Origin of the sequence: uncultured Reyranella sp., assembly GCF_945957355.1 — a bacterium.
Classification (GTDB): Bacteria; Pseudomonadota; Alphaproteobacteria; order Reyranellales; family Reyranellaceae; genus Reyranella.
The window spans coordinates 1-57,434 of sequence record NZ_CAMFKM010000015.1 but is presented as its reverse complement, the minus strand read 5'-3'; the positions used below and the strand labels follow the sequence as shown (position 1 = coordinate 57,434).

General features: G+C 66.1%; 48 protein-coding genes (1 of these 48 running past the window's edge). 14 read left to right on the top strand and 34 right to left on the bottom strand.

Annotation, left to right across the window (positions count from 1 at the left end; genetic code table 11):
* Positions 1-710, top strand: partial view of an efflux RND transporter periplasmic adaptor subunit gene (locus Q0Q48_RS21920; protein WP_295142629.1) — the 3' portion only. 259 nt of this gene lie to the left of the window's left edge; only the last 710 of its 969 coding nucleotides appear in the window; its start codon lies off the left edge, out of view; it ends in the stop codon at positions 708-710.
* Positions 707-3,937 (top strand): efflux RND transporter permease subunit, encoded by a 3,231-nt coding sequence (locus Q0Q48_RS21915; RefSeq protein WP_295142626.1) that lies wholly within the window; start codon positions 707-709, stop codon positions 3,935-3,937. The genes Q0Q48_RS21920 and Q0Q48_RS21915 overlap by 4 nt, the downstream gene beginning before the upstream one ends.
* Positions 3,938-3,967: 30 nt before the next feature.
* Here the strand turns inward: Q0Q48_RS21915 and Q0Q48_RS21910 are convergent, their stop codons facing one another.
* Together Q0Q48_RS21910 and Q0Q48_RS21905 are read right to left on the bottom strand one after the other, a co-directional pair.
* Entirely contained in the window at positions 3,968-4,930 is a 963-nt protein-coding gene (locus Q0Q48_RS21910; RefSeq protein WP_295142623.1) for an aldo/keto reductase, read from the bottom strand.
* Positions 4,931-4,978: 48 nt separating this feature from the next.
* A complete protein-coding gene (locus Q0Q48_RS21905) occupies positions 4,979-5,266 on the bottom strand; it encodes a monooxygenase (protein ID WP_295142620.1) in 288 nt (95 codons plus the stop codon).
* A 67-nt stretch (positions 5,267-5,333) separates the two neighbouring features.
* On the opposite strand from Q0Q48_RS21905, the gene Q0Q48_RS21900 reads away from it, so the two are divergent.
* Genes Q0Q48_RS21900 through Q0Q48_RS21890 form a run of 3 tightly spaced genes read left to right on the top strand, consistent with a single transcriptional unit; the run spans position 5,334 to position 8,064 of the window.
* Entirely contained in the window at positions 5,334-6,023 is a 690-nt protein-coding gene (locus Q0Q48_RS21900; RefSeq protein WP_295142616.1) for a haloacid dehalogenase type II, read from the top strand.
* Complete coding sequence (locus Q0Q48_RS21895; RefSeq protein WP_295142613.1) at positions 6,020-7,015, top strand: threonine/serine dehydratase; 996 nt, start codon at positions 6,020-6,022, stop codon at positions 7,013-7,015. Before Q0Q48_RS21900 ends, Q0Q48_RS21895 begins: the two co-directional genes overlap by 4 nt.
* A complete protein-coding gene (locus Q0Q48_RS21890) occupies positions 7,012-8,064 on the top strand; it encodes an adenylate/guanylate cyclase domain-containing protein (protein ID WP_295142610.1) in 1,053 nt (350 codons plus the stop codon). Before Q0Q48_RS21895 ends, Q0Q48_RS21890 begins: the two co-directional genes overlap by 4 nt.
* On the opposite strand, the gene Q0Q48_RS21885 is transcribed toward Q0Q48_RS21890, so the two are convergent.
* From Q0Q48_RS21885 to Q0Q48_RS21850, 8 genes are all read right to left on the bottom strand, one after another.
* A complete protein-coding gene (locus tag Q0Q48_RS21885; protein ID WP_295142608.1) occupies positions 8,055-9,023 on the bottom strand; it encodes a branched-chain amino acid ABC transporter permease in 969 nt (322 codons plus the stop codon). The genes Q0Q48_RS21890 and Q0Q48_RS21885 overlap by 10 nt on opposite strands.
* Positions 9,020-9,889: a branched-chain amino acid ABC transporter permease gene (locus Q0Q48_RS21880; protein WP_295142605.1), complete on the bottom strand. Its 870-nt coding sequence runs from the start codon at positions 9,887-9,889 to the stop codon at positions 9,020-9,022. Before Q0Q48_RS21880 ends, Q0Q48_RS21885 begins: the two co-directional genes overlap by 4 nt.
* An 11-nt stretch (positions 9,890-9,900) precedes the next feature.
* Positions 9,901-10,605: an ABC transporter ATP-binding protein gene (locus Q0Q48_RS21875; protein ID WP_295142602.1), complete on the bottom strand. Its 705-nt coding sequence runs from the start codon at positions 10,603-10,605 to the stop codon at positions 9,901-9,903.
* A 14-nt stretch (positions 10,606-10,619) separates the two neighbouring features.
* Positions 10,620-11,393 carry an ABC transporter ATP-binding protein gene (locus Q0Q48_RS21870; RefSeq protein ID WP_295142599.1) on the bottom strand — a complete coding sequence of 258 codons (774 nt, stop codon included), beginning with the start codon at positions 11,391-11,393 and terminating at the stop codon, positions 10,620-10,622.
* Positions 11,394-11,422: 29 nt separating this feature from the next.
* Positions 11,423-12,736, bottom strand: coding sequence for an ABC transporter substrate-binding protein (locus Q0Q48_RS21865; RefSeq protein WP_366915301.1), 1,314 nt, complete (start codon positions 12,734-12,736; stop codon positions 11,423-11,425).
* A 76-nt stretch (positions 12,737-12,812) separates the two neighbouring features.
* The gene (locus Q0Q48_RS21860; protein WP_295142593.1) at positions 12,813-14,765 is read right to left on the bottom strand and encodes an alkyl sulfatase dimerization domain-containing protein; all 1,953 of its coding nucleotides are present in this window, start codon (positions 14,763-14,765) and stop codon (positions 12,813-12,815) included.
* 5 nt (positions 14,766-14,770) lie between these two features.
* Positions 14,771-15,748: a tripartite tricarboxylate transporter substrate binding protein gene (locus tag Q0Q48_RS21855; protein ID WP_295142590.1), complete on the bottom strand. Its 978-nt coding sequence runs from the start codon at positions 15,746-15,748 to the stop codon at positions 14,771-14,773.
* Positions 15,749-15,841: 93 nt separating this feature from the next.
* Positions 15,842-17,035, bottom strand: a complete 1,194-nt coding sequence (locus tag Q0Q48_RS21850) for an MFS transporter (protein WP_295142587.1) — start codon at positions 17,033-17,035, stop codon at positions 15,842-15,844.
* Between the two features lie 72 nt (positions 17,036-17,107).
* On the opposite strand from Q0Q48_RS21850, the gene Q0Q48_RS21845 reads away from it, so the two are divergent.
* The 4 genes from Q0Q48_RS21845 to Q0Q48_RS21830 all read left to right on the top strand — a co-directional run bounded on the left by Q0Q48_RS21845 (position 17,108) and on the right by Q0Q48_RS21830 (position 22,767).
* Positions 17,108-17,902, top strand: coding sequence for a helix-turn-helix transcriptional regulator (locus tag Q0Q48_RS21845; protein WP_295142583.1), 795 nt, complete (start codon positions 17,108-17,110; stop codon positions 17,900-17,902).
* Between the two features lie 169 nt (positions 17,903-18,071).
* Positions 18,072-19,886, top strand: a complete 1,815-nt coding sequence (locus tag Q0Q48_RS21840) for an FAD-dependent oxidoreductase (RefSeq protein ID WP_295142581.1) — start codon at positions 18,072-18,074, stop codon at positions 19,884-19,886.
* The gene (locus Q0Q48_RS21835) at positions 19,871-21,715 is read left to right on the top strand and encodes a 2-oxoacid:acceptor oxidoreductase subunit alpha (protein WP_295142578.1); all 1,845 of its coding nucleotides are present in this window, start codon (positions 19,871-19,873) and stop codon (positions 21,713-21,715) included. The genes Q0Q48_RS21840 and Q0Q48_RS21835 overlap by 16 nt, the downstream gene beginning before the upstream one ends.
* Positions 21,712-22,767, top strand: coding sequence for a 2-oxoacid:ferredoxin oxidoreductase subunit beta (locus Q0Q48_RS21830; RefSeq protein ID WP_295142576.1), 1,056 nt, complete (start codon positions 21,712-21,714; stop codon positions 22,765-22,767). Before Q0Q48_RS21835 ends, Q0Q48_RS21830 begins: the two co-directional genes overlap by 4 nt.
* A 54-nt stretch (positions 22,768-22,821) precedes the next feature.
* On the opposite strand, the gene Q0Q48_RS21825 is transcribed toward Q0Q48_RS21830, so the two are convergent.
* Positions 22,822-23,307, bottom strand: coding sequence for a hypothetical protein (locus tag Q0Q48_RS21825; protein ID WP_295142573.1), 486 nt, complete (start codon positions 23,305-23,307; stop codon positions 22,822-22,824).
* Complete coding sequence (locus Q0Q48_RS21820; RefSeq protein WP_295142570.1) at positions 23,304-23,969, bottom strand: XRE family transcriptional regulator; 666 nt, start codon at positions 23,967-23,969, stop codon at positions 23,304-23,306. The genes Q0Q48_RS21825 and Q0Q48_RS21820 overlap by 4 nt, the downstream gene beginning before the upstream one ends.
* 82 nt (positions 23,970-24,051) lie before the next feature.
* Between Q0Q48_RS21820 and Q0Q48_RS21815 the strand changes: the two genes are divergently transcribed.
* On the top strand, positions 24,052-24,981 hold the full coding sequence (locus tag Q0Q48_RS21815) for a hypothetical protein (protein WP_295142568.1): 930 nt from the start codon (positions 24,052-24,054) through the stop codon (positions 24,979-24,981).
* Here the strand turns inward: Q0Q48_RS21815 and Q0Q48_RS21810 are convergent.
* On the bottom strand, positions 24,964-26,679 hold the full coding sequence (locus Q0Q48_RS21810) for an ABC transporter ATP-binding protein/permease (RefSeq protein ID WP_295142565.1): 1,716 nt from the start codon (positions 26,677-26,679) through the stop codon (positions 24,964-24,966). The genes Q0Q48_RS21815 and Q0Q48_RS21810 overlap by 18 nt on opposite strands.
* Positions 26,680-26,762: 83 nt before the next feature.
* Here Q0Q48_RS21810 and Q0Q48_RS21805 point away from each other — a divergent pair, with 83 nt between their 5' ends.
* Positions 26,763-28,052: a transcription antitermination factor NusB gene (locus Q0Q48_RS21805; protein ID WP_295142562.1), complete on the top strand. Its 1,290-nt coding sequence runs from the start codon at positions 26,763-26,765 to the stop codon at positions 28,050-28,052.
* Between the two features lie 21 nt (positions 28,053-28,073).
* Here Q0Q48_RS21805 and Q0Q48_RS21800 read toward each other — a convergent pair whose 3' ends face one another.
* From Q0Q48_RS21800 to Q0Q48_RS21735, 14 genes are all read right to left on the bottom strand, one after another.
* Positions 28,074-29,615, bottom strand: coding sequence for an amidohydrolase family protein (locus Q0Q48_RS21800; protein ID WP_295142558.1), 1,542 nt, complete (start codon positions 29,613-29,615; stop codon positions 28,074-28,076).
* A 31-nt stretch (positions 29,616-29,646) separates the two neighbouring features.
* The gene (locus Q0Q48_RS21795) at positions 29,647-30,474 is read right to left on the bottom strand and encodes an ABC transporter ATP-binding protein (protein ID WP_295142555.1); all 828 of its coding nucleotides are present in this window, start codon (positions 30,472-30,474) and stop codon (positions 29,647-29,649) included.
* Positions 30,464-31,399 carry an ABC transporter permease gene (locus Q0Q48_RS21790; protein WP_295142551.1) on the bottom strand — a complete coding sequence of 312 codons (936 nt, stop codon included), beginning with the start codon at positions 31,397-31,399 and terminating at the stop codon, positions 30,464-30,466. The genes Q0Q48_RS21795 and Q0Q48_RS21790 overlap by 11 nt, the downstream gene beginning before the upstream one ends.
* Complete coding sequence (locus Q0Q48_RS21785) at positions 31,399-32,436, bottom strand: ABC transporter substrate-binding protein (RefSeq protein WP_366915303.1); 1,038 nt, start codon at positions 32,434-32,436, stop codon at positions 31,399-31,401. The genes Q0Q48_RS21790 and Q0Q48_RS21785 overlap by 1 nt, the downstream gene beginning before the upstream one ends.
* A 306-nt stretch (positions 32,437-32,742) precedes the next feature.
* Positions 32,743-33,645 (bottom strand): DMT family transporter, encoded by a 903-nt coding sequence (locus tag Q0Q48_RS21780; RefSeq protein WP_295142546.1) that lies wholly within the window; start codon positions 33,643-33,645, stop codon positions 32,743-32,745.
* Between the two features lie 121 nt (positions 33,646-33,766).
* The gene (locus tag Q0Q48_RS21775) at positions 33,767-34,918 is read right to left on the bottom strand and encodes an FUSC family protein (RefSeq protein ID WP_295142544.1); all 1,152 of its coding nucleotides are present in this window, start codon (positions 34,916-34,918) and stop codon (positions 33,767-33,769) included.
* Positions 34,915-36,009: an HlyD family secretion protein gene (locus Q0Q48_RS21770; RefSeq protein WP_295142541.1), complete on the bottom strand. Its 1,095-nt coding sequence runs from the start codon at positions 36,007-36,009 to the stop codon at positions 34,915-34,917. The genes Q0Q48_RS21775 and Q0Q48_RS21770 overlap by 4 nt, the downstream gene beginning before the upstream one ends.
* Before the next feature lie 24 nt (positions 36,010-36,033).
* Entirely contained in the window at positions 36,034-38,214 is a 2,181-nt protein-coding gene (locus tag Q0Q48_RS21765) for an ATP-binding protein (RefSeq protein ID WP_295142539.1), read from the bottom strand.
* A gap of 6 nt (positions 38,215-38,220) precedes the next feature.
* Positions 38,221-38,580, bottom strand: a complete 360-nt coding sequence (locus Q0Q48_RS21760) for a response regulator (RefSeq protein ID WP_295142534.1) — start codon at positions 38,578-38,580, stop codon at positions 38,221-38,223.
* A 9-nt stretch (positions 38,581-38,589) separates the two neighbouring features.
* Positions 38,590-39,726 carry an NADH:flavin oxidoreductase/NADH oxidase gene (locus tag Q0Q48_RS21755; protein ID WP_295142529.1) on the bottom strand — a complete coding sequence of 379 codons (1,137 nt, stop codon included), beginning with the start codon at positions 39,724-39,726 and terminating at the stop codon, positions 38,590-38,592.
* A 16-nt stretch (positions 39,727-39,742) separates the two neighbouring features.
* Positions 39,743-40,672: an NAD(+) diphosphatase gene (nudC, locus tag Q0Q48_RS21750; RefSeq protein ID WP_295142526.1), complete on the bottom strand. Its 930-nt coding sequence runs from the start codon at positions 40,670-40,672 to the stop codon at positions 39,743-39,745.
* A gap of 43 nt (positions 40,673-40,715) precedes the next feature.
* Positions 40,716-43,640: an FAD-binding and (Fe-S)-binding domain-containing protein gene (locus Q0Q48_RS21745; protein WP_295142521.1), complete on the bottom strand. Its 2,925-nt coding sequence runs from the start codon at positions 43,638-43,640 to the stop codon at positions 40,716-40,718.
* A 92-nt stretch (positions 43,641-43,732) separates the two neighbouring features.
* Complete coding sequence (locus tag Q0Q48_RS21740; RefSeq protein WP_295142518.1) at positions 43,733-44,725, bottom strand: tripartite tricarboxylate transporter substrate binding protein; 993 nt, start codon at positions 44,723-44,725, stop codon at positions 43,733-43,735.
* Entirely contained in the window at positions 44,722-45,420 is a 699-nt protein-coding gene (locus Q0Q48_RS21735; RefSeq protein ID WP_295142514.1) for a GntR family transcriptional regulator, read from the bottom strand. The genes Q0Q48_RS21740 and Q0Q48_RS21735 overlap by 4 nt, the downstream gene beginning before the upstream one ends.
* A 66-nt stretch (positions 45,421-45,486) precedes the next feature.
* Here Q0Q48_RS21735 and Q0Q48_RS21730 point away from each other — a divergent pair, with 66 nt between their 5' ends.
* A complete protein-coding gene (locus Q0Q48_RS21730) occupies positions 45,487-46,683 on the top strand; it encodes an aminotransferase class V-fold PLP-dependent enzyme (RefSeq protein WP_295142511.1) in 1,197 nt (398 codons plus the stop codon).
* A 22-nt stretch (positions 46,684-46,705) separates the two neighbouring features.
* Here the strand turns inward: Q0Q48_RS21730 and Q0Q48_RS21725 are convergent, their stop codons facing one another.
* The 7 genes from Q0Q48_RS21725 to Q0Q48_RS21695 form a co-directional block, all read right to left on the bottom strand.
* Positions 46,706-47,716, bottom strand: coding sequence for an oligopeptide/dipeptide ABC transporter ATP-binding protein (locus tag Q0Q48_RS21725; RefSeq protein WP_295142508.1), 1,011 nt, complete (start codon positions 47,714-47,716; stop codon positions 46,706-46,708).
* On the bottom strand, positions 47,713-48,726 hold the full coding sequence (locus Q0Q48_RS21720) for an ABC transporter ATP-binding protein (RefSeq protein ID WP_295142505.1): 1,014 nt from the start codon (positions 48,724-48,726) through the stop codon (positions 47,713-47,715). The genes Q0Q48_RS21725 and Q0Q48_RS21720 overlap by 4 nt, the downstream gene beginning before the upstream one ends.
* Positions 48,723-49,598, bottom strand: coding sequence for an ABC transporter permease (locus Q0Q48_RS21715; RefSeq protein ID WP_295142502.1), 876 nt, complete (start codon positions 49,596-49,598; stop codon positions 48,723-48,725). The genes Q0Q48_RS21720 and Q0Q48_RS21715 overlap by 4 nt, the downstream gene beginning before the upstream one ends.
* A gap of 1 nt (position 49,599) precedes the next feature.
* Positions 49,600-50,541 (bottom strand): ABC transporter permease, encoded by a 942-nt coding sequence (locus Q0Q48_RS21710; RefSeq protein WP_295142500.1) that lies wholly within the window; start codon positions 50,539-50,541, stop codon positions 49,600-49,602.
* Positions 50,542-50,608: 67 nt separating this feature from the next.
* The gene (locus Q0Q48_RS21705) at positions 50,609-52,189 is read right to left on the bottom strand and encodes an ABC transporter substrate-binding protein (RefSeq protein ID WP_295142496.1); all 1,581 of its coding nucleotides are present in this window, start codon (positions 52,187-52,189) and stop codon (positions 50,609-50,611) included.
* Positions 52,190-52,257: 68 nt separating this feature from the next.
* A complete protein-coding gene (locus Q0Q48_RS21700; protein WP_295142493.1) occupies positions 52,258-53,730 on the bottom strand; it encodes a M81 family metallopeptidase in 1,473 nt (490 codons plus the stop codon).
* Positions 53,731-53,738: 8 nt separating this feature from the next.
* Entirely contained in the window at positions 53,739-54,629 is an 891-nt protein-coding gene (locus Q0Q48_RS21695; protein ID WP_295142490.1) for a polysaccharide deacetylase family protein, read from the bottom strand.
* 45 nt (positions 54,630-54,674) lie between these two features.
* Between Q0Q48_RS21695 and Q0Q48_RS21690 the strand changes: the two genes are divergently transcribed.
* Together Q0Q48_RS21690 and Q0Q48_RS21685 are read left to right on the top strand one after the other, a co-directional pair.
* The gene (locus Q0Q48_RS21690) at positions 54,675-55,961 is read left to right on the top strand and encodes a hypothetical protein (RefSeq protein WP_295142487.1); all 1,287 of its coding nucleotides are present in this window, start codon (positions 54,675-54,677) and stop codon (positions 55,959-55,961) included.
* A 137-nt stretch (positions 55,962-56,098) separates the two neighbouring features.
* On the top strand, positions 56,099-57,434 hold a 1,336-nt coding region (locus tag Q0Q48_RS21685), incomplete at its 3' end, for an ABC transporter permease subunit (RefSeq protein ID WP_295142484.1).

Here is a 57,434-nt window from a genome sequence, read left to right as displayed (position 1 = left end):
CGCTCGAATCGCGTATCCAGGCGCAGAGCGCGGCACGCGAGCAGGCCCAGATCGACCTGAACCGCATAGAACAACTGCGGACTTCGGGCACTGTCTCCCAATCCCAGCTCGATCAGGCACGCACGCGCCTCAGCGTGGCCGAGCGAACCTACCTGGCGCTGCGCTCGGATCGCGAGGTCGTCGAGCAGCAATCGACGGAGGGCGCCGTTCTGGCGCCGGCATCTGGCCGCATACTCAAGGTTCCCGTATCGGTCGGCAGTGTCGTGCTGCCGGGCGAGACGATCGCCACCCTGGCCACCGACAACTACATCCTCCGCCTACAGCTTCCCGAACGGCACGCCCGGTTCATGAAGGCAGGCGACGAGATCCTCGTGGGATCTCGTGGCCTCCAACAGCAGGATCAGGAGACGCTGCGCCGGGGCCGCGTGCGGCTGGTCTATCCGCAGATCGACCAAGGGCGGGTGATTGCGGATGCCGAAGTCGACGGTCTGGGCGACTTCTTCGTCGGCGAACGCACGCGGGTCTATGTCGCCACCGGCAAGCGCGACGCGCTGGTGGTGCCGGCCGGACTTGTCTACCGCCGCTACGGCGTCAGCTACGTGAAGCTGAAGGACGGCACCGAGGTCGTGGTTCAGCCCGGACTGCCGGTCGACGGCGGCATCGAGGTGCTCTCGGGTCTCAACGAGGGCGACGTGGTGGCCCGGCCATGAAGCTCGGAATCTCCGGCGCGCTGACCCGCGCCTCGATCTCCTCGCCCCTGACGCCGCTCTTCCTCGTGGCGGCTGTGCTCGTGGGAACGCTGGCATTGCTGTCGCTGCCGCGGGAAGAAGAACCCCAGATCAGCGTCCCGATGGTCGATATCCAGGTGGCGGCCAACGGCTACAAGGCCGGTGACGCCATTGAGCTGATCACCAAGCCGCTCGAGGACATCGTCAAGGCGATCAACGGCGTGGAACACGTCTATTCGTTCACCCAGGACGACGCTGTGCTGGTGACCGCGCGCTTCCTGGTGGGTACGTCGGAAGATGCCGCCCTGCTGCGCATCCACGAGAAGATCCGGGCCAACATCGTCGATCTGCCCAAGGGTATCCCCGAGCCGCTGATCGTCGGCCGCGGCATCAACGACGTGGCGATCATCACCCTGACGCTCGAGCCGAAGCCTGGCGCGGCGGCACGCTGGACCGGCAATGGTCTGTTCCAGATCGCCGACGAGCTGCGCCACGAACTCGTCAAAACCGACGATGTCGGCCTCAGCTACATCGTCGGCGGCAGCCCCAACCAGATCCGCGTCGAGCCCGACCCGGAGCGGCTGGCGCTGTATGGAATCACGCTCAACCAGCTCGTCGACAAGCTGGCCAACGCCAACCGTTCGTTCGTGGCCGGCGCGTTCCGCCAGCTCAACCGTACCGTGCCCGTGGTCGTCGGTCAGACCCTGCAGGGCGTGCCCGACGTCGGCCTGCTCCTGCTCACGTCGCGCGACGGCCGTCCTGTCTACGTCAAGGACGTTGCCACCATCGTCGTCGGTGCCGCCGAGCCCGGCCACCGAACCTGGACCCTCACCCGAGGCGCCTCGGGCGAACTCGAGACCCGGCCCATGGTGACGCTGGCCTTCGCAAAGCGCAGCGGCGCCAATGCGGTCATCGTCGCCGACCAGATCCTGGAGCGGCTGAAATCGGTGCAGGGCGCCCTCGTGCCCGACGACGTCACCGTCACGGTCAGCCGGAATTACGGCGAGACGGCAACCGAGAAGGCCGACGAACTCCTGTTCCATCTGGCCCTCGCGACCGTTTCGATCGTGCTGCTGATCGCCGTCACCGTCGGCTGGCGCGAAGGCGTCGTCGTCCTGGTGGTGATCCCGACCACGATCCTGCTCACCCTCTTCGCCTCATGGCTGATGGGCTACACCATCAACCGCGTCAGCCTGTTCGCCCTGATCTTCTCGATCGGCATCCTCGTCGACGACGCGATCGTCGTGGTCGAGAACATCGTGCGGCATTGGCAGGCGCGTGGAGGAGCCGATCTCAAGACCACCGCGATCGAGGCGGTTTCGGAGGTCGGCAATCCCACCATCGTGGCCACGCTCACCATCATCGTGGCTCTCCTGCCCATGATGTTCGTGAGCGGCCTTATGGGCCCGTACATGAGCCCGATCCCGGCCAACGCCTCGATGGCCATGATCTTCTCGTTCTTCGTCGCCGTCGTCATCACACCGTGGCTGCTGTACCGCGTCGCCGGACGCCATTTCGCCAAGGCATCGCCGGCCGCGGGGGCAGCCCACGGCCACGGCGAGGCGGGCATGCTTGGCCGGCTCTTCCTCAGTATCGCCCGGCCGCTGCTGCGGGGCCGCCGGCGTTCGGGCTTGTTCCTGCTGATCGTCGGACTCGCGACGGCCGCGGTCTGCGTGCTGTTCTTCACCCGCGACGTCGCGGTCAAGCTGCTGCCCTTCGACAACAAGTCCGAACTCCAGGTCGTCGTGGACCTGCCGCAGGGCACGACCCTGGAGGAGACCGACCGTTTCCTGATGGCGGCCGCCCGTCGCCTCAAGGACCTGCCGGAGATGACCTCGATCCAGGTCCATGCGGGAACAGCTGCGCCGTTCAACTTCAACGGCCTCGTGCGCCACTCCTATCTCCGGGCGTCGCCCCAGCAAGGTGACCTCCAGATCAATCTCCTGCCGAAGGACAAGCGCGCCCGCGCCAGCCACGCGATCGCCCTCGACGTGCGCAAGCGACTGGACGGGCTCGACCGGCCAGAGGGCAGCGTGGTCAAGGTCGTCGAAGTGCCGCCCGGCCCGCCCGTCCTCGCCACCTTGCTGGCCGAGATCTACAGTCCTGACGAGAAGACGCGCCGCGAGACCGCGATCAAAGTCCGCGAGGCCTTCGCGAAGGTGCCGTTCGTCGTCGACCTAGACGATACCTTCCGTCCGCCCGGCGAACGCCTGCGCTTCTCGATCAACCAGGAGAATCTCGAATTCTACGGCGTCGAGGAACAGGCCGTGTACGACACCATTGCCGCCATCATCGGCGGGGTGAAGGTCGGCTATTCGCAGCGCAGCCACAATGCGAAACCCATCGAGATCGTGGTCAAGCTGCCGCGCAGCGCCGAGTCGCTCAGCGAACGCATCCTGTCGACGCCGCTGCCCGCGGGCGGCACGCGCCGACAGGGGGCGAACGTCGAACTGGGTGACGTCGTGACGGTCAAGCGCGAGCCCGCTTCCTACACGCTGTTCCGGCGGGACGGTCGCTTCGCCGAGATGGTGCAGGCCGAGGTGGCCGGCCGTTTCGAGGCCCCGATTTACGGCATGCTTGCCGTCGAGGACGAGATCGCCAAGCTCGACTGGGGCAAGGCCGGGCCGCCCAAAATCCTCTATCACGGCCAGCCGACCGACGAGTCCGGTTCCGCTCTGCTCTGGGACGGTGAATGGGAGGTGACCTATGTCACCTTCCGCGACATGGGCGCCGCCTTCGGCGTAGCCATCCTCGGCATCTACCTGCTGGTCGTGGCCCAGTTCGGCTCCTACCGCCTGCCGCTGGTGATCCTGACGCCCGTGCCGCTCACCCTCATCGGCATCGTGCTGGGTCACTGGATGTTCGGCGCGCCGTTCACCGCCACGTCGATGATCGGCTTCATCGCCCTCGCCGGCATCATCGTGCGCAACTCGATCCTGCTGGTCGATTTCATCCAGCATCGTCGCGCCGAGGGCGCTGGCCTGCGCGACGCCCTGCTCGAAGCGGGCGCAATCCGCTTCAAGCCGATCTTCCTGACGGCCGCCGCAGCCATGATCGGCGCCGCTTTCATCCTCACCGACCCGATCTTCCAGGGGTTGGCGATCTCCATGGTATTCGGGCTCGCATCCTCCACCGCCCTCACGGTGCTGGTGATCCCGGCCATCTACGTCTGGCTGCGCGACGACGGGAAGGAAGCGAGCGCGCCATGACCACCGGGAACGACGGACTCTTCCGGAGATTCACCCGATGCGCTTCAGGACGGCTTCCGGCAGCGGCCCCTTGTTCACCGCGGCGATCGCTTCCTCGAGGTGCTGCAACGTCGAGTAACCGACCAGCATCGTCGACACGGCCGGATGCGAGATCACGAACCGCTCGCCGAGCTCGGCCAGGCTTGCAGCCCCTGCCTCCTTTGCCAGAGGCTCCAAATCGCGCGCGCGCGCCACATCGCCCGCGAAATCCGGGGCGGAGCCGATCGGCGGGACCTGTTGCTGGGCGAGCGGATGACGGTCCATGGTTCCGGAAAGCGCGCCACCGGCCAATGCACGGATGACGATCGTCCCCATGCCGGCCGCTTGGGCCCTGTCGAGCAGGCGGCCATAGTCGAGGCCGGGCGCGCCCTTGGGCATCGGTCCGCCGGCACTGGGATTCAGCGCGTTGTAGACGACCTGCACCGTGTCGAAGAGTTTCGAGTCGACGGCCTTCATCAGGGCCGCGGGCTCGCCCACGCCGCTGAAGCCGATGAAGCGGGTCTTTCCCTCCTTCCGCAGCTTCTCGAGCGCCGGCACGACTTCGTTCAGGGCGATGTCGACATCCAGTTTGTCCCCGCCGTCCGTGGCCGCCAGTGGGTTGTGGAGCTGCAGCAGGTCGACATGGTCCCGGCCCATCCGCTTCAAGCTTTCCTCGGTCGAACGGGTGACCAGACCCGCGACGTCGGCGCGGTCCGCGGCGGTCAGGCGGAACTTGGTGCCGACCACAACATCGGCCTTCAGCGCCCTCAGTACGCGGCCGAGATTCTTTTCCGATTCGCCATCGCCATATTTCGCCGCCGTGTCGAAATAGTTGATTCCGGCCTCGATCGCGCGCGCCGCGGCGCGCTCCTGGTCCGCCGCGGCCCCCTTGGTGAACAATCCACCGACCGCGCCGGCGCCATAGCCAAGCACCGAAACCTCAAGGCCCGTCCGGCCGAGCTTGCGCTTCTGCATTGTCTTCTCCCGGTGGTCTGATGGACGCGCGCAACCGCGGTTGCGCCGTCAAGACTGGTCGATTCGAACCTGGCCGGCTTCGTTGTCCACCACGACGTGATTGTCATAGTAGGTGACGACCGGCCTGGCGCCGAAGGCCGCTTCCATGCGCGCCTCCCACTCCGGCGTGTACCAGGCTCGGGCCGCCGCTTCCGAGGCCCAGAGATAGACACCGCCGCCGCCCGCCTCTCCGTTGAGATAGTACTTCTTCAGGAGGCCCTTCGCGCCGAGTGCGGTATAGGTCGGCGCCGATTTGGTGGCGGCCTCGACGGCGGCGTCGCGTGGACGTTTCGACATGGGGATTTGAACGATGGCGATGAACATGCTTGTTAGCCTACGGTCTGGGCCGCTGCGGAGCAATTGAATGGCCGTCATCCTGCCAGGCGTCGAGATGTGCGTCTTCGACGCCTACGGTACGCTGTTCGACTTCAACTCGGCGGTGGTACGCCATCGCAGGGCGCTCGGACGTTCGGCGGATGCCCTGTCCGAGCTGTGGCGGACCAAGCAGATCCAGTACACGTGGCTGCGCAACGCCATGGGCGCCTATGCGCCCTTCTGGCAGGTGACGGGAGAAGCGCTCGACCATTGCCTGGCGGCCCATCGCATCGCCGATCCCGCCGTGCGCGAGCGGCTGATGGGCGCCTACCTCGCCCTCGATCCGTTTCCCGAGGCGCCGGGGATGCTGGCGTGCCTGTCGCGCGCGGGCAAGCGGGCCGCGATCCTGTCCAACGGCAATTCCGGCATGCTCGACCCGATGGTGACGGCCTCGGGCCTTGCCGGTCATTTCGAGGCGGTGCTGAGCGTCGACGAGGCGGGCGTCTTCAAACCCGATCCGCGCGTCTATCGGCTGGTCGAGGCACGATGTGGCGTGACGCCTGACAAAGTATGTTTCCTCTCCTCGAACTGCTGGGACGCGCATGGCGCCGCGCAGTTCGGCTTCCGCGCCGTCTGGGTGAACCGGACCGGCGCGCCCGACGACAACCTGCCCGGCACGCTCGCGGCCCAAATCCGCGATCTTTCCGACCTACCTGACCTGATTGGTGTTCGACGATGAGTTCGCTTCCGACTTTTGCTGATGTCCAGGCCGCTGCCCGCCGACTGGAGGGCGTCACGATCCGTACGCCGCTGCTCGAGAACGAGCGGGTCAACCGGCGGCTCGGCGGCCGCCTGTTCCTCAAGGCGGAGTGCCTGCAGCGCACCGGCTCGTTCAAGCTGCGCGGCGCCTACAACTTCCTCGCCTCGATGAGCGAGGCCGATCGCGCCAAGGGCGTCGTCGGCTGGTCGTCGGGCAACCATGCCCAGGGGTTGGCCGAGGCGGCCCGCCTGCTCGGCACCAAGGCCACCATCGTCATGCCGGCCGATGCGCCCGCGCTGAAGGTCGCCAACACCCGTGCGAGCGGCGCGGAGGTCGTGCTGTACGACCGCGTGAAGGACAGCCGGGAAGCGATCGGCGAAGGCATCGCCGCCACGACCGGCGCCACCATCGTGCCGCCCTACGATCATCCCTGGATCCTGACGGGCCAGGGCACCGCTGGCCTCGAGATCGCCGAGCAGGCCAGGGCGCTGGGCGTCGCCCTCGATGCGGTCGCTGCGCCCTGCTCCGGCGGAGGCCTGGCGACCGGCGTGGCGCTGGGCGTCAAGGGCATCAGCCCGACGACCACGGTGCATGCTGGCGAGCCCGCCGGCTTCGACGATCTCGCCCGCTCGCTAGCATCGGGCACCAAGCAGAAGAACGAGAAGCTCTCCGGCTCGATCTGCGATGCGCTGCTGGCGCCGACGCCGGGCGATGTCACCTTCCCGCTGGCGCAGCAGGTGCTGGGGCCGGGCCTTGTCGTCACGGACGACGAAGTGCTGGACGCCATGGAACTGGCCTTCCGCGAGTTCAAGCTGGTGGTCGAGCCCGGTGGCGCCGTTGCGCTGGCCGCCGCCCTAACCGGGAAGCTGCCTGTAAAGGGCCGCGCCGTGGCCGTCGTCTGCTCGGGCGGCAATGTCGATCACGCCACGTTCGAGCGGGCGCTCGACCGGATGCCTAACGGCCCCGCATGACGATGTCGGGGCGCAACCGGCGTGAATGGCGGATCATCCTCTGGATCTGCCTGACAAGCGCCGTCATCAGCGCCTATTTCGGCTACGCGGTGGCTCCTGCCGACGACCCACCCCTGATGGGCGCCGTGCAGGGCGTCCTCACGTCCCTGCTGATCGCCACGCCGATCGCCTTCTTCGAAGTGCGCCGCGCGCGCATCCATTCGCTTGCCTGGATGCGCGGCCTGCCGCTCGCCGGCTATTTCCTCGTAAAGGTCGTGTTCTATTGCGTCGTCATTGTCGCCGGCCTGATCCTTTCGCGCCTCCTGATGTCGATCGGAAACCGGCAATTCGTCATTTTCGATCCGATCTTCCAGAACTCCCTGCTCTTCTCGCTCGGCATGTCGGTGGTCGGCAACCTCATCATCGAGACGGGCCGCCTGCTGGGTTTCGGCACCCTGAAGAACCTGCTGCTCGGGCGCTATGCCCGACCGCGAAGCGAGCGCAGGGCGTTTCTGCTGATCGACATGAAGGATTCGACCGGGCTCGCGGAGAAGCTTGGCGCGATCCGGTTCCACGAACTGCTCAATGCCTTCTTCCGTGACATCGCCGACGCCGCCCTGGAGTGCGATGCGGAAATCCACAAATACGTGGGAGACGAGGCGATCCTGACCTGGCCGGAGGGGCTCGCGCTCAGTGGAGACGACTGTCTCGGTTGCCCATTCCTTGCCCGCCAGAACATCTCCCGCAACGCTGCGCGCTACCGCGACAGGTTCGGTGCGGTCCCCGAGTTTCGTGCGGCGCTGCATTGCGGAGTGATCGTCGCCGGCGAAATCGGCGACGTGCGCAGAGAGATCGCCTATGTCGGAGACACGCTCAACGTAGCGGCACGCCTGCTCGAATCGTCCAAGGCCCTCGGCCACGACGTGCTCGTCTCCGCCGATATGCTGGAGCACTCGCGCCTTCCGCGCGATCTGCAGGTCGAGCCGCTGCCGACACTCACGATCCGCGGCCGCGACGCGCCGCTGGAGATCGCCGCGCTATCGCTGCGAGCCGACCGGCATCAGGGCTGAGGCTTGCCGGGCGACTTCAGCCGGGCGAGCAGGCTGCCGAGAATACCCTTCGGAAGGAAGATGATGAACAGGACCAGCAGGACGCCGTAGACCAGATTGTCCCAGCCGACGGCCTTGGTCCCGAAGCCGATGCGCAGGACCTCGGCCAGCAGGATGGTGATGATGGCGCCCACGGTGGGCCCGAGGGCCACGTAGATGCCGCCCACCACAGCCGCGAACACCATCTGCAAGGAGACCGCGATGCCGCTCACCGTATCGGGCGATATGAACATCTGGTACTGGCCGTAGAGAGCACCCGCCATCGCAGTCATGACGGCACTGATCACGGTGATGCGCAGCTTCTCGGCCGTCACGTTGACGCCGGCCGCGGCCGCTGCGTCCTCGTCCTCCGAGATCGCCTCCATCGCGTACCGGCTCATGCTGTGGTCGATCCAGTACCAGACCGCGAGGCCACCGGCCCAGACGCCAAGCGCGATCAGGTACCACACGACCTTGTCGTCGAACTGCAGGGCCAGGAGATGGCTGCCCTTCGTCCGCTCAGGCGTGTAGCCGAGCGAGCCGCCGGTATAGTCGCGGGTCGCAATGATGATCTGCAGGACGATGCCCGACAGCGCGAGCGTCACCAGTGCGAAATAATGTCCGGTGATGCGGAAGCGAAAGCAGGGATAGGCCACGACCAGCGCCAGCGCTCCGGCGCAGAGCATGGCCGCCGGAATGCCGATCCAGGGCGAGATCCCGAGATGGTTCCACAGCAGCGCCGTCACGTAGGCGCCGACGCCCATGAAGCCGCCATGGCCCAGCGACACCAGACCGAAGCGCCCCATCATCGACCAGGACGTATAGGCGAACGACCAGATGAGGATCAGCACCAGGATGTGTAGATGGTAGGGGTCACGGTACACGAAGGGCAGCGCGACCAGCGCCGCCAGGCCGATGCCCCAGGCGAGTTGCTTGTTCATGGGCGCTTCGCCAGGAGGCCCGCGGGCCGGATGAACATCATGACGATGAAGAAGCCGAAGGCCAGCACGTAGCCCCATTCGAGGTCGGAGAAGAGGCCGCCGAGCGAGATGATCTCGGCGAACAGGAAGGCCGCCACGAAGCCGCCCACGAAGTTGCCCAATCCGCCCAGTACGCAGATCAGGAAGGTGATCGGGCCGAACGACAGGCCGACGAAGGGATGGACGTCGTACTGCAGCACCAGCAGGCAGGCCGCAAGCCCGGCCAGTCCGCCGCCGAGCGCCGACGTGACGAGGTAGATCTTCTTCGTGTCGACGCCCATCAGCGCCATGATCTGGCGGTCCTGGGCAATGGCGCGGATGGCGGTGCCGGTGTAGGTCCGCGTCATGAAGAGATAGACCGCGACCATGCCGACCAACGCGGCGATGAAGGCCAGCAGGCGGGCGTAGCTGAAGTGCATCTCGCCCAGCGCCAGCACCGGCAGACGGATGCCGAGATTGCGGAAGTCGATGCCGAAGGCCACCGTCGCGAAGCTCTGCAGCACGAACAGGACGCCGCCGGTCGCCAGCAGCTGGTTGATCGGCGGCGCTCCCAGCAGCGGCTCTATCACCAGGAAGTGCAGGGCAGCACCCATCGCCGCGACCAGCAGGATGCAGATCGGTGCGGCAACCCAATAGGGCAGGCCGTACACTGAGAACAGGTAGTACATGCCGTACATGCCGACCATCACCAGCTCGGCGTAGCAGATCCACGTCACGTCGATGACGCCGAAGATCAGGTTGAGGCCGAGCGCGAGCAGCGCCAGCACGCCGCCCAGCAGGATGCCGTTGACCAGCGCCTCGAGCAGGTAGATGTCGAAAATTTCCATCATCGCTTCACCTAAACGCCGAGATACGCCTGCCGGATGGAATCGTCCGCCAACAGGTCGGCTGACGCGCCGGACGCCCGGATCGAACCGGCCTCCAGCAGATAGGCGCGATCGACGACCTGCAGCACCTGCTGCACGTTCTGCTCGACGATCAGCACCGTGAGGCCGCCGGCCCGGATGCGCTTCACCAGCTCGAACACCTGCTGCACGACCACGGGCGCGAGGCCGGCCGACGGCTCGTCGAGCAGCAGCAGCTTGGGATCGCTCATCAGCGCACGCCCGATGGCGCACATCTGCTGCTCGCCGCCCGACATGGTCCCGGCGAGCTGATTGCGGCGCTCCTTCATGCGTGGGAACAGGTCGAAGACGAAGTCCATGCGCTCGCGATAGCGCGCCCGCGCCTCGGGCATGAAGGCGCCCATGCGCAGGTTGTCCTCGACGCTGAGCCGCGGGAACAGCCGCCGGTTCTCCGGCACGTGGGCGATGCCGAGGCTGACGATCCGGTGCGGCGGGGTCGTCAGCACGTCGGTGCCCTGCATGGCGATCGTGCCCCGGGTCGGACGGATCAGGCCGGAGATCACGCGCATCAGCGTGGTCTTGCCCGCCCCGTTGGGCCCGATGACGCCGACGGCCTCGCCGGCCTTGACGTCGAGGTCGATGCCGAACAGCGCCTGGAACCTGCCGTAACCGGCATCGATCGATCTGACTTCGAGCATGCTTGCGGGCCCCGTCAACGCTTGGCCGGGCCGGCGGCCGCGGCGGCGGCGGCCGTCGCCTGCGTGGCGTGTGCGTCCGTGCCGAGATAGACCTCGATCACCCGGGGATCGTGTGACACCGCGCTCGGCAGGCCCTCGGAGATCTTTTCGCCGTGGTCCAGCACCATGACGCGATCCACGACCTTCATCAGCACGCCCATGATGTGCTCGACCCAGATGATGGTGATGCCGAGTTCGCTGCGGATCTTGCGCAGCATGTCGGCCGCCTGGTCCATCTCGGCCTCGTCGAGACCGCCCAGGCTCTCGTCGGCCAGCAGCAGCTTCGGCCCCGTGGCGATCGCCTTCGCCAGTTCCAGTTTCTTAAGGCCGGCCGCACCCAGTCCGTCGACGCTGGCACTGCGATCGGTCGGCAGGCCGACCATGGTGAGCGCGCGCTCGGCCGCCTCCTCCGCCCGTATCAGGCTGTGGCTGCCCTGCCCGTAATAGCCGGCCAGCACCACGTTCTCGAAGATGCTCAGGCGGCGAAACGGCCGCGGAATCTGGAAGGTTCGCCCGACGCCGGCGTTGATGATGCGATGCGACGGCAGGCCCGCGATTTCCCGGCCGTCGAACCGGATCGACCCGGACGTCGGCGCGAACGTTCCCGACAGCATGTTGAAGATCGTGCTCTTGCCCGAACCGTTGGGGCCGATCAGGCCGAGAATCTCGCCCTGATCGACCTTGAACGATACGCTGTTTACGGCCGTGAACCCGCCGAAACGCTTTACCAAACCCTCGACGACCAACACGGCGCGCCCTCGTTCGTTACGGCCGCGGCCTACTGGTTGCTGAATCCCGAGGTCTTGGGCAGGGGCAGCACCGGCTCGCGCTGTTGCTGGCTCTTCGGCCACACCACGTACGACTTGTCGTCGACATACTGGATGATGACTGGGAACGAGCGCTCGTTCTGGCCGGCGATCGGCGAGCCCTCGCCCGCGAACTTCACGCCGAAGCCCAGCATCGTGCCGCCCTCCGGCAGGTCGACCTCGAGAGCGGCCTTGCGCAGCGCGTCGGGATCGACACCGCCATACTTCTTGATGGCGCGCGGCAACACCTCGGTGAAGAACACGTAGGCGTTGGAAGCGGCGATACCGACATGCGCCGAACGGATCGCGACACCCGGCTTGATCTTGTCGAACTCCTCCCCGACCATCTTGATCATCGGCGGCAGCTTCGGATCGAGAGTCGCCTGATTGGCCAGCCAGATCGAGATCGGATCGATGTTGAACACGTAGTTCACATCGTTGCCCATGCCGTCCTTGAGCTTCTCGTAGACGCCGTAGCCCGCGCCATGGCCGACCAGCGCACCGAACTTCAGTCCCTGCTCGCGCGCCTGGCGGGCGAACAGCGTGATGTCGGGGTTGTAGCCGGTATGGAAGATCACGTCGGGACGGGCCCGCTTCAGCTTGGTCACCAGCGACGACAGGTCGGGCGCGGTCGCCGAATAGCCTTCCTTCAGGACGATGTTGAAGCCGGCCTTCTTGGAGCCAGCCTCATTGCCCTTGGCCACGTCGACGCCGTACGACCCATCCTCGTGGATGATCGCCACGCGCATGTCCTTCGGCTCCTTGCCGAACTTCGCCTTGGCGTTCTTCTCGATCATGTCGGCGGCCATTAGGCCGAACTGCTGGCCGCTCGCCTGCGGCCGGAACACGTATTTCAGGTTCTTGTTCTCGACGACGCCCGTCGAGATGCAGGTGGTGATCCACATGAAGTTCTTGAGCTGCTCGACGCGAGCGGCGACGGGAACGCATTGCGCCGACGAGAAGAACCCCATCACGAGGTTGACCTTCTCCTGCTCGATCAGGCGGACAGCTTCATTGATAGCGACGTCGGGCTTGCTCTGCGCGTCGGCGTAGATCGCCTCGATCTTGTATCCCTCGACCCCACCCTGCTTGATGAAGTTGTCGATCATGATCTTGGCGCCGGTGTAGTTCAGCTCCGAGCCGCCGCCGGCCAGCGGGCCGGTCAGATCGTAGATGACGCCGATCTTGATCTTCTTTTCCTGGGCCTGGGCGGAGACTGCCATGCCCAACGCCGTAACGGCGGCAAGCGCCCCACCCAAAATGCGGACAGCCCTACGCATGAGCATGAACTCCTCCCATAGACCTTTAATGTTTGTTGTCCCCATCACAGGGAACGCGGGAGGTTCTGTCAAGCGTTTCGCGCTAGCGTCCTTCTCCTGGCGTGAGGATCTCGAACATCATGCCTGCCGGCGGGTCCATCATCGAAAACAGCGCACCGAGCTTCGGGATCTCGCCTTCGAGCTTCAGCGCACCGCTCGCCAGCGCGTCGGGAATGGTGAGCTTGCGCATCACGATCTGGTCCATCGTGGCGCGCGTCGTTGTCACGGACACGTCGGCGTTGGCCGCGACTTCTCCCACGCGATGGGTGAGCGTGCTGTGCTTCAGCGTGAGCACCAGCGTCTCGTTTCGATCGGTGAAGCGCCAGTTGACGACCAGCGACTGCCCGGCGGCCTTCGCCGCATCGAGGCGGATTGCCATGAGGTCGAAGAAGACGTCGCTGGTGAGGCCGGCCAGCGTGTCGGCGCCCATGCCGGGCCGCACCGGCATCTGGAACACGCCATGGCGCAGTTCCTGCGCGCCGTAGAGGAAGGCGTTGCGCCACGTGGCGGACTCGGCCTGGTAGCCCATCTGCTCTAGCGCGTCCGCGCACAACGCGCGGGCCTCCTTGTTGTCCCGCTCGGCGTAGACGACCTCCTTCATGACCTGCGCCACCCAACGGAACTCGCCCCTGGCGAAGTCGGCCCGCGCCTTTTCGATCACCGCGGCCGCGCCGCCCATGTACTCGACGAACTTCCGCGCCGCCGGCGCCGGCGGTAGCGGATGCAGGTTGCAGGGATTGGCGTCGTACCAGGACAGGTAACGCTGATAGACGGCCTTCACGTTGTGGCTGACCGACCCGTAATAGCCCCGAGCCGACCAGCGCTCGGCGAGACCCGGCGGCAGCTCGATCACCTCGGCGATCTCGGCAGGGCGCCAGCCGCGGTTCATGTAGCGCAGGGTCTGGTCGTGGATGTGCTTGTAGAGGTCGCGCTGCGCCTCGAGATAATCGATGATCTTCGCGGTGTCCCAGGTCGGCCAGTGATGCTGGCCGATCAGCACCTTGGTCTTCGGGCCATACAGCGCGATCGCGTCGCCGATATACTTGGCCCAGATGCGCGGATCGCGCGCCACGGCGCCGCGCAGCGGGATGAAGTTGTGTAGCAGCGGACAGGCATTCTCCGCCATGTTGAGCACGCCGAGCTGCGGATAGAACATGTGCATCTCGGCCGGCGCCTCGGTCTCCGGCGCCAGCTGGAAGACGATCTCGACGCCGTCGATCACATGCGTCTCGACCGGCTTCTCGATCGACTGTGTCGGGGCGATCAGCCCGGGCGTGCCGCGCGCCACGCTCTTGCCGAGGCCGGCATCGACCTGGCCCCGCGCACCGCGAGGCAGCATCGTGCCGAACTGGAACTGCGCGCGCCGGGCCATCGGCGGCCCTGCCAGCACGTTCTCGCCCGACACCGCCTCCATGAAGCCGGCCGGCGCGATCACCCGCACCTTGCCCGCCTTGACGTCCGCTTCGTCGATCACGCCACGGACGCCGCCGAAGTGGTCGACGTGGCTGTGGGTGTAGATGACCGCGACGACGGGCTTGCGGGGCCGGTGCGCGTAGTAGAGGTCGAGCGCCGCGCGGGAAACTTCAGCGGTGGTGAGCGGATCGATCAGGATCAGCCCGCTGTCGCCCTCGATCACCGTCAGGTTTGCGATGTCGAAGCCGCGCAGCTGGAAGAGCCGGTCCGTGACCTTGAACAGTCCGTTGGCGAGGTTGAGGCGCGCGATCCGCCACAGGCTCGGATTGACCGTGTCGGGCGCCAGCTCGCCGTCGATGAAGGCATACTCGCCCAGGTTCCAGAGGACAGTGCCGCCGCCGGTGCGCACGATCCCCTCGGGCACGGTCGCGATCAGGCCGCGCTTCGCGGCCTCGAAGTCGGCCGTGTCGGCGAAGGGCAGCCTGGCCGCCATCGCCGCATTGGCGGCCCTGGTTGCGGGTTCGGCGTCGCGCGCGGCGTCGAGATGGGAGGAAGGAACGGGAACGGACGACGCGGACGCCATGACTGCTAGCCCTCCACCTTGATGTTGTTTTCCCTGACGACCCTGGTCCAGCGCTCGGTCTCGGACTTGACCCGGTCGAGATAGGCCTGCGGCGTGCTGCCCGTGGTGAAGAAGCCGAGTTCGGCGAACCGCTTCTTGACCGCCGGATCCTTCAGCGTTTCCAGGCAGAGCGCATTCAGCTTCTCGACGATCGGCGCCGGGAGGCCAGCTGGCCCCACGAGCCCGAAGAAGGCCGCGCTCTCCAGGTCCTTCATGCCGAGTTCGGCCACGGTCGGAACGTCGGGACAGACGGTGGAGCGCTCGGGCGACGCGACGGCGATGCCGGTCAGGCGGCCCGCGGCCACGTGCGTGCCGGTCGGCAGCACGACGTCGATCATGATCGGCAGGTGGCCGCCCATGACGTCACGCAACGCATCGGCGGCGCCCTTGTAGCTGACGCTCTCGAGGTTGAGCTTGTTGCGCGTGCGGAACAGCTCGCCCCAGAGGTGCGGCTGGTTGCCCATGCCTGAGGTGGCATAGCGCACCCGCTGCGGCTGCTTGTTCACCCACTCGGCGAACTCGGCGTAGTTCTTCGCCGGCAATGCCTTGCCGTCGATCGCCAGGAGATCGGGGATGTCGACCAGGGTCGAGATCATCTGGAAATCCTTGAGCGGATCGAACGGCTGCTTGAGGCCCAGGGCGACGTTGGTCGCCATCGTCGCGGCGCCCAGCAGCAGCGTATTGCCGTCGGGCTTGGCCTTGGCCACCACGTCCATGCCGATGATGGTGTTGCCGCCGCCCTTGTTCTCGACGATCACCTGCTGGCCGAGCATGCCCGACAGCTTCTCGGCGACGATGCGGGCGGCCGTGTCTGTCGACCCGCCGGCCACGTAAGGCACCACCAGCCGGATCGGCTGGCTGGGCCAGGCCTGCGCCCGCACCGATGAAGCTCCGACGATCGTCCAGCCGGCGGCTCCGGCCAATACGCCACGTCTCTTGATCATGTTCCTGCCCTCGATGTCTGGTTTGGCGGCAGGATCGCAAACGCGCGACGGCCGCGCAATCACGCGCGGCCGTCGTTTCGCAAGCAGGCGACTTTATTCCGCGGGCTTGGGCGCCGCCGCAAGGGCGTGCACGTCCCTTTCGCTCGGCAGCATCGACAGGGCGAGGAACGAGCAGAAGGCCACGCCCGCCAGCACCGACAGCAGCACGGGGAAGCCCGCATCCTTTACCGCCGGGCCGATCAGCGCCACCACGAAAGAGCTGACGCCGAAGCCGATCGCGAGGCGAACACCGGTGACCCGGCTGCGCATGCGATCGTCGATGTAGCGCACGATCATCGCATCGGTGAACGGTATGGCACCGAACACCAGCAGCATGAAGGCGATGGCGGTCACGAACAGCGCCCAGCCCTCGACCTGCGACGCGAGCAGGAACAGCGGCACCTGCAGCAGCACGATCGGCAGGTAGATGTTCTTCAGCGGATAGCGGTCGATCAGCTTGCCGACCACGAGCTGCGCCAGCGAGGCGAGCGAGAAGATGATGAACAGCATCGTGGCCAGCATGGCCGGATCCTGCGCGATACTCTTCGCCCGGTTGGCCAGCAGCTCGCCGTTTCCGTTGGTCGTGAAGTTGAAGATGATGCTGCCGGTCACCGCGGTGAAGGTCATGATGGCGAAGACCCGCGCCATGACCGACGGCGGCAGGTCGAGCATCTTGGCCTTGCGCTTCGCCGGCGCCTCTTCCTCGCGCGGCACCAGGACCACGAAGGCGACGGCGCAAACCAGGCAGATGACGCCCGGGATGATGAAGGCCGCCTGCCAGCCGAAGCGCTGGGCGATGTAGACCGAGAGGCCGGCCGCTATGGCGATGCCCATGTTGCCCGCCAGGCCGTTCACTCCGATCGTGAAGCCGGGGTTCTTGGCCTTCTGCACCAGCATCGGAATGCCGACCGGGTGATAGATCGAGGCGAAGGCGCCCATCAGGGTCAGCGCCGCGCCGATCTGCCATTTGTTGTTGCAGAGCGCGATGATCAGCGCCGAAACACCCATGCCGACGAAGAAGATCACCATCATGATCCAGCGGCCCCAATGGTCGCCGAGGCGGCCGCTCACGATCGAGCCGGCGCCGAACATGAAGAGGGCGCCGTAGTTGAACGGCGTGAGCTCGGTCCACTCGACGCCCCAGACCCCGGCGATGACGCCCCAGGAATAGGCGAAGACCACCAGGATCCAGTGGTCCATGGCGTGGCCGATGTTGAGCAGGATAGAGGTGGGACTGCCGTGGCTCATCTTGTTCGTTCCTCCAGGGGCACCCAGCCTAGGCGTGACCGCACTGACTGTCTTGCGCTAGAGTGCCAATTAATGTCGCAAAAACGCCAGGCCGCCCTGCGTTCGACGAACCCCGAGGACTACCAGCGGGTACCGCGGGCGGTCGCCGCCATGCCCAAGGACTTCGCCGACGGGTTCGAAATCGCACCACATCGTCATCGCCGCGCCCAGCTCATCTACGCGACGGCCGGCACGATGCGCATTTCCACGGAACGGGCTGTCTGGGTGGTGCCGCCACAACGGGCACTGTGGATGCCGCCCGGTGTCCGCCATTCCATCGTGATGTCCGGCGACGTGACGATGCGCACGCTGTATCTGCGCCACGACGCGGCGGCCGGCATGCCCGACGTTTGCCGGGTCCTGCACATCTCTCCCCTGCTGCGCGAGCTGATCGTGCGGGCGACCGAGTTGCCGGTGCACTACGACGAGCGCGGCGCGGCGGGTCATGTCGTGGCGCTGATTCTCGACGAACTGCACCGCGAACCTTCGCTGCCGCTCCATCTGCCGATGGCGCACGACAAACGGCTGCGACGGCTGTGCTCGGCCCTGCTCGAGAATCCTGGCGACCCGCGCACCCTGGACGAATGGGCGGGCGAGGCCAATGCCAGCCCGCGCACTCTCGCCCGACTGTTCGTGACCGAAACCGGCCTGACGTTTGGCGCGTGGCGTCAGCAGGCGCGCGTGCTGGAGGCCATGGGCCGGCTGAGCGGCGGCCAGGCCGTCACCGACGTCGCGCTGGACCTCGGCTACGAGAGTGTGAGCGCCTTCAGCGCCATGTTTCGCAGAGCGTCGGGAGTGTCACCCAGCGCCTATCGTCCGGCCCGTTAAAGGCCCTGTGCGTTGTGAGGGGATTTTGCACGCCATTGCAAATGGTTAGCAAAGAAGATTGCTTGACGCTGAATGGTAATAATCCCCCAATGCGGCCCCTGTTTGGGGTAATCTAAATCGTCGTTTACCGGAGTATGTCGCTGCTCCCCGCCGCCGCCTGGAGTTTTGTGTGAAGCCGACTGATATCGCCAATCCCGACTACTTCCATAAGGTCGTCGATTGCCAGTGGGCGTGTCCTGCCCACACGCCCGTCCCCGAGTACATCCGATTGATCGCGCACGGACGCTATTCCGACGCCTACATGATCAACTGGAAGTCCAACGTGTTCCCCGGAATCCTGGGCCGCACCTGCGATCGTCCGTGCGAGCCAGCCTGCCGTCGCAGCCGCGTCGAGGACGAGAACCTGGTGAAGGGCAAGAAGGAGCCGGTCGCGATCTGCCGCCTGAAGCGCGTCGCCGCCGACTACAAGGACGACGACGACATCAATTCCAAGATGCCCAAGGCGCCGGAGAAGAACGGCAGGCGTGTCGCCTGCATCGGCGGCGGCCCCTCCTCGCTCACGGTGGCGCGCGACCTCGCGGTGCTGGGCTATGAGATCGTCATCTATGACCAGGATCCCAAGCTTGGCGGCTTCATCCGCACGCAGATCCCGCACTTCCGCCTGCCCGAATCGGTGATCGACCAGGAAGTCGGCTACATCACCGGCATCGGGAACGTCGAATTCCGCCACCAGCGGGTCGACTCGCTGAAGGCCGTGCTGGCCGAAGGGTACGACGCGGTGTTCGTTGGTTCCGGTGCGCCGCGCGGCCGCGATCTCGACGTGCCGGGCCGCAAGGAGGCCGGCGCCAACATCCATATCGGCCTCGACTGGCTGTCGTCGGTCTCGTTCGGCCACATCGACAAGGTCGGCAAGCGCGTGATCGTGCTGGGCGGCGGCAATACGGCGATGGACTGCTGCCGCACCGCCCGCCGCCTCGGCGGCGAGGACGTGAAGGTGATCGTCCGCTCCGGCTTCGACGAGATGAAGGCGTCGCCCTGGGAGAAGGAAGACGCGATCGGCGAGGACATTCCCATCCTCAACATGCTCGTCCCGAAGGAAGTCCGCCACGAGGGCGGGAAGATCCAGGGCGTGCTGTTCGAGAAGGTGGTCGCGAAGTACGACGAGAAGGGCCGCCGCTCCCTGGTTCCATCGGGCGAGCCCGACGAGTTCTACGAGTGTGACGACGTGCTGGTCGCGATCGGCCAGGAGAATGCCTTCCCGTGGATCGAGAAGGACTCCGGCATCGCGTTCGACAAATGGGGCCTGCCCCAGCTCAACGAGAAGACCTTCGCCAGCACGCATCCGAAGGTGTTCTTCGGCGGCGACGCGGCGTTCGGCCCCAAGAACATCATCTGGGCAGCCGCGCATGGCCACGAGGCGGCGATCTCCATCCACAAGATGCTGGTCGGCGAGAACCCCGAGGAGCGCCCCGCGCCCGGCGTGAACATCGCCAGCCAGAAGATGGGCATCCACGAGTGGAGCTACGACAACGCGCCCACGATCGACCATCGCTTCAAGGTCCCGCATCGCCCCAAGCAGGAAGCGCTGAAGGACATCATGGCCGAGGTCGAGCTGGGATTCGATCCGCAGCTCGCCTTCAAGGAAGCACAGCGCTGCCTGAACTGCGATGTCCAGACGGTGTTCAGCGGCCAGCTCTGCATCGAGTGCGACGCCTGCGTCGACATCTGCCCGATGGACTGCATCACCTTCACCGAGAACGGCGAGGAGAAGGAGCTGCGCCATCACCTGACGGCGCCGGCGATGAACTCGACGCAGGACCTCTATATCGGTGCCGGCCTCAAGACCCAGCGGGTCATGGTCAAGGACGAGGATGTCTGCCTGCATTGCGGGTTGTGCGCCGAGCGCTGCCCGACCGGCGCATGGGACATGCGCAAGTACTACATCGAAATGACTCACGCGGGACACGCATGCCACAAGCAATAGCCGCCGTTAACGACTTCGTCGTCAAGTTCGCGAACGTCAACGGATCCGGATCGGCCTCGGCCAACGAACTCTTTGCCCGGTCGATCCTGCGCATGGGCGTGCCCGTCAGCCCGCGCAACATCTTCCCCTCGAACATCCAGGGCCTGCCGACCTGGTACGAGGTCCGCGTCACCGAGAAGGGTTATCTCGGACGGCGCGGTGGCGTCGACATGATGGTCGCCATGAACCCGCAGACCTGGGCCGAGGACGTGAAGGAGATCACGCCCGGCGGCTACCTGTTCTACGATTCGACCAAGCCCATGCCCTCTTCGATGTTCCGCGAGGACATCAACGTGATCGGCGTGCCGCTGACGGCGATCACCAACGCCACCTACACCGACGCCCGCCAGCGCCAGCTGTTCAAGAACATCATCTATGTCGGCGCGCTCTCGGTGCTGCTCGACATCGACGAGAAGCAGATTCAGCGGCTGTTCAGCGAACAGTTCAAGGGCAAGGAGAAGCTGATCGACTCCAACGTCAAGGCGATGAACCTTGGCCGCGACTGGGTGAAGCAGCATGTCGATCCCGACCTGGTGAAGCTGAAGGTGCGCCACGCCGACAATGTCGGCGACCGCATCTTCGTCGAGGGCAACAGCGCGGCCGCGCTCGGCGCCGTCTACGGCGGCGCCACCGTCTGCGCCTGGTATCCGATCACGCCGTCTTCCTCGCTGGCCGAGGCGTTCCAGAGTCACTGCAAGAAGTTCCGGCACGACAAGGAGACCGGCAAGGCCAAGTACGCGATCGTGCAGGCCGAGGACGAGCTCGCCTCGATCGGCATGGTGATCGGCGCCGCCTGGAACGGCGCGCGCTCCTTCACGGCCACCTCCGGCCCCGGCATCTCGCTGATGACCGAATTCATCGGGCTCGCCTACTTCGCCGAGGTCCCGGCGGTGCTGGTGAACGTGCAGCGCGGCGGGCCCTCGACCGGCATGCCGACGCGCACGCAGCAGTCGGACCTGCTGGGCTGCGCCTACGCCTCGAACGGCGACACCAAGCACGTGCTGCTGTTCCCCGAGGATCCGCGTGAGTGCTTCGAGTTCACCGCCGAGGCGCTCGACCTCGCCGACCGCCTGCAGACACCGGTGTTCGTCATGACCGATCTGGACATCGGCATGAACCACCGCCTGTGCAAGCCGTTCGCCTGGGACGAGAACCGCGTCCTCGACCGCGGCAAGGTGATGACCGCCGAGGATCTCGAGGCCGGCAAGACCTTCGGCCGCTACCTCGACGTCGACGGCGACGGCATCCCCTACCGCACCTATCCGGGCACGCACCCGACCAAGGGCTCCTACTTCACGCGCGGCACGACCAAGGACGAGTTCGCGCGCTACTCCGAGGAAGGCCCCGTCTATGTGCGCAACATGGAGCGGCTGCAGAAGAAGTGGGAGACCGCGAAGAAGATCGCGCCGCAGCCGCTGCGCTATTCCTCGCCCAAGCCGACCCGCTTCGGCGTGATCTACTTCGGCTCGACCAGCCCGGCGATGGACGAGGCGCTCGACCATCTCGAGGCCGAGGGCCATCACGTCAACGCGCTGCGCGTACGCTCCTTCCCCTTCGCGCAAAGCGTCGAGGATTTCATCCACGAGCACGACCGCGTCTTCGTCGTCGAGCAGAACCGCGACGCGCAGCTTCGCACGATGCTGCTCAGCGAATACACGCTCGACGCGCGCAAGATCGTGCCCGTCCTGCACTATGACGGCACGCCGATCACGGCGCGCTTCATCGCGACCGACATCGCCACCAAGCTCGGTCAGTTCAAGGTTGTCCCGTTCGACAAGGCCGCGTCATGACCTACATCGCCAAGCCCCGTCTTCATCACCCGTCGCTGGTCAAGAACAAGGCGGGCTTCACGCGCCGTGACTATGAGGGCGCCGTCTCGACGCTCTGCGCCGGCTGCGGCCACGATTCGATCAGCGCCGCGATCATCCAGGCCTGCTACGAGCTCGACATCCTGCCTCACCAGGTCGCCAAGCTGTCGGGCATCGGCTGTTCGTCCAAGGCGCCGACCTACTTCGTGGGTGCCAGCCACGGCTTCAACACCGTGCACGGCCGCATGCCCTCGGTGATGACCGGCGCGAACCTCGCCAACCGGGACCTGATCTACATGGGCGTGTCGGGCGACGGCGACTCCGCCTCGATCGGCCTCGGCCAGTTCGCCCACGTCATGCGCCGCGGCGTGAACATGACCTACATCGTCATGAACAACGGCGTGTACGGCCTCACCAAGGGCCAGTTCTCCGCCACCGCCGACAAGGGCTCGATCAGCAAGAAGGGCGTTTCCAATCCCGATTCCTCGATCGACATGGTGTCGCTCGCCATCCTGATGGGCGCCACCTTCGTCGGCCGTTCCTTCTCGGGCGACAAGCACCAGCTCGTGCCGCTCATCAAGGCGGCGATGTCGCATAAGGGCGCGGCCTTCCTCGACGTCATCAGCCCCTGCGTCGCCTTCAACAACCACGCGGGTTCCACCAAGAGCTACGACTATGTCCGCGAACACAACGAGGCGCTGAACCGCATCGACTTCATCGAGACCCGCGAGGAGATCACGACCTCCTACGAACCCGGCACTACGAAGACCGTGCAGCAGCATGACGGCTCGGTCCTGCGCCTGCGCAAGCTCGGCGAAGACTACGATCCATCCGACAAGGTCGCGGCCGTCAAGCGCGTCCAGGAGGGCCTGCATGCCGGCGAGGTCGTGACCGGCCTCCTCTATGTCGATCCGACGCCGAGCGACCTGCACGCCAATCTCAACACGGTCGACGTGCCGCTGAACACGCTGAACGCCCCGGACCTCTGCCCCGGCACCTCGGCGCTCGACAAGATCAACGCAAGCCTGCGTTAATCCTCACTTCGAGAGCAAAGGGAGCGCGCCCGCGAGGGCGCGCTCTTTTTGATTCTAGAGGTCGACCCGCTCCTCGGCGACCGACCTGCGCTTTTCCATGTTGAAGCGGCCGGCATAGATCGGACGTTCGCCCGTCGTGGGGCCGGGATACTGCACGATCAGGATCTCGCCGCCGGTCTCGGTCCTGAACTCGCCCTCGAAATGGGGGTCTGGGTGGTAGAGCATCGTGCCGGGCGTACAGGTGCGTCCGTCGATCGTGAAGTCGCCCTTCAGCACCAGCCAGACCTGCGCGAAGCCGTGATAGTGCTCGGGATGATGGGCTCCCGGCTCCAGACGCAGGACGCCGGCGTTGGGTTGCGTCGGCTCTTCGGGCCGCGGATGGAACAGCATCTTGCCGGTCTCGCCCGGCCAGCGGATCGTCTCCCATTCGACTTCGTCGAGATGGCGCACCTGGTAGGGCTTATGGTCGCGACGCGACGCCTCGCGTGTGGTGGCTAGGGCGGCGTTGGCCGATGCCGTGTCGGGAACGTGCTTGCTCATGGCTTGGTTTCCTCCTTCGGACTTTCTTGCTTGTGTTTTGGCGAGGACAGACGCCACCAGTCCGGCACTTCGGCCGCATCGGCGGGCTTCGCCACGGACATCAGCACCTGCGCCTGGCCGCGGCCGGCATTCTCGGCGCGATGCGGCTGCTGCGAATCGATCAGGATGCCGTCCCCCGCCTTCAGCAGGTGCTGTTCGTTGCCGACGTGGAACAGCACTTCACCCGACAGCACGTAGCAGTGCTCCTGCCCGGGATGGGACACGGTTGCCTCCATGCCCTTGGAGCGCGGGAAGACGAGCTGGAAGACTTCCATGCGATCGAGCGGCGCGCCGCCGCCCAGATGCCGCCAGCGGTAGCCCGTGGCCGCCACCTCCTGCATTGCGCCCTCGCCATCTCGGTGCACGGCAATCATCGTCTTGGCCGGCGCTGCCTCGCTGGGGAAGAGCTCGTGCAGTCCGAGGCCCAGGGCGTCGGCGAGCTGGATGAGATTGGCGATCGAGGCGGCCGCCTGGCCGCGCTCGAGCTTCGACAGGAACCCCTCGGAAACGCCGGCCCGGCTGGCGACGTGCGCCAAGGTAAGACCTGCGCCCGTCCGGGCGGCGCGCAGGCGGCGGCCGATGTCACGGGTCGTTTCGGCGATACGGTCGGGTGATCTGCTCATGCTCTCTGATGGACTGGACTTTCACATAGGGCAAGCTTTCTTTCTCTACTGGCACGCGCAGGAATGACGTAGGCTCTCGCCCATGGACGACACCGCGCAGGGGTTTCGCCTTGGCGAGGCCGGCTTCTTCCCGTGGGGCACACGCTTCGATGCCGTGGTGCGCGACTTCGAAGGGAATGGCTATGCAAGCCGGCCCCTGCCCTGCACCGAGGCCTATGGCTTCGCGACCTGCTCGGCGGAGCCATCGGCACCGCGCCCCGACCGGCCGGTCCTGACCGTGACCTACGAACTGGCCGCCACCGACCAGCCCTCCCGGAACCTATTCGCCCGGCTCGTGATCGGCCTCGGGGCGCCACGGACGATCGAGCGCGACGAGCTTTCGCCGTATGCAGGCTCGCCCGACCATGTCGTGCTCCACGCCAACTGGAAGACGGCCGCTGGCATCCCCATGGGCCTCTCGCTCTACGGCGCCCCGCGAACCACGCGCTACGGCCTCAGCGCCGGTTCGCTCTACCTCAGCTGGGGCGATCTCGAAGCGGCAGCCGCGCCTTGGATGGACGAATGGAAGGCCGCCAATGAAGCGGTCGCGCAGGCTGCCCAGTCACCCGGCAGCATCGATCAATTCAGCGTCGGCTACGACGTGCGGGCGAGCGATGCCCCGGACCCGCTGCGCATCGCCAACCGGTGTCTCAGCGCACCGGAGCTGCTCGATACGCCGCGCTCGATTGCGCAAAGCCTGGGCCCCCGCGGCTTTGCCCTGTGGAGCGACGCAGCAGGCACACGCTGGCACCTCTCCACGTCGGCCTGCACGGTCGTGCTGGGCGGGCCGGACACGTCGCGGGTCAGAGTCGCCAGCGTCGAGCCGGCGCGGGGCGGCGGCTTCTCGTCCATCGACGTCGGCGGCTGGTGGGCCCGCGACGCCTGGAAGTCACGCGCGATCGACGAGGCCGTCCGCGCCCTGAAGCGCGTGCCCGGCCTCACGATCGAGCGTTCGTCAGGTCACGACGTCTAGAGTCCCCGTCTCGCCGGGCGCACGCGTCAGCTCAAGCCGCGTCGCGTGCCATTCGCGCAGCGACGGACGGTGCCCGATCGACACGACCGTGGCCTGCGGCAACCGCTCCTTCAGCACCCCATAGACCGCCGCCTCGTTGGCCTCGTCGAGCGAGGCCGTGGCCTCGTCGAGGAACAGCCAGTCGGGCTTGAAGACCAGCGCCCGTGCGATGGCCAGCCGCTGCTGCTCGCCGCCCGACAGGATATTGCTCCAGTGCGCCTCCTCGTCGAGCCTGCCGGCAAGGTGCCCGAGCCTGGCCTCCTCCAGCGCCTGTTCGATCTCGGCGTCGTTGGCCGTGGAATTCTCGTCAGGATATTTCACGGCATCGCGAAGGGTGGCGATCGGAATATAGGGCTTCTGCGGCAGGAACAGCACGCGCGCCCCGGCCGGGATCAGCACCCGCCCGTGTCCGAATGGCCAGATGCCCGCCAGCGCCCGGAACAAGGTGCTCTTGCCCGAGCCGCTCGAGCCGGAGATCAGCGTCCAGGCGCCCTTCGGCAGGGTGAGATCGAGGTCCTTGAGCAGGGTCTGGCCCGTCGGCAGAGCGAGATCGAGCCCGCGCGTGCCGACATCGGCCCGGCCCGCCTCGGGCTTGACGGTGATGTTCTCCGGCGGCTTTTCATCGATGGCCGTCTGGAGCCCCTTCAAGCGGTCCATCACCGCGCGCAGTTCGGCGACATTGGTGTAGTTGTCGATGAAGAAGGACAGCGCCGATTGGACCTGTCCGAAGGCCTGGGCCGTTTGCATGACCACGCCCAGGGTGATCGCACCGGCGAAGAAGCGTGGCGCCGTCACGATGTAGGGGAAGATGATCGCGAGCTGGCCGTAGCCGATCTGGTAGAAGACCAGCTGCATCTCGGTCACCAGCACGCGCCAGGCATTGTTGAAGACGTCGGTGAATCGTTCCTCGAGCACCGCGTTCTCGCGCGGCTCGCCGCGATAGAGCGCGATGCCCTCAGCGTTCTCGCGGACCCTCATCAGCCCAAAGCGGAAGTTCGCCTCATAGCGCTGCTGCAGGAAGTTGAGCGGGATCAGTCGCCGGCCGACCAGGTTGGCCAGCCACGTGCCGAGGAAGGCGTAGATCAGCGCCGCCCACACCATGTAACCCGGGATCACCACGTCGAGGCCGATGAAGGCCAGCGACATCGGTCCCGAGAGCTGCCACAGGATGAACAGGAACGAGATGAGGGTCGCCACCGCGCTGATCAGTCCCAGCAGCAGCGTCATCGTGTAGAAACCCAGCAGCCGCAGATCCTCGGAGATGCGCTGGTCGGCGTTGTCGACCTTGCGCTCCAATTCGATCCGGTAATAGCCACGGCCATCGAGCCAATGGTCGAGATAGTGTCCGGTCAGCCACCGCCGCCACCGAAGGCGCAGGTACGGACTGACCAGCCCGCGCGCCACGCCGAAGGCGATGGCGAGCGCCGCGATCCAGCCGAAATTGACCATCTCGGTCCAGAACGCCGCCTCGTCCTTGTTCTGCAGGCTGTCGTAGAATCGCCGGTTCCATTCGCTGAAGGCGACGTTGACCGTCACGCTCGCCAGGGTGAGCCCGATCGCGCCCACCAGCAGGACGATGGCGATCCAGCGCTCCTCCGAGCGGAAATAGGGAACGACCAGCCGCCACCAGTCGCCCAGGTAGGAACTCTCGCTCTTCATGCAGGAAATCCTTTCGGGGCGGCACACTGCCCCAGACAGCGCGACGATGACAACGGCGCCTGCGGCGGCTATAGCGCCGCACGATGGACGCCACCCCTCTCGCTTCCCGCCGCGCCGCAGTCGATGTGATGATGGCCTGCCTCGACAAGGGCCAGCCGCTCGACGATGCGCTCGGCCAGCATCGCGGCTTTGCCGCCCTCGACCCGCGCGACCGCGCCTTCGTGCGCCTGCTGTTGGCCACGACCCTGCGCCACCTGGGCGAGATCGAGGGCGTGCTGTCCGGCCTGATCACCAAGCCTCTTGAGGGGGCCAACGCGGTGGGCCGCCAGGTGCTGCGGCTGGGCGCCGCCCAGCTGATGTTCCTCGGCACGCCGCCGCACGCCGCGGTCGATACCTCGGTGCGCCTGGTGGAGGATGCCGGCCTGCACCATCTCAAGGGCCTGGTGAACGCCGTGCTGCGCCGGATCTCGCGGGATGGCGACGCGCTGCTGGTGGACCGCGACCCTGCCCGCCTCAACACGCCACGCTGGCTGTGGGAGAGCTGGATTCACGCCTATGGCGAGGATGCGACACGCGCCATCGCGTCGGCGCACCTGCACGAGGCGCCGCTGGACATCACTGTCCGCCGGGATGCCGATCACTGGGCGGCCCAGCTCGACGCCGAGAAGCTGCCGACCGGCACGCTGCGCCGGAAAGGCGGCGGCCACATCGCCGAACTGCCGGGCTTTGCCGAGGGCATCTGGTGGGTACAGGACGCCGCCGCGGCGCTCCCCGCGCGGTTGCTGGGCGATGTCACCGACAAGCGCGTCGCCGATCTCTGCGCCGCGCCAGGCGGCAAGACGATGCAGCTTTGCGCCGCGGGCGCAAAGGTGACGGCGGTCGACATCTCCACCCGCCGCATGACGCGGCTTGGCGAGAACCTCGCGCGCGCCGGCCTCGAGGCCGAACTCGTGACCGCCGACGCCAGCAAATGGACGCCGGCGGAGAAGTTCGACGCCATCCTGCTCGATGCCCCCTGCTCCGGCACCGGCACCCTGCGCCGCCACCCCGACATCGCCTGGCTGAAGGACGATGAGGACGTCGCGCGGCTGAACGTGACACAGGACCGCCTGCTGGTGCACGCGCTCGGCCTGCTGAAGCCCGGCGGCACCCTCGTCTATGCGGTCTGCTCGCTGCAGGAGGACGAAGGTCCCGAGCGGATCAACGCCCTGCTCGCCCGCAATCCCCAGGTGAAGCGCACGCGCGTCACGCCGGCGGAACTGCCGGGCCTCGAGGACGCCATCACCCCGCGCGGCGACGTGCGGACCCTGCCCTTCATGTGGTCCGAGCGCGGCGGCCTCGACGGCTTCTATATCGCGCGCCTGACGGCATAGCCGGGGGCGCGCCCCCAGCGATCAGACCCTCGAGCTCGGGCTGTAGAACGGCTGGTGCTTAGACGGATCCATGTAGTTCTCGTAGAACCTGCGGGCGTGCGGCAGCAGCGCGACCGAGAGCTTGCGGCGCTCGACCTCGTCGTCGGCCAGGGCCTTGCTGAGATCGTCGTGCAGCGCCTTCAGCGCCGCCGTCCGGTCCACCTTGGTGAAGGTGCCATCCTTGTAGATCACCTCGCCGTCGCACATCGTCATGATGACGGCCTGCTGCTTGGCGCGCTGGACCACCGCATCGAGCGTCGGAGTCATCTCGTCGAGATAGGGATAGGCTACGCTCTCCCAGTCGATCAGCACCATGTCAGCGGCCTTTCCGACCTCAAGCGTGCCGATGCTTTCGCCGAACAGCGTCGTCTTCGCCCCACCGACCGTCGCCATGCGCAGCACCTGCGCCATCGTCGGCACGTCGGCCTCGACCATGCCCGGCACACGATGGGCGCGCAGGACCAGCTTCAGCTCCTGCAGCATGTCACGGTCGTCGTTGATGCCGGCCTCGTCGAGGCCGATCGCGGTGTTGATGCCCTTCTTCTCGAAGTGATTGAGCGCCGCCACGCCCGAGCGCAGGCGGAAGTTGGAGGAGCAGTTGTGGCAGACACAGCCCCTGGCCTCGGCCAGGCGGTCGATGTCCTTCTCGTTCAGCCAGACGCCGTGGCCGAGCGTCAGCCGCTCGTTCACCATGCCGAAACGGTCGATATATTCCAGCGCCGTGCAGTTGCCGCGCCGCCAGGCATATTCCTTCTGATAGGCCGTCTCGAGCAGGTGCATGTGCATCGGCACGTTGTACTTGGCCGAAGCCTCGCTGAGCTTGGTGAGCGCCGGGTCCGAGCACCAGTGCAGGTTGGCCGGCGCCAGCTGGATCTTCACCCGGCGCTTGTTGTGATGCTGCGAATGGAACGACTTGAACATGTCCATCGCATCGTCGAGGCTCATCTTGAAGCGGTCGAACCAGCGCTGCATCGGCCCGCGCAGCTCCGCCGGCAGGCTTTTAACGAACTCCTCGTCGGCCTGGTAAACGAGCCGGTTCTGGTCGCGCACCGCGTAGCAGTAGCTGACCCGCATGCCGACATCTTCGTAGGCCTTGATGGTCTCAGTCGCTCGCTTTTCGACATCGGGCAGGGTGCCGGGCATCCAGCCTTGGATGTGCTGCACCGTGGTGATGCCCGATCCGATCATCTCGAAGGCCGAATAGAGCGTGTCGAGATAGAGGTCGAGGTTGCGGATCACCATGCGGGTGATGAACCACAGTTCCAGCGGCATGTCGGGTGAGCCCAGCTGGACCGGCGTCAGGCCGACATGGTGATGGCCGTTGACGAAGCCCGGCAGCAGGATCTCCTTGCCGGTGCCGATCACCGGCACGGTCGGGTGCCTGGCGCTCAGGTCGTCATAGGTGCCGACCTCGACGATGACGCCATCCTCCTGCAGGACGGCCCCGTCCTTCACCTCGTTCCAGGTGAAACGGTCCTTGGTGCCCGTGATGGCGGCGCGGCTTCGGATCAGGCTGGTGGCCATGGTCGGCTTCTCCTTGCTGTCGATTCAAAATTCAAGCGGTGGCGGCGAGTGCTTCCTGCTCGGCAAAAGCGCGGTCGACCTCGTCGCGCAGCAGGTCGGTGAGCTGGATGCGGAGATTCTCCGCCTCGCGCGAGAAGAGGTTGCGGGGCCGCGGCAGGTCGATCGGCACGATGGTCTTGATACGGCCCGGCCGCGAGGTGAAGACGACGACCCGGTCGGCCAGCGCCACCGCCTCGTCAATGTGATGGGTGACGAACAGCACCGAGGCCCCCGAGTCGCGCCAGACGTCGAGCAGGAAATCCTGCATCCGCGCCCGCGTCTGGACGTCCAGCGCCGCGAACGGCTCGTCCATCAGGAGGACCTTGGGGCGCATGGCCAGCGCGCGCGCGACGGCGACCCGCTGGCGCATGCCACCGGACAGTTCGTCGGGTCGCTTGTCCATCGCGGCCTTCAGGCCAACCCGCTGCAGCGCCTCGGCGGCGACGGTGCGGCGCTCCTCCTTGCCGGCGCCGCGAATCGACAGGCCGAAGCTGACATTTTCCCAGACGGTCAGCCACGGGAAGAGCGAGGTCTCCTGGAAGATTAGGCTGCGATCGGGCGACGGCGTTTCCACCAGGTCGCCGAACGACCAGACCTGCCCGTCGGTTGCCTCCTCGAGGCCGGCGATCAGGTAGAGCAAGGTACTCTTGCCGCAGCCCGAGGGGCCGAGAAAGACCACGAACTCGCCCGGCGCCACATCAAGGTCGATGCCCGTCAGCGCGTTGTGGGCGCGCCTGGTACCGGCTGCCCAGGTCTTGCCGACGCCGCGGCACACCACGGCGTCCTTCGACGAGAAAGTCGGCGGTGCATCAAAGGCCACGCAGCTTCTCCTTGGTGTCAGGCAGCCAGTAGAGGATCCGCCGCTGGGCCTGGCGCAGCAGCCAGTCGAAGGCAAAGCCCAGCACGCCGATCACGGCGATGGTGAAGAACACCAGCGACGGATTGAAGGTGTTGCGCGCCAGCATGATGACCTGGCCCATGCCGTAGCCGACGCCCGTCGACTCCGCGACCAGAACCACCATCCAGGCGCCGAACAGATTGAGCCGCAGCACCTGCAGCATGCCGGGCAGGATCGCCGGCACGATGACGCGCCAGTAGATCTGCCGCTTCGAAGCGCCCATGGTGCGCGCGACGTTGATGAAGTTGGGGCTGACGCCATCGATCTGGGCGACCGTTGCCAGCACCATATGGAAGAACAGCGCCACCACGACCATGAAGATCGCAGGGGCGTTGCCGATGCCGAACAGGAAGATGGCGACCGGAAGCCACGCAATGGGCGACACGGGCGACAGCAGCGTGATGGTCGGCAGCACGAGCTTGTCGAAGAAATGATAGTAGCGGATCAGCACACCCATCCCGATCGCCAGCACCGAGGCCATCGCCAGGCCGGTGAACACCCGGGCGGTCGTGGCACCCACCGTGATCATCACCGATTCGAATGCCGAAGGGCCCGCGTTCATCGCCTGCCCGACCTGCCAGCGCGTTGCGGTGTTGAAGAACTTTGCCTGCTCCGCGAGATTGCCGAGGAAGATGTGCGGCGGCGGCAGGAGCTTCGGGTCGGCCCAGCCGAACGCCCAGCACAGTTCCCAGATGCCTGCGAACAGGCTGATCGACAGGATCGTCCACCAGGCCTTGGTCAACCATTCGAGGTTGACCATACCGGTGTAGAACCGCGAAACCGCCGCCGGGCGGGATGTCCCGGCGACCGGGTCCGAGGCTTCGCCGTCGCGTGTGACGACGGCCATCAGGCGGACTTGTACTTGAGCTTGCCGTAGAGGTCGGGATTCTCCTTGATGACCTCTTCGAGCAGCGTCCAGTCGATCGCGTCGCGGCCGGGCTTCTTCTTGATGTAACCCATCTCCATCACGCTGTCGGTGCGCTGCAGGATGAAGTCGGTCTGGCTGCGCGCATCGACGATCGCCGGCTGCTTGCCCTGCGCGATCTTCGCGTTCTCCATCGAGGTCTTGTAGTACTTGCCGACAAGCTCCTTCAGCACGTCGTCGGTATTGGTCTCGGCGTCGAGCTGGGCCTGCATCATGCTCTTGATGATCGCCTTGAGGCCGGCTGGATTGTCCTTCATCAGGCTCGACCGCGAGGCCAGAACGCAGTCGGTATATCCCTTGCCATAGAGGTCGACGCCGTTGGTCAGCATGACCGCGCCCTTCACGTCGTTCACCAGGGCCGAGGCATAGGGCTCGATCGTGCAGATCCAGTCGATGGCGCCCGCCTTGAAGGCCTCGACGGCCTCCGGCGTATTGCCCATGTAGCGCACCTTGACGTCCTTGAAGGAGATATTGTTCTTCTTCAGGTAGTCGTAGGGCATGACTTCCAGCGTATCGAGCTGGAAGGTGCCGAGCGTCTTGCCCTTGAGCTTCTCGGGCGTGTCGAGCCCGGGCCGGGCCACGATCGCGCAGCCTTCGACGCCGCCGCCGGCCACGATCTTCACCGGCGCGCCTGCGTCGTAGAGCGCCATGAAGCTGGTGTAGGGCATGAGGCCCAGATCGACCTGTCCCATGCCGAGGAACGTCACCATCTCCGCCGAGGTCGGCGTATTCACGAACACCAGTTCGGTGCCGCTCGCCTTGGCGTACTGGCGCGAATGGGCAAGGAAAAGGTTGAGGTTGCAGAAGCCCGTGCCGTGCGTCGATTTGAGACCGGCAGCAGCGTGAGCGGAACCGCCCATCAGCATGCCCGGGCCGGCGGCCATGGCGATGGTGCTGACGGCAGCGGCGCCCTTCAGGAAGCCGCGGCGTGACGGAGCGACGGCGCCGCCGAAGTTCATCTTGGACAGATCCGGAAAATGCGTACAGCCAATGCGTTCACACATGGAGAGCCTCCTCGGGCAGCGGAGATTTTTGGATGAGGACTGCAGGCGTCGGGCGAGTCTGCGACTGACAACTCCCTGCCGGTCGTCACTCGGTGCGACCGACCTCAAAGGTGCCGGCACGCCAACCGAGAAGAATCGCGCTAGCGCGATTCTGCGCTGCCATGTTCCGAAGCAAGGGATGTGCCACCGCGAAAAGCCCGCTACGGCGCGGCAGCACGTTCTGCGGCGCCGCCGCCTCAGGTCAATTCGCAGTCATGCGTGCTATTTCTTGACCAGCGCCCTGTGCCGCTGCCGCTCGATATGCCCGAGGTAGAGACCCGAGCAGATGATCACGCCGGCACCGACCCAGGTCCAGAAGTCGGGAAAATCGCCGAACACGAGATAGCCCAGAAGGGCGGCACCCAGCAGCTGCACGTAGTTGAACGGCGCGACGACGGCGGCCGGCGCCTGGCTGTAGGCGATGGTGAGGAAGTAGTGACCGACCCCGGCCATGATGCCCATGCCGGCGAACAACACCCAGTGCCAGCCGAAGGCCGGCGTCACCCACTCGAAGGGCAGCATCGGCAGGGCGACCGCGGTGCCCACGATCGTGGCCATGGTGGCCGAGGCATCGGGCCGTTCGGCCTGTCCGTAACGCCGCGAGAAGAGTTGATAGAGCGAACTCGAGATCGTGCTGCCGACGATCCATAGCGAATGCCATTCGAAGTGGGCCGAGCCCGGCCGCACCACGATGAGGGCGCCGACGAAGCCAACCACCACGGCCGCCCAGCGCCTGGGTCCGACTGGCTCCCCCAGGAACTTCGATGACAACGCCGTGACGATCAGCGGGCTGGTGAGCGAGATCGAGGCGGCCGACGCCAGCGGCATGTCGACGATGCCGTGAAAGTAGAGGTACGAGGACAGGAACAGCAGGAGGCCGCGCACGATCTGGCTCGGCACATTGTGCCAGCGGAACAGCGCCAGCCCGGCCCGCGGCAGGAAGATCGCCATCATGAAGACGAAGGCGAAGACGTAGCGGCCCCAGATCACTTCGATGACCGGATAGGTCTGGCTCAGCGTCTTGGACATGGCGTTCAGGACAGAGAAGCACAGGACCGAGAAAATGATCGAGAGAATGGCCCGCAGGATCCGGTCGGTGGGCGGTGGGGGCGCGTCAACTTTCATCGAGGATCAAACTAGCGTCCCGCTTCCATGGAGCAAGCGCCTGGGGCGGACAGCCCTGTCCCGGTAGATGCATGGGTCTGTTCCGACAGATGACATGAGTCGTGAACCTCACGGCCGACGGTCAGGTCTGCTGCTCCGCCTTCAATTCCTCGTCGCTGGGCCATAGCAGCAGCGACACGATCATCAGAATGCCGAGGCCGCCGGTGATGCCGGCGAAGCGGTCGACTCCCGGCATGATGCTGTCCGGCGGCGCCAGCCCCTGCACCATCGTGACGACGAAGACGAAGGCGAACTGGGTGCCGACATAGGGAATTCCGTGCCGGCCCATCTGGATATGCATTCCTACCCACACGACGCCGCCGATCATGGCGAGCCACCAGATGAACGATTCGACCTGCAGCGCCAGGCAGGCCAGCGCGACGATGCCGCCCAGCAGGCAGCCCATGAACCGGTGGAAGGACTTTTCCGCCACGAGATGGCGTGTCGTGGTACCGCCGTCGGCGATCAGCGGCGCGGCCATCACCACGGCGATCGTGACCGCCATCTCGCCCACGTCCGGCAGGTCCGCCATCACCCAGACGATCATGACCGTCACCACGGAGATGGCGGCGCGGAACCCGTGCAGGACCGATGGCCATTGTGCGCCCAGCAGGTGCCGCCAGCCCGGCGCCGGGGCCGGCGGCTCGGCGTGCCAGTCCTGCAGCAGTTTGGCCGTCACCACTGCGCAGGAGACGCCGACCGCCACGTCCAGCGTGCGATAGCAGGCGATCTCGAACGCCTGGGTCGGGTCGTTCAGGCTCATCAGCAGCACCAGGCTGGACGTGATCGCCATGAAGAGCCAGGCGAGCCCATGCGGGCTCACCTGCACCGCGATGACCCCGGCCATGGTCGCGCCGCCCAGGAACAGGCACAGCGCCACCTGGTCGTAGGGCAGCCAGCGCGCCATGACGAAACCGAGCACGGCACCCGCGATCGTGCCGCTCAGCCTCAGGATGCCCCGCCGCACGGAGGCCGCACCGGTCGACATCAGGGACATGTAGCCGCTGATTGCCGCCCACCAGGGCGCATCGAGCTGCATCAGCAGGGCCACCGTGGTGGTGAGGACCACCGAAACCGCAGCGACGACGCCCATGCGCGACTGCGCGGGCCGGGTGCCGACGTCGGCCAGTTCACGCCAGAAGCCGGTCAGCGTCCGGTCGAAGAGCCGCGCACCCTCGCGGACATCCTCGACGACCGCCCGGCCATAGCGCCCGATCCCGGGAGCCCAGCTCATGGAAAGATCACGGTGCGCGCGTCGGCGCCCATGTAGAGTTTGTAGCCGGGCGGCAGTTCCTCGAGCACGATGGTCACCGGGATGCGGCGCTGCAGGCGGATCCAATCCGTGGTCGGCGCCACGTACGGCAGCAGCTTGTCGATACCCGGGTTACGGCTGAACCCCCGGGCGATGCCGGTAATCCTGCCCTTGTGAAAATGCCACGGCGCACTGTCGAGCCAGACCCAGGCGGTATCACCAACCTTGAAGTCGCGAATGTAGTACTGCTTGTAGTTGGCCATGATGCGCCAGGCGTCAGAATCGACGATCCCGACGTTTGGCACGTTGATCGTGGCCATGTCGCCCTTGCGGAGCGTGAGGTTGGTGATGGCCCCGTTGTTGGGTGCGTGAACCACCGTGCGATCCAGGTTCCATTGCGCCGATGCCAGTTGCGCCTTCGCCAGTTCCAGCGCCGCCTGGTGCGCACCGATGTCCGTCTCCGCCTTGGCGATGGCGACCGTGGAGATCGTCATCTCGGCCTGCGACCGGCGCAGCTGGTCATTCGCCCGGTCGAGTTCGGCGATGGGCGCGAATTCACGCTTTGCCAGATCGGCGAACCGGCTCTGCTCCTGGACCGCGTAGGTGTGGCTCGACGTCGAGACCTGCAGGGCCGCCTGGGCCAGTGCCAGCTCCTCCTGCGCGACCTTGAGGTTGGCCGCGGCACGATCGATCTGCGCCTTCCATTGATTGACCACCAGTTGGAATGGCTCCGGATCGATGGTGTACAGCTTGTCGCCGATCTTGACGTCCTGGTTGTCGACGACGTGGACCTCGATGATCTGCCCCGTCACCTGGGGCGCCACCGCGACCAGGTCGGAACGGACATAGGCGTCGTCGGTGAAGGCCACGAAATAGGTGACCACCTCGTAGAGGAGGAACAGCCCGAGGATCGTGCCACCGACCGTGATCAGGCGATGGAGCCGGCTGGTCTCCCGCGCCGGCCGCGCGGGTGGGGCGGTCACAGGCTCTGGCGACGGCGTGGGTACCGGCGCAGCCGCCGCAGGCATGGGGTCCGGCGGCTGCTGCGAGGGCTGGGTCACGTCGGGTGACATGCGCCGAAATTACCCCGTGGCGACCTAGAAGCCCATGCCCTTGATCTTGGCGGCAAGGGCCGACACCGAGAACGGCTTGCCGAGGAAATTCACACCGGCGTCGATGACGCCGTGGTGAACGATCGCGTTGGCGGTGTAGCCGGTGGTGTAGAGGACCTTGAGGTCGGGCCGGCGCGCCTGGGCGGCCGCAGCAAGTTGACGGCCATTCATGCCGCCGGGCAGGCCGACGTCGGTGAACAGCAGCTGGATGTCGCGCTGCTTCTCCAGCACGCGCAGCGCCTGATCGCCATCTCCGGCCTCATGGACCGTGCAGCCGCATTCGCGGCAGGCCGCCACGGCAAATTCGCGCACGACCGGGTCATCCTCGACGACCAGCACGACCGGTCCCGTGCCCGCCGCGGCGCCGACCATGGGCGCCAGCTCGGGTGCGGCGGTGGCGGCCTCGGCCTGGGCGCGCGGCAGATAAATCTTCACCGTCGAGCCATGGCCCACCTCGCTGTAGATCTTTAGGTGGCCGCCGATCTGCTTGATGTAGCCATAGGTCATGCTGAGGCCGAGCCCAGTGCCCTGGCCCCGCTCCTTGGTCGTGAAGAACGGCTCGAAGGCGCGCGCGATCGTCTGCTGGTCCATGCCCGTGCCGGTGTCGGACACCGCGATCATCACGTACTGGCCCGGCTTGACCTCGGCATTGGCCGCGGCATAGGCATCGTCGAGATGGGCGTTGGCCGTCTCGACCGTGAGCGTCCCACCGCCCGGCATGGCATCGCGCGCGTTGATCGCCAGATTGAGGACCGCCGCCTCGAGCTGCGCCGGGTCCGCCGTCGCCCGCCACAGGCCGCCGCTCAACACCGTCTCGATCTGCACCGACTCGCCGAGGGTGCGGCGCAGCAGTTCCGACATGCCGGAGACAAGCCGGTTTGCGTCGACCGCCTCGATCTGCAGGGGCTGCTGGCGGGCGAAGGCCAGCATCCTCTGCGTGAGGGTTGCCGCCCGCGACACGCCGGTCCTGGCGAGATCGAGGAAACGCACGACATCGGGCGTCGGCTGCGGTACGCGGCGGCCGACCATCTCGATCGCGCCTCCAATGCCGGTGAGCAGATTGTTGAAATCGTGGGCGATACCAGCCGTGAGCTGGCCGACCGCGGTCATCTTCTGCGACTGGCGGAGGCTCTCCTCCACGGTCGCACGCCGGACCTGTTCCTCACGCAGCCGGTCGAGCGTCTCGGCCTGGCTCGCAGCCCGGCGCGAAGCGAGCAGTGCCAGTGCGAACAGCGCCAGGGTAGCCGGCAGGCCGAACAGCAGATGCGTCGCCATTCGATTCATCCAGGCCTCGCGCACGGAGTCGCTGGCGACACCGACGGCCACATAAATGGGCAGATCGGGCAACTTGCGGTACGCGACCGTCCGGGAGACACCATCGAAGCTGCCCCTGGAAGTGCTGTACGATCCAGCCTCCGGATGCGCCGCGATCGCCTGCATGAAACTGGACTCGCGATCGAGCCGCGTGTTCGTACCGGGGTAAGCGGGATAACGGGCGAGCAGCTCGCCATCGGCCCGCAGGAGCGACGTCGTGTAGTTGTCCGTGCCCGCCGCCTGTTCGAACAGCTTGTTGAAATAGGTCGGCGGTATGGCCACCAGGACGACGCCGTCGAAACTGCCGTCCAACCGCCGCCGCGGCTCACTGTATTGAAAGATGTCCGAGCCCTTGATCCGGCTACGGAACGCCTCGCTGACGTAATGCTGCTCCCCGCCGTCACGGTGGGCGATGAAATAGGGCCTGTCCGCGGCCGATACGTTAGCCGGCATGGGAAATACGTTGGCCGCGACGAGGGGACGGCCCTCCCTGTCGAGAATGAATACGTCGTCGACCTGCGGCAGCTTGCGAACGAGGTGCTTGAATTGCTCGTGCAGCCTCGCCTCTTGCTGCTGGATCTCGGAGTCCGTCATCTCGTCCAGGAGGCCGAGCGCGTTGCTCACGACGAGCTGCTGTGTCTCGAAGGTGGCGCGGGCACCGACATAGAGGAGATCGAGGGTGCGGCCCAGCCGTTCCTCGAATTGCCTTTGGGTTTCACCGTAGGCCAGCCAGCTCGCCCCGACGAACAGGAAGACCGGCACGATGACGGTTGCAGCCAGAAGAACGAACGACGCATCTGCCGCCGTCGTCCCGCGAAGCGTCCAGGTCTGGAGTTTCAGGAGCCGCCGCACGTGCGCCTAGGGTCCTTTCCGGATGAGCGAGACAACGAAGTTCGAAAGCTCCGACGCGCTGTAGGGCTTGGGAAATGAATGCGTCTTGATGCCGGCCGACAACGAGCTCGGAGCCGTCGCGCCGGAACAGCGGATGATCGGAACCCCTGGCCGGTGCCGGGCGGCGGCCTCGATCACCTTCTCACCCGACATGTCGGGGAGACCCAAATCGACGATGATGGCCGCGAGGGGCTTATCGCCTTCCACGACGTCGAGGGCTTCGCGTCCGGTTGCCGCCTCGATGCATTCGACACCGACGTCGCCCAGCGCGTCGACCAGGACGGCGCGGATCAGGAACTCGTCTTCAGCCAGCAACACACTCGACATACGGGAGCCCTATTCGGCCGCCTTGGGTACGGCGGAGTTCGGCTTGAAGGGAAGAATGCTTGTGGCGCGCGCCGCGGGCAACGGCAAGGGCGGAGGTTCCACACCCAACGTTCTCGCCGCATTCCACGCCCAACGCGGATCGATCAGGAACGGACGGGCATGCGCCGTGCAATCTGCCTCGCCTGCGGCGACGATCTTCTCTGCCTGCTCCGGCTCGGTGATCAGCCCGACGGCCCAGGTCTTGATACCGGCTTGCTTGCGGATGCGGGCCGAGAACGGAACCTGGTAGCCGGGTCCGACCGAGAGCTTCTGGCCCGGCGCATTGCCGCCCGAGCTGACGTCGACGAAGTCGCAGCCGAGGGCCTTGAACTGCCGTGCGGTCTCGATCGAGTCCTCGAGGGTGATGCCACCCTCGACCCATTCGACGGCCGACAGCCGCACGCCCAGCGCCTTCTCTGCCGGCCAGATCCTGCGTACGGCTTCGAACACTTCGAGCGGAAAGCGTCGGCGCTTCTCGGCCGTCCCGCCATATTCGTCAGTGCGGTGATTGCTGATCGGCGACAGGAACTGGTTGAGACAGTAGCCGTGCGCACCATGCAGTTCGACCACGTCGAACCCCAGCCGCAGGCTGCGCTCGGCGGCATCGACGAAGGCCCGCTTCACACGCTTCAGGCCGACCGCGTCGAGCGCCACCGGCGTGTGCCAATTCTTCTCCGGGTCGTAGGCCAGCGCCGACGGGCCATAGGTCGTCCAGGGGAGATCCGGCGCGTCGGCCTGCGTCAGCGGCCCGCCGCCCTTCCAGGGACGCTGCGCCGACGCCTTGCGGCCGGCATGGGCGAGCTGCACGCCGAGCTTCACGCCCGGCATCCAACCGCGGATCCAGTCGATGACCGGCTTCAGCGCCACCTCGTTCTCGTCGCTGTAGAGGCCGAGGCAGCCCTGGGTGATGCGGCCCTCGCGCTCGACATGGGTGGCCTCGAGGCAGAGCAGGCCGGCACCCGACATCGCGAGCATGCCGTAATGCACCTGATGCCAGGGCTGGGCGCTGCCGTCGACGGCCGAATACTGGCACATCGGCGAGACGACGATGCGGTTGGGCAGCGTTACGCCGCCGAGCTCGACAGGGGTGAAGAGTTGGGCGGTCATGGAAATCCTCGGTGGGTCAGCCGTTGATGGAAGGTCCGGCCTCATGGCCCAGCCATTCCTCGATCAGGCGGCGGGCGATCGAATCGCGGCGCGGCATGAAGAAGGAACCGTCTTTCGGGAGATTCTCGGTCCGCAACTCTTCTCGGCTCATCCAGCGCGCGCTTTCGAGTTCGGATTCGTTGACGCTGAAGTCCATCGATTCGGCCTCGGCATGGAAGCCGATCATCACCGACGCCGGGAACGGCCAGGGCTGGGACGAGCGATAGATGACGTCCTTCACCTTGACCTTCACTTCCTCGTAGACCTCGCGGGCGACCGCATCCTCGAAGCTCTCGCCCGGCTCGACGAAGCCCGCAAGTGTCGAATGCATGCCACGCGGGAAATGCTTGCCGCGGCCCAGCAGGCACTTGTCGCCGTGATGGACCAGCATGATCACCGCGGGGTCGGTGCGCGGGAAGGTCTCGGTCTTGCAGTTCTCGTTGGTGCACATGCGCACATGCCCGCCGCGCGTCACCTTGGTGGTCGCGCCGCAGACGCCGCAATAGCGATGGCGGCGGTGCCAGTAGGTCATGCCGCGCGCATAGGCGAGGATCGAGCCCTCGCGGGCGAACAGCAGCGGGCCGACCTGGCGCAGGTCGACGAACTCGCCGAGGTCCTTCAGCGGAACGTCCTTGCCGGTGACATCGACGGCGAAGTAAGGCGTGCCCTCGACATAGCCGAGGAAGATCTGGACGTCGCTCGAGTTGGCGACGGCGCGCCCCATCATGCCCTGCAGGAACACGGCTTCCGGGTTCCCGCCGGTCTTCACCAGGTTCTTCTCGGTGTCGATCGGAACGAAGCGGGCGGCCCCCGAGGAGGCCAGTTCGATCATCCGTTCATCGTCCTCGCGCTCATGGCTGGCACGGTCGATTTCGGCGCTGGAATAGGGATTTCTTGGATTTCTCATAGGCCGCGGACCGTGCCACAGGGCCGCCCGCGCCGCAATTGGCTCACACGAGTGCGCGCTCCAGCACCTGCGCCACATGTATCGCCTGTCGGTCGGCGCCGTCGGCGATCTGGTGCCGGCAGGAGGTGCCATCGGCCACGACCAGGGTTCCGGCATCGGCCTTGCGCACCGCCGGCAGCAGCGAGAGTTCAGCCATCGCGATCGAGGTCTCGTAGTGCTCGGCTTCGTAGCCGAAGCTGCCGGCCATGCCGCAGCAACTCGACTCGATGGGCGTCACCGAGAGATCGGGAACCAACGAAAGAACTTCCTGCACCGCGCTCATCGCGCCGAAGGCCTTCTGGTGGCAGTGGCCGTGCAGCAACGCGTTCTTTTCCGGCAGCGGCCGGAGCCGAAGGTCGAGCCGTCCGGCCTTCTTCTCACGCGCGAGGAATTCCTCGAACAGCATCGCATGGGCCGCGACTTCCTCGGCGCCTTCGCCCAGCCCCAAGGCCAGGAACTCGTCGCGAAGGGTGAACAGGCAGGACGGTTCGAGGCCGATGATAGGCACACCCTTCTGCGCGAAGGGCCTGAGCGCGTTCAGCGTGCGCAGCGCCTCGCCCCTCGCCCGCTCCACCTGGCCGGTCGCCAGATAGGTGCGGCCACAGCACAGAGCCGGCGCGCCGAGGGTCGGCCAGGCGACCGCAACGCGATGGCCGGCGGCAGTCAGCACCCGGCGCGCGGCATGCAGGATCTCGGGCTCGAAATTGTTCGAGAAGGTGTCGGCGAAGATCACGACGGTGGCGTCGCCATCGTCGACTTCGGTGGTCGAGAGGAACGTGTCGCCGCGCCACTGCGGCAGGCGACGCTGCTTGGCGAAGCCCAGATAGGACTGCACGAACCAGGCCGCGTTGAACAGCCAGGGCAGGCGACGGGCCCACGGCGCCAGCGACGGGGTGGCGCCGACCAGCCGGTCGCGCCAGCTCAGGCCCTTGGCCATCCGACGCGCCGACTTCACCTCGATCTTCATGCGCGCCATGTCGACGCCGGTCGGGCAGTCGCGCTTGCAGCCCTTGCAGCTGACGCAGAGGTCCATCGCGGCAGCCACCGCGTCGGAGCGCAGCCCCTCCGATCCGAGCTGGCCGGACAAGGCCAGCCGGAGCGTGTTGGCGCGGCCGCGCGTCAGGTGCTTCTCGTCGCGGGTCACGCGGAAGGACGGGCACATCGTGCCGGCATCGAACTTCCGGCAGTGGCCGTTGTTGTTGCACATCTCCGCGGCCTTCGCGAAGCCGCCGGCGAGATCGCCACCGGTGCCGGGCGCGGTCGAAATCTCGGTGACCGGATCGGTCTGGACGTTCCAGGCCGACCAGTCGAGCGCCGGCTCGTACTTGATCGATTCGTATCCCGGCTTGAAGCGGAACAGCGAGCGGTCGTCCATGCGCGAGGGCCGCACGATCTTGCCCGGGTTCAGGATATTTTCGGGATCGAACAGGTCCTTGACCGTCTCGAACGCCTTGGTCAGCCGCGCCCCGAACTGCCAGGCCACCCATTCCGAGCGCACCAGCCCGTCGCCATGCTCGCCCGAGAAGGCACCTTTATACTCGCGCACCAGCGCCGAGGCCTCCTCGGCGATCGCGCGCATCTTTTCGGCGCCGTCGCGGCGCATGTCGAGGATCGGCCGCACGTGCAGCGTGCCCACGGAGGCATGGGCGTACCAGGTGCCGCGCGTGCCGTGCTTGCCGAACACGTCGGTCAGCCGCTGCGTGTAGTCGGCGAGGTGTTCCAGCGGGACGGCGCAGTCCTCGATGAAGGAGACGGGCTTACCGTCGCCCTTCATCGACATCATGATGTTGAGGCCGGCCTTGCGGACCTCCCACAGTTCCGACTGCGGTTTCGGCTCGGGCATCTCCACGACGCAGCCCGGCAGACCGAGATCGGCCATCAGCTCGACGAGGCGCGCGAGGTCGCGCAGCTGGTCGTCGCGCTCCTCACCCGCGAACTCCACCAGCAGGATGGCCTCGGGCCGGCCGATCAGCGCCCGCTCGATCACCGGCCGGAAGGCGGGGTTGGCGCGCGCCAGCTCGATCATGGTGCGGTCGACCAGCTCCACGGCCGCCGGCTTCAGCTTCACGATGTGCTGGGCGCTGTCCATCGCCTTGTAGAAGCTCGGGAAGTTCACGACGCCCAGCGTCTTGTGCTTCGGCAGCGGCGCCAGGTTGAGCGTGAGGCGCTCGGTCACCGCCAACGTGCCCTCGCTGCCCACCAAAAGATGCGCTAGGTTCACCGAATTGTCGGTCGTGTAGGGGCGTTCCGACTGCGGGAAGAAGATGTCGAGATTGTAGCCGCCGACCCGGCGCAGCACGTGCGGATACATGCGCTCGATCTCGGCGCGCTCGGCGAAGGCCAGTTCCGCCACCTTGTCGGCGATGGCGCGTACGCCGGCCGGCATGTCCTCCGGCCGCGTCGAGCCGAAGCGGGCGCGCTGGCCGTTGGCCAGCAGCGCGTCGATCGAGGCGACGTTGTGCACCATGTTGCCGTAGCGGATCGAGCGCGAGCCGCAGGAATTGTTGCCGGCCATGCCGCCCAGCGTGCATTGCGCCGAGGTCGAGACGTCGACCGGATACCAGAGCCCGTGCGGCTTCAGCCAGGCGTTGAGATGGTCGAGCACGATGCCGGGCTGGACCGTCACCTGTCGCTTGGCCTTGTCGAAGCCCACCACCTCGCGCAGGTGCTTCGAGCAGTCGATGACGAGCGCCTCGCCGACCGTCTGGCCGCATTGCGACGTGCCGGCACCACGCGGCAGGATCGCCGCCTTGGCATCGCGCGCGACGTCGATGGCGAGCGCCAAGTCGGCCTCGTCGCGCGGGATCACCACACCTACCGGCTCGACCTGGTAAATCGACGCGTCGGTCGAATAGCGTCCGCGGGAAGCCCTGTCGAACAGGACCTCCCCCTTGAGGCTTCGGCGCAGGTTTTGTTCGAGCTTGGACATATCCGATGGAACCCTAAAGAGCCCCTCCGCCATACGCAGGCAGAGAGGGCAGCGTGAATGCAAGCGGGCTCATCGGCGAGCGCTCACCATCCTCAGTCGAGCTTGACGCCGGCCGCGTTCACGACCTTCTGCCACTTCTCGATTTCGGTGCGGATGCGCTTGGCGAACTCCGCCGGCGACTCGCCGCCAGTCTGGGCCAGCTGTTCCTTCCAGATGGCCTGCAGCTTGGGCGACTTCAGGGCCTTCACGATCTCGTCGTACATGCGCTTGACGATCGGCTCCGGCGTGCCCTTGATCGCCCAGACTCCGTACCAGGTCGACACGATCCAGGCCGGCACGCCGATCTCGGCCGCAGTCGGCATGTCGGGGAATTCCGGCACGCGCTCCGTCGTGGCCACCGCAAGGCCGCGCAGCTTGCCCGCCTTGATCTGCTGGGCCGACGTACCCATGCCGTCGAACATCATGTCGGCGTTGCCGGCGAGCAGGTCCTGCATCGCGGGACCCGCGCCGCGATAGGGCACATGGACGATCTCGGTCTTGGTCTCGAGCTTGAACAGCTCGCCCGCGAGATGATGGGCGGTGCCGGCGCCGGCCGACGCATAGTTCACCTTGTTCGGGTTGGCCTTCAAGTAGGCGATGAATTCCTGCGCGGTCTTGGCCGGGATCTTGTTCGGGTTGATCGAGATGACCTGCGGCACCAGCGCGATCATGGTGATCGGCTCGAAGTTCTTCTCGAGGTCGTAGTCGAGGTTCTTGTAAACCGATGGGGCGATCGTGTGATGGATCGCGCCCACGAAGAAGGTCTGCCCGTCGGGCTTCATCTTGGCCGCCTGCGAGGCGCCGACCGTGCCACCTGCGCCGCCCTTGTTGTCGATCAGGATCTGCACGCCGAGCTGCTCGCCGACCTGCGCCGCCAGCGGACGGGCGAAGACGTCAGTGCCACCGCCAGCCGGAAACGGATTGACCCAGGTGATCGGGCCGCTCGGCCAGCCCTGCTGGGCACGGGCCACGGCCGGCGCGGCCAGGGTGGCGGCGAGGCCGAGCTTCAGGGCCTTGCGGCGCGAGGTCGAAAAATTCGAAGTCATGGCTGTCTTCCTCCCAGAAGGTTCTTGTCGTCTCGATTGTCCATTGAATCGAGGACAGCCTGCTGTTTGGCTCGCAGGTGCCCCACGAGCAGGTCACGTAGCGCAGCGCCGTCCCGGGCGGCAAGCGCTTCGATCATGGAGCGATGTTCGGAGACGGCCTGATCCCACTTGGCCGGATTGAGGTTGGAGCGGAACCTGAGGGCATGCAGCCTTGCGTTGAGCGTGCGGTAGGTCTGTTCGAGCACCGCGTTCCCTGCGAGGGTGTTCAGCCGGTCGTGGATCAGGCGGTTGATGCGGTAATAGGCTGGCAGGTCGTGGCTGGCATGGGCGGCCTCCATCTGGATCTGCAGCGCGCGCAGATCCGCCACGTCGTCATCGGTCACCCGCTCCACGGCGAGCTCGCCCGCCAGCCCCTCGAGCGCGCCCATCACCTCGAAGGCACCGCGCACGTCCTCGCGTGACAGGGCCACGACCTGGGCGCCCCGATTGGGCAACTGCACCAGCAGGCCATCGGCGGCGAGCATGCGGAAGGCCTCCCGCAGTGGCGTCCGCGACACGCCCAGCCGTTCGCTGAGTTCGCGCTCGTTCAGCTTGGCGCCGGGCGCCAGCTCGCCCTCGATGATGAGGGTACGCAGACGCTCGGCCGCCGCCTCGGGCAGCGTCGAACGCGCGATGGGGAAGGTCGAACCGTCCATGTCTCTGGACTCACTCTGGCATATTGTATACAAAATGCAACAGCAAAGCCGAAAGGGGCCTCTGTCATGCGCCTGAACTCACATCCCGCCGGACGTCATTTCCTGCAAATCCCCGGTCCGACCAACGTGCCGGATCGCGTTCTTCGCGCGATGGATTACCCGACGATCGATCACCGCGGCCCCGAGTTCAACGCGCTGGCCAAGAAGGTCCTCCGTTCCGTCCGCCAGATTTTCCAGACGAAACAACCAGTTATCGTCTATCCCGCATCCGGCACAGGAGCCTGGGAAGCGGCCCTCGTGAACACCCTGTCGCCCGGCGACCTGGTGTTGATGTGGGAGACCGGCCACTTCGCCTCCCTTTGGAAGAAGATGGCTGACAAGCTTGGAATCAAATCGGAATTCATGGGTGGTGACTGGCGCAAACCGGCCGATCCGGCGGCCATCGAGAAGCGCCTGAAGGAAGACACCGGCCACACCATCAAGGCGGTCTGCATCGTGCACAACGAGACCTCGACCGGCGTGGTGAGCGACATTGCGGCCGTCCGGCGCGCCATAGACGCGGCCAAGCACCCCGCCCTGCTGCTGGTCGACACGATCTCGTCGCTGGGGTCGATCGACTATCGCCACGATGCCTGGGGCGTCGACGTGACGGTGGCGGGCTCGCAGAAGGGCCTGATGCTGCCGCCCGGCCTGTCCTTCAACGCCGTGAGCGAGAAGGCGATCGAGGCGTCGAAGGCGTCGAAGATGGTCAAGGCGTTCTGGAACTGGGACGAGATGCTGACGGCCAACGCCAATGGCTGGTTCCCCTACACGCCCGCCACCAACCTGCTCTACGGCCTCAACGAAGCCTGCGACATGCTGCTGGAGGAAGGGCTCGACGCGGTGTTCACGCGCCACGCCCGTCACGCTGAGGCAACCCGCACGGCCGTGAATGCCTGGGGCCTGGAAATCCTGTGCAGCGATCCCAAGGCCTATTCGGGCTCGCTGACCGCGATCGTCATGCCCGAGGGCCACGACGCCGACGCTTTCCGCAAGGTGGCGCTGGAGAACTTCAACATGTCGCTCGGCCAGGGCCTTACCAAGGTCGCGGGCAAGGTCTTCCGCATCGGCCATCTCGGCGATTTCAACGACCTAATGCTGATGGGCACCCTGTCCGGCGTCGAGATGGCGCTCGGCCTCGCCAAGGTGCCGCACAAGGCGGGCGGCGCCCAGGCCGCCCTCACCTACTTGCGCGACACCGCGCCGGGCGCCCGAAAGGCCTGACGGAGGCCGAAACGCCGCAGCGCTAGCCCGGGATCGAGAGCGGTCCCGGATCGCCGCCCACCGGCCGGCGCAGGCAGGCGACGTGATGCCCGGGCGCCACCTCGAGCAACGGCGGATCGGTCAGGCGGCATTCGGCGGTCGCGTAGAGGCAGCGCGTGTGGAAATGGCAGCCTGGCGGCGGCTTGGCCGGACTGGGCACGTCGCCCTGCACGATGCGCTTCCGCTGCCGGCGGCGCTTCGGGTCGGGCGCTGTGGCGGCCGAAAGCAGTGCTTCCGTGTAGGGATGCAGCGGTTGCGTGAAGAGCGTGCGCTTGTCGGTCAGCTCGACGATGCGGCCGAGATACATCACCGCGATGCGATGACTGATGTGCCGCATGACCGCGAGGTCGTGGCTGATGAACAGGTAGGCGAGCCCGTATTCCTCCTGCAGGTCGATCAACAGGTTCAACACCTGCGCCTGCACCGATACGTCGAGCGCCGAAACGGGCTCGTCGGCCACGATCACGTCAGGATTGACCGACAGGGCCTTGGCGATGCCCAGCCGCTGGCGCTGGCCGCCGGAGAACTCGTGGGCGTACTTGCGCATTGCCTCAGGGCGCAGGCCGACGCGGCGGAAGAGCTGGGCCACCCGGTCGTCGCGTGCCGCCCCCTTGGCGATGCCGAAATTCTCGAGAGGCTCACCCACGATCGTGCCCGAGGGCAGGCGCGGGTTCATCGAGGAGTACGGGTCCTGGAAGATCGTCTGGATGCGCCTCCGATGAGTCCACATCGCGCCAGGCTTGAGCGCTGTCACATCCTCGCCCGCCAGGACGATCTTTCCCGCGGTCGGCTCGATCAACTTCAACACGACCTTGCCGATCGTCGACTTGCCGCAACCCGATTCGCCCACCAGGCCGAGCGTCTCACCGCGGCGAATCGAGAAAGTGACACCGTCGACTGCCCTCACCGCGCCGACCTGGCGCTGCAGAAGGCCGCCATGGATCGGGAAGTGCTTCACGAGTCCCTCGACCTGCAGGACAGGCGCGTCGCTCATGCCGCCCTCCTCACGCGGTCAATCTCCCAGCAGGCCACCAGATGGCCCGCGCCGGCATCGACCAGCGGCGGCCCCTCGCCGCGGCAGCGATCGGTGGCGAAGCCGCAGCGCGGCGCGAAGGCACAGCCGGTGATCGGCTGCGTTAGGATCGGCACGAGGCCGGGAATTTCCTGCAGGCGCGGGCGCGTGCCGGCGGCATCGGCTTCGATGTCGAGACGGGGGATCGCCCGCATCAGGCCGCGCGTATAGGGATGCAGCGGTTCCTCGAACAGCGCCTCGACGGCGGCCTGCTCGACCTTGCGGCCTGCATACATGACCACCACCCGTTCGGTCGTCTCGGCCACCACGCCGAGATCGTGCGTGATCAGCACGATAGCGGTGCCAGTCTTCTCTTTGAGCTCGATCATCAGGTCGAGGATCTGCGCCTGGATGGTGACGTCAAGCGCCGTCGTCGGCTCGTCGGCAATCAGCACTTGCGGATCGCAGGACAGCGCCATCGCGATCATGACCCTCTGGCGCATGCCGCCGGAGAGCTGGTGGGGATATTCGTCGAGCCGGCGCCGCGCATCGGCGATGCGCACCAGGTCGAGCATCTCGAAGGCACGCTCCCGCCCCTGCTTCCACGAGACGCCGAGGTGGCGCACTACGTTCTCGGCAATCTGTGTGCCGACGGTGAGGACCGGATTGAGGCTGGTCATCGGCTCCTGGAAAATCATCGAAATGCGATGACCGCGCAGGCGCTTCATCTCCTCCTCGGAAAGCGTCGTGAGTTCCTCGCCTTCGAACTTGATCGAGCCCGAGGCGACGCGGCCGGTCTCCGGCGGGATCAGCCGCAGGATCGACATCGCCGTCACCGACTTGCCGCAGCCCGATTCGCCCACGATGCCCAGGGTTTCGCCCCGCGCCACGTCGAACGAGACGCCGTCGACGGCGCGCACGACACCGTCCAAGGTGCTGAACTGCGTATGCAGGTCGCGGACCTCGAGGATCGGATCCGGATTGCTGCTCACAGGCGCCTCGCCAGCCGCGGGTCGAGCCGGTCGCGCAGGCCGTCGCCCAGCAGGTTCACCGCCAGCACCGTGACCGCGAGGAACGCGCCCGGGATCATGATGGTCCAGGGTGCGATCTGGAAGAATGTGCGGCCCTGGGCGATGATGTTGCCCCAGCTCGGAACCTCCGGCGGGACGCCGGCCCCCAGGAAGCTGAGACTCGCCTCGATCAGCATCGCCGAGGCGCAGACATAGGTCGACTGCACGATCAGCGGCGCCAGCGTGTTCGGCAGGATGTGGCGCGCGAGCAGTTTCCAGTTCTTCGTGCCGCCGGCGATGGCGCTTTCGATGTAGGGCTGCGAGCGGATCGACAGGACGACCGCGCGCACCACGCGCACGATGCGCGGCACCTCGGGGATCACGATGGCCACGATGACGATGCTGAGGCCCGGGCGTGACAGCGTGATCAGCGCGATGGCGAGCAGGATGGACGGGATCGCCATCAGCCCGTCCATGATGCGCATGACGAAGCCATCGACGTGGCGGAAATAGCCGCAGGCCAGGCCGAGAGCGAGCCCGAGGATGCTCGAGAAGGCTGCGACCGAGAGGCCGACGATCAGCGACACGCGCGCGCCGTAGACGGTGCGCGAGAAGATATCGCGGCCGAACTGATCCGTGCCGAACCACCAGCGTTCGGAGGGCGGTCGCAGGCGGTTCACCGGCGCAATCTTGAAGGGATCGTGGGTCGCGATGAGAGGCGCGAAGATCGCTATCACGATCAGGGCTGTCAGAAGAACGGAGCCGATGGCGATCGTCGGATTGCGCCGGACGGCCGTCCACAGCGAGAAGCGGCGGGCCGGTGGCAGGGCGAGGTCGTCTGCAACGATGGCCATGTCAGTAGCGGATCCGCGGATCGAGGAAGGCGTAGGAGATGTCGATCAGCAGGTTCACCAGCACCTTGGCGCCAGCGAACACCAGGATGAGCCCCTGCACCACCGGATAGTCGCGCTTCAGGACCGCGTCAACGGTGAGGCGGCCGAGCCCCGGAATGTTGAACACCGTTTCCGTAATGACCACGCCCGAGATCAGGAGCGCGATGCCGATGCCGATCACCGTGATGATCGGCACGGCCGCGTTCTTGAGCGCATGCAGCAGCAGCACCCTGTCGGTCGCAAGCCCCTTGGAATTGGCCGTCCGGATGTAGTCCTGCGCCAGCACTTCGAGCATCGACGCGCGCGTGATGCGGGCGATCAGCGCCATGTAGGTGATGCCCAGTGCCACCGACGGCAGGATCAGGCTCTCGACGAAGGGCCAGAACCCTTCCCGGATCGGCTGGTATCCCTGCACAGGCAAGAGCTGCCATTGCACGGCGAAGAAGTAGATCAGGATGTAGGCCAGGACGAAGCCGGGCATCGCAAAACCCAGAACGGCAAAGCCCATGACCAGCCGGTCGACCAGTTTGCGCGCTTTCCAGGCCGCGACCACGCCGATGGGAATGGCCAACGCCACCGCCACGAAGAGCGTGGAGAGAGTGAGCGCCACGGTGGGTTCGAGACGCTGGGAGATCAGGCGCGTCACGGGCATGTTGGAAAAGATCGAGACGCCCATGTCGCCCTGCACGAGCTGTGTCGTCCAGACGACGAACTGCTCGACCATCGGCCGGTCGAGGCCGAGCTTGGCGCGGACGGCCGCGATCGCCTCGGCCGTCGCATCCTCGCCGGCGATGATCGCTGCCGGGTCGCCCGGCGCGAACCTGAGCAGAAAGAAGACGAACAGCGCCACCACCGCCATGACGGGCAGCGTGGCGAAGAGACGACGAACGATATACGCGGTCATGACGAGGCCTTGCCCAATTCAGGCAAGGCCTCCGTGCGCGCGACAGCTACGCAGACTCGATACGGCATTACTTCTTCGTGATTCCCCAGAGCACGGCGAGACCCGTGTTGGGCACGATACCGTCGATCTTGTCGGCGCGATAGGCGAGCGGCGTGTCCCACTGTCCGAACGGAATGTACACGACCTGCTCCATCGCCCGGCCCTGCAGCTCATTGGCGATCTTCTTCCGCTCCTCCTCGGTCTGCGCCATGCCGAAGGCGTTGCGCAGTTCCTCGATCTTGGCGTCGCAGGGCCAGCCGAACAGGCCCTTGTCGCAGGCCGCGCCGATCCAGGTGTGCAGGATCGGATTCGCCGAACCAACACCGCCGGAGGTCGTGACGAAGATGTTCCAGCCGCCCTGCGCCGGCGGATCCTTCTTGGCCCGGCGCGTGACGACGGAGCCCCAGTCCATCGACTGGGCATCGACGTTGATGCCTGCCTCACGCATCGCCTGGATGAGGACCTGCGTGGCCGGCGTGATCGTCGCGTGGTCCGTCGCCGACAGGACGGTGATCGGCTCGCCCTTGTAGCCTGCCTCCTTCAGGAGCTGCAGCGCCTTCTTCGGGTTGTATTCCTTCATCCACTCGCGCCCGGCGGCGCTCTCATACGGACCGCCGCAGGTGAGGAGCGCCGGGCAGACCTTGTAGTATTTCGGATTGCCGACGATGGCGCGCAGGAAATCTTCCTGGTTGATCAAGTAGTACATCGCCTGCCGCGCCTTGATGTTGTCGAACGGCGGCTGCAGGTGATTGAGCCGGATGAAGCCCTGCGTACTGTCGATCTTGCCGGTCTTCAGCAGCTTCACGCCTCGGGCCTTTTCCAGCAACGGCAGGAAATCGTTGGGCGGCGCCTCGTAGAAATCGATCTCGCCGTTGACCAGGGCCGACATTGCGGTCTGCGGATCGGAGATCCAGACCAGCTCGATGCGGTCGACGCCCGGGACCTTTGCACCCGCGAAGGACGACGGCGCCTCGGTGCGCGGCTGGTAGTCCTTGTTCTTGAGATAGACCGCCTTGCTTCCGGGCACCCATTGGTCCTTGGCAAAGATGTAGGGGCCGGAGCCGACCGACTCCTTGACCTGCTGCTGCGGGTCGGTGAGCGCATCCTTCTCGCGCATGATCGCCGCAATCGAACTACCACTCTTGCCCAGCGATTCCAGCACCATGCCGTACGGCGCTTTCAGCACCATGGTGAAGGTCTTGTCGTCAACCGGCTCCATCTTGGTGACGAAGCCCATCAGGCGTTGGCCCACGCCGTCCTTGGCACCCCAGCGCTTGAGCGAGGCAATGACGTCCTTGGTCGTGACAGGGGAGCCGTCGTGGAACTTGAGCCCGTCGCGCAGGGTGAAGGTGTAGGTGAGCTTGTCGGGACTGACGTCGTATTTGCCCACCATCTGCGGATGCGGCTTCTGGTCGGCGTCGTTGCCGAACAGCGTGTCGTAGACCAGCGCGCCGTGGATGTTGGCGATCGTCTGGGTCGTCCAGACCGGATCGATGACGCGCACGTCAGCGTGCATCACGGCCTTGAGGACTTTCTCCTGCGCCAGAGCCTGGCCCGCGGCGAAGGGAACGGCCAGCGCGAGCGCGCCCGCGAAGATGCGTTTGAACATTCTGTGAGACTCCCTTACTCCCCTCAGAGAGTATGCAAAGCAGTGTTCCGCTTTGTCCAGCTTTGCGGCTAGTAGATCAGGCCCCGCGGCGCGGCGCCTTCGTCGAGCGGCCAGATCGGGCGCTCGACCTTCTTGTACGGTACCTTGCGGTGATCGCGCGGCAGCGGGCCGCTCGATTCGACGTAGATCACCTTCTTGGCGATCGGCCCGTAGGCCGCCATGAAATGGTTCGTCGACTTCACGACCACGATCTTCCGCTGGGTCGGATCGATTCCGACGTTGCTGAAGAGTTCCAGCCCGGTCGCCTGCGTGCGCTTTGTGATCAGGATGACCTCGACGCCGCCGACGCGAACCGCGGCGCAGTCGCCCACCGGCACCTGCGTCGGGCCGAATTTCTGCCAGGCGTCGCGCTTCAGTCCCACGATCTCGACCTCGGCATCGACCGGCTGGCCGGAACTCGGCGCGATCTTGCCGCCGAAACGCAGACCGATCCGGGCGCCGAGGCCGGCGTCGAAGCAGATGCGGACGGCGATCGGATCCCAGATTGGGCCGAGACAGGCGCTTTCGACATTCGCCTCGATCAGATGCCGGAGAATGTCCGTATTGTCCGATGGCGCGCCGCCGCCAGCATTGTCGGCTGGATCGGCGATTACCACCGGCAGGTCGTTGAAGGCTACGCCTTCGCTGATGCCGGCCGCGACACCGAACGACTGCGGCGCCGTCTTGCCGCGCAGGCCGACCAGCTCCTCACCCAGCTGCGTCGCGAGGGCATCGGCCTTCTTCTTGTCGCCGTCGGCAATCACCAGAATACGGGTGCCGATCTCGGGCACGTCGCCATAGGGAAAGCAGTGCGCGATCGAGACGGAAAGGATCCCGTCCTTGCCTTCCATGGCCGTGATGCGATCGACGATGCCGCGCATCGGCTGGATCGTCGTCGGATAGCTCTGGATCTGGCGGCAGTCATAGACCGACGTCACCGGCTTCACCTGGCCGCGCAATGTCGCCAGCACGAGATCGAGCATGTCCGCAGCCCGCTCGACCACGTCGGTATGGGGGAACTCCTTGTAGAGCACGATGATGTCGGCGTTGGACACCCGCTTCATCGTGAGATGGCAATGCGGGTCCAGTTCGACGCCGATCACGCATTTCGGCCCCACAAGCACGCGGCAGCGCTCGATGATGTCGCCTTCGACGTCGTCGTAGCCATGCGCCACCATCGCGCCGTGCAGGCCGAGCAGCAGCCCGTCGACCGGCAGCGCCGCCTTGAGTTGGGCCAGGATCTCGTCCCGCATCGTCTCGTAGTCGGCACGGTTGGTCGTGCCGGCCGGGCTGGCGGCGAAGCAGCTTCCCTCGATCAGTTCGAAGCCCTCCGCCTTGGCACGGGCGCGCGCGACGAACAGCGGAGCGGTGCACATGCGCGGCGCATCGGTCGGATGCTCGCCAGCCCCGAAGAACACCGACTCGCGATAATTCTCCAGGCTCGTCGGCAACGGGGAGAAGGTGTTGGTTTCGGTGGCCAGGGTGGCCGAGAACAGACGCATGGGACTCCTCAGGGAACGATACCGGCGGGAAGAGAAAGACAGTGTTGTGCGATGGCGCCCGGCGTCGTGAGCCAGATGCGGTCGCGATGTTTCGCGATGTGGCGCAGCGCGCGCTTGAGGTGCCGTAGCCGGTGCGGCTGGCCCACGAGATAGGCGTGCAGCGCCACGCCCATGACCAGCGGCCGCTCCTGCGACAGTTCGAGCATCTCATCGAACTGGTCGATAACGATGTCGGCGAAGGCGTCGCCGCCGATCTTGCGGCCGGCGATCTGCGGAATGTCGTTCACTTCCTGCGGATAGGGAACGGCGAGGATGCGCTTCCCGCCGCGGCACCGGAGCCAGATGGGCTGGTCGTCCATGCACCAGTCCAGCAGGTAGCGATAGCCAGCCTCGGCCAGAAGGTCGGGCGTGACGTGACTATGGGAAATCCACGGCCCCAGCCAGCCCTCCGGCGGTCGACCTTCCGCTTCGGCGAGGCGCGCAGTCGCCTCGACGATCAAGGTCCGCTCGTCTGCCTCCTCGAGCACGCCCTGGCGCTCGGCATTGGTGCGGCCATGCCCCACGATCTCGTCGCCGCGGAGCCGGCAGGCCGCGACAAGCTCCGGCGCGTAATCGTACATCGCGCTGTTGACCAGCGCGGCCATGGGCAACCGCAGCGCGTCGAAGGCGTCGAGCATGTACCAGGCGCCGACGCGGTTGCCATAATCGCGCCATGCATAGTTGAGAATGTCGGGGTGTGGACCACCCGGTGCCAGCTCGGCTCCCAGGCCTTCGCCGTAGGAAAAATGCTCCAGATTGAGGGCAAAATAGACGGCGAGACGTCGGCCTGCCGGCCAAGTGTAGTCGGCGCGCCCCCGCAGGGGGACGTAGTCGTACCGGTCGTGCGTTCTCAATTCCATCCCGACAAATTAACGTCGCAAGCCACGAAGGGCTACGGTCGAACCATGTTGAATCGCCTGATGTCGGCGGCCGCTTCCGGCTGCCTGCTTATGCTCACCGGCTCCCCAGCGTTCGCCTATTACTCGAAGGATTCATACGAAGCCGAGCTGAGATTCGAGAGCAAAGTCGAGGTCGCGGAGGATACGCCCGACTACATCCTCCTCCCCTCCTACATCAACCGCCAGCTCCTCTATCTCGCCGGCCCCCTGCAGGCCGCGCCGAAGAAAGCCGCCGCCAAGAACGATGCGAAAGTCGACATTCTCGGCCGGCAACGCGACGACAGGACCGGCAAGCACTATGTGCGCTATCGCTACACTGGCACCTTCGTGCTCGACAACGCGCTCCAGGACGTCGTGAAGATCCGCCTGCCCCTCAATCTCGACGAAGTGTGGGAGCGATCGACCGACAAGTGCTTCAGCTGGGGCGAGAAGTATCGCATGGCCTACTTCTGGGCGCCGCTGAACAAGGGGTGCCCGCTGGTCGATGGTGTCGATTACACCACGGCCGATGCCGCGATTCTCGCCAAGCGGCCCAACACGGCCGGTACCGCCCCGGCCTATGAGCGGCTGGCCAACAGCAGCGGCGAGGTCCGCGTCGTCCTGACGTTCGGGGCCGACGAGGACAGGAACGGCAACATTTCGCCTGACAAGAACAGCGACTACAATGCCAGCAATTACCGCGACATCCGCAAGTTCCTCGTGACCCAGGGGTTTGCAGGCCGCACCGTCCCGGCGGCCGAGCGCGAGCGTGACTGCGGCAACACCAAGTCGCTGGCGGCTTCGCCGGGCCATGTCGAGGAATATGTCCGCACCGACGGCGCCCGCAAACTCGTCGTCCGCCTGTTCTGGGGCGTCACCAACATCGGCGAGGACAGCATCGCCTTCTTCTGCATGGCCAAGGAGGCCGCGGAGCGCGGCTCGGTGTTTCTCTATGCGGGACACTCGCGCGTGGGCCTGCTCGATCTCACCTACATGGGCGAGCAGATCGGCGCGCCGATCCGGATGAACAAGGACCAGTACCAGATCTACGCGTTCTTCGGCTGCTCAAGCTACAGCTACTACAATCTCTCCTACTTCGCGGCAAAGGCCTCCACCGCCGATCCGGAAGGCACCCGCAACGCCAGCATCATCACCAACGGCATCACCGGCTCGTTCGGTTCGATGACGGACTTCACGACCAAGACGCTGAAGCCGATCTTCGAATGGTCCGCGCGCGGCACCCGAACGAGCTGGCAGCAGATCATGAACTCCTACTCGGAGCGCTTCCTCACCGGCGTGAACGGCGACCAGTAGCGGGACTGCACACCGGCGGGTGACGACTCCACGCATCACCAAGGCGTAGCGCCGGAAACGCGGATAGGCTACGGTCGCAGACTTAATGAAGAAGCCGCGCCCTCCCAGGTCGCGGACATTTCGGGAGGAAGAACGCGTTGACGGCGACGAGTGCTGCCGCTTTGCCTGCGACCACGGAGGCCGCACCCGCCGCGCGCCGGTGGGCCGCGCCGCTCTGGGTCGGCGCGCTGCTGATCATCCTCGCCTTCCTGGTGGTCTATCCGCTGCTGATGCTGATCTTCGGCGCGGTCAGCGATTCCAATCCGGTGATCGACGGCTTCGGCAAGTTCAATCCCTCGCTGGAGCATTTCGTCACCGTCCTCGCCAACGAGAACGTGCATCTCGCCTTCCTGAACGCGCTCGTCGCCTGCGGCGGCGGCACGGCGCTCGCCGTGGTGATCGGGCTCGCCTTCTCGTGGATCGTCGTGCGCACCAACACGCCGTTCCGCGGCTTCATTGCCGGCGCCAGCATGATCCCGCTGTTCGTGCCGCCGCTGGTGGCGGGCGTGGCCTGGAGCATCCTCGGCTCGCCCAAGACCGGCCTCCTCAACACGTCCCTGAAATGGATCGGAATCGATTTCCGCTTCGATTTCTATTCAATGTCCGGCCTGATCCTGGTGTTCGGCTTCTACTATGCGCCCTACGTCTACATGTTCACGGCCTCGGCGCTGCGCAACATGGACCCGAGCCTCGAGGAAGCGTCCGAAGTGTCCGGCGCCAGCGCCTTCACGACACTCTTCACCGTGACCTTCCCGCTGATCGCCCCTGCCATCCTGGCAGGCTCCCTGCTTTCGTTCGTCGTCATGCTGGGCATCTACGGCATCCCGGCCGCGCTCGGCACACCGGCCAACATCAACGTGCTGACGACCTACATCTTCAAGCTGACCGCCTGGAGCCCGCCGCTCTACAACACCGCGGCCGCCGTCGCGATCCTGCTGATGCTCGTGACCGCCATCCTCGTGTGGGCCCAGCAACGCGTGCTGTCGGGCAAGAGCTTCGCCACCGTGGCCGGCAAGGCGTTCCGTCCGCGCAGCCTCAATCTCGGCCCGTGGCGCTGGTTCACGTTCGGCCTTGCGCTGATCTATCTCTTCATCGTCGTCATCCTGCCGACCCTCGCGCTGATCATCGCCTCCACCCGCAAGTTCCTGTTCTTCAAGGACTTCGCGGCCGTGTTCGACATGAAGGCCTATGGCTGGTCGCACTACGCCTCGGTGTTCGACAATCCGCTCACCATGTTGTCGATCTGGAACACATTGAAGGTCGGCTTCATCACGGCGCTCGTGGGTGGCACCCTGGCCTTCGCGATCGGCTACACGATCAACCGCACGCATGTGCCGGGCCGGCGCCTGATCGACCTGCTGTCCACCATCCCGGTCGCCATTCCCGGCCTGGTCGTCGGCGTGGCCTATCTGTGGGCGTGGATCGGCCTGCCGG

Bases quoted from the DNA above. Each gene is read 5' to 3' on its own strand.
- Q0Q48_RS21915 (WP_295142626.1), top strand. From the start codon at position 707: ATGAAGCTCGGAATCTCCGGCGCGCTGACCCGCGCCTCGATCTCCTCG.
- Q0Q48_RS21910 (WP_295142623.1), bottom strand. From the start codon at position 4,930: ATGCAGAAGCGCAAGCTCGGCCGGACGGGCCTTGAGGTTTCGGTGCTT.
- Q0Q48_RS21905 (WP_295142620.1), bottom strand. From the start codon at position 5,266: ATGTCGAAACGTCCACGCGACGCCGCCGTCGAGGCCGCCACCAAATCG.
- Q0Q48_RS21900 (WP_295142616.1), top strand. From the start codon at position 5,334: ATGGCCGTCATCCTGCCAGGCGTCGAGATGTGCGTCTTCGACGCCTAC.
- Q0Q48_RS21895 (WP_295142613.1), top strand. From the start codon at position 6,020: ATGAGTTCGCTTCCGACTTTTGCTGATGTCCAGGCCGCTGCCCGCCGA.
- Q0Q48_RS21890 (WP_295142610.1), top strand. From the start codon at position 7,012: ATGACGATGTCGGGGCGCAACCGGCGTGAATGGCGGATCATCCTCTGG.
- Q0Q48_RS21885 (WP_295142608.1), bottom strand. From the start codon at position 9,023: ATGAACAAGCAACTCGCCTGGGGCATCGGCCTGGCGGCGCTGGTCGCG.
- Q0Q48_RS21880 (WP_295142605.1), bottom strand. From the start codon at position 9,889: ATGGAAATTTTCGACATCTACCTGCTCGAGGCGCTGGTCAACGGCATC.
- Q0Q48_RS21875 (WP_295142602.1), bottom strand. From the start codon at position 10,605: ATGCTCGAAGTCAGATCGATCGATGCCGGTTACGGCAGGTTCCAGGCG.
- Q0Q48_RS21865 (WP_366915301.1), bottom strand. From the start codon at position 12,736: ATGCTCATGCGTAGGGCTGTCCGCATTTTGGGTGGGGCGCTTGCCGCC.
- Q0Q48_RS21860 (WP_295142593.1), bottom strand. From the start codon at position 14,765: ATGGCGTCCGCGTCGTCCGTTCCCGTTCCTTCCTCCCATCTCGACGCC.
- Q0Q48_RS21855 (WP_295142590.1), bottom strand. From the start codon at position 15,748: ATGATCAAGAGACGTGGCGTATTGGCCGGAGCCGCCGGCTGGACGATC.
- Q0Q48_RS21850 (WP_295142587.1), bottom strand. From the start codon at position 17,035: ATGAGCCACGGCAGTCCCACCTCTATCCTGCTCAACATCGGCCACGCC.
- Q0Q48_RS21845 (WP_295142583.1), top strand. From the start codon at position 17,108: ATGTCGCAAAAACGCCAGGCCGCCCTGCGTTCGACGAACCCCGAGGAC.
- Q0Q48_RS21835 (WP_295142578.1), top strand. From the start codon at position 19,871: ATGCCACAAGCAATAGCCGCCGTTAACGACTTCGTCGTCAAGTTCGCG.
- Q0Q48_RS21830 (WP_295142576.1), top strand. From the start codon at position 21,712: ATGACCTACATCGCCAAGCCCCGTCTTCATCACCCGTCGCTGGTCAAG.
- Q0Q48_RS21825 (WP_295142573.1), bottom strand. From the start codon at position 23,307: ATGAGCAAGCACGTTCCCGACACGGCATCGGCCAACGCCGCCCTAGCC.
- Q0Q48_RS21820 (WP_295142570.1), bottom strand. From the start codon at position 23,969: ATGAGCAGATCACCCGACCGTATCGCCGAAACGACCCGTGACATCGGC.
- Q0Q48_RS21815 (WP_295142568.1), top strand. From the start codon at position 24,052: ATGGACGACACCGCGCAGGGGTTTCGCCTTGGCGAGGCCGGCTTCTTC.
- Q0Q48_RS21810 (WP_295142565.1), bottom strand. From the start codon at position 26,679: ATGAAGAGCGAGAGTTCCTACCTGGGCGACTGGTGGCGGCTGGTCGTT.
- Q0Q48_RS21805 (WP_295142562.1), top strand. From the start codon at position 26,763: ATGGACGCCACCCCTCTCGCTTCCCGCCGCGCCGCAGTCGATGTGATG.
- Q0Q48_RS21800 (WP_295142558.1), bottom strand. From the start codon at position 29,615: ATGGCCACCAGCCTGATCCGAAGCCGCGCCGCCATCACGGGCACCAAG.
- Q0Q48_RS21790 (WP_295142551.1), bottom strand. From the start codon at position 31,399: ATGGCCGTCGTCACACGCGACGGCGAAGCCTCGGACCCGGTCGCCGGG.
- Q0Q48_RS21785 (WP_366915303.1), bottom strand. From the start codon at position 32,436: ATGAACTTCGGCGGCGCCGTCGCTCCGTCACGCCGCGGCTTCCTGAAG.
- Q0Q48_RS21780 (WP_295142546.1), bottom strand. From the start codon at position 33,645: ATGAAAGTTGACGCGCCCCCACCGCCCACCGACCGGATCCTGCGGGCC.
- Q0Q48_RS21775 (WP_295142544.1), bottom strand. From the start codon at position 34,918: ATGAGCTGGGCTCCCGGGATCGGGCGCTATGGCCGGGCGGTCGTCGAG.
- Q0Q48_RS21770 (WP_295142541.1), bottom strand. From the start codon at position 36,009: ATGTCACCCGACGTGACCCAGCCCTCGCAGCAGCCGCCGGACCCCATG.
- Q0Q48_RS21760 (WP_295142534.1), bottom strand. From the start codon at position 38,580: ATGTCGAGTGTGTTGCTGGCTGAAGACGAGTTCCTGATCCGCGCCGTC.
- Q0Q48_RS21755 (WP_295142529.1), bottom strand. From the start codon at position 39,726: ATGACCGCCCAACTCTTCACCCCTGTCGAGCTCGGCGGCGTAACGCTG.
- nudC (WP_295142526.1), bottom strand. From the start codon at position 40,672: ATGAGAAATCCAAGAAATCCCTATTCCAGCGCCGAAATCGACCGTGCC.
- Q0Q48_RS21745 (WP_295142521.1), bottom strand. From the start codon at position 43,640: ATGTCCAAGCTCGAACAAAACCTGCGCCGAAGCCTCAAGGGGGAGGTC.
- Q0Q48_RS21740 (WP_295142518.1), bottom strand. From the start codon at position 44,725: ATGACTTCGAATTTTTCGACCTCGCGCCGCAAGGCCCTGAAGCTCGGC.
- Q0Q48_RS21735 (WP_295142514.1), bottom strand. From the start codon at position 45,420: ATGGACGGTTCGACCTTCCCCATCGCGCGTTCGACGCTGCCCGAGGCG.
- Q0Q48_RS21730 (WP_295142511.1), top strand. From the start codon at position 45,487: ATGCGCCTGAACTCACATCCCGCCGGACGTCATTTCCTGCAAATCCCC.
- Q0Q48_RS21725 (WP_295142508.1), bottom strand. From the start codon at position 47,716: ATGAGCGACGCGCCTGTCCTGCAGGTCGAGGGACTCGTGAAGCACTTC.
- Q0Q48_RS21715 (WP_295142502.1), bottom strand. From the start codon at position 49,598: ATGGCCATCGTTGCAGACGACCTCGCCCTGCCACCGGCCCGCCGCTTC.
- Q0Q48_RS21710 (WP_295142500.1), bottom strand. From the start codon at position 50,541: ATGACCGCGTATATCGTTCGTCGTCTCTTCGCCACGCTGCCCGTCATG.
- Q0Q48_RS21705 (WP_295142496.1), bottom strand. From the start codon at position 52,189: ATGTTCAAACGCATCTTCGCGGGCGCGCTCGCGCTGGCCGTTCCCTTC.
- Q0Q48_RS21700 (WP_295142493.1), bottom strand. From the start codon at position 53,730: ATGCGTCTGTTCTCGGCCACCCTGGCCACCGAAACCAACACCTTCTCC.
- Q0Q48_RS21695 (WP_295142490.1), bottom strand. From the start codon at position 54,629: ATGGAATTGAGAACGCACGACCGGTACGACTACGTCCCCCTGCGGGGG.
- Q0Q48_RS21690 (WP_295142487.1), top strand. From the start codon at position 54,675: ATGTTGAATCGCCTGATGTCGGCGGCCGCTTCCGGCTGCCTGCTTATG.